We start from the raw sequence: 43221 nt of genomic DNA, 5'->3' as shown, positions 1-43221 counted from the left end.
TTCGCCCGGGAAAAAGCAACAATAAAATGCCGCCGATCCCACAACTGCCGCACATACTCCCGCAAACCCGGCCGGGCACCGCTCACCGCGAGACCGTACTTCTTGGCCAGGTCGGCGGCGGAGAGCCCGTCGTCGGGTGAAGGCTGGGGACTCATGGCGACCGCACTGTCGTGCGCTGTCTCGCTCACAGTTGACACTTTCGTCCTCAAGGTGCGCTGCCGGGGCCGCGCCCCGGATCGCGCCCGATGCTCTCAGACAAGAGCCTGTCAGATCACGGGAGGCCGGCCCAGCCGGGTCAGGCGCCAAACGGTACGCCACTTCATGGGGCGCCGGGGACCACAGGGTGCGGCCCAGCCCTCCTTGAAACCGCCGAGCCAGGCGCGCAGCGCGGGCATGGAAGGACGCCGGGCCAGGGTGAGCAGCAGCCAGACGCCGAGATAGACCGGTACGAGCAGGGCGGGCAGGTTCCGGCGGGCCAGCCAGACCCGGTTGCGGGCCACCATGCGGTGGTAGACGGCGTGCCGGCTGGGGGCCGTGGTGGGGTGGTGCAGCACCAGGTCCGACCGGTAGTCGATCATCCAGCCCGCGTCGAGGGCCCGCCAGGCGAGGTCGGTCTCCTCGTGCGCGTAGAAGAAGTCGTCCGGCAACCCGCCGACCTGGGCGAAGACCTTCGTGCGGACGGCGTTGGCGCCGCCGAGGAAGGTGGTGACGCGCGAGGACCGCATGGGGTCGGCGGCGCGCAGCCGGGGGACGTGGCGGCGCTGGGTGACGCCGGTCTCGGGGTCCGCGATCCGGAAGCTGACGATGCCCAGCTCCGGGTCGGCGGCGAACGCCTCGCGGCACAGCCGGGCCGTGTCCCGGCCCGGCAGCAGCCCGTCGTCGTCGAGGAAGAGCAGGATGTCGACGTCCTGGCCGCCGGGGCCGAACGCCTCGATGCCGACGTTGCGGCCCGCCGGGATGCCCACGTTCTCGGGCAGTTCGACGGTCCGTACGGTCAGGCCGTCGACCTTCAGCTCGGGCAGCGGCGAACCGTTGCCGACGACGACGACCTCGATCGGGTCGCCCTCCTGCTCGGCCACCGAGCGGAGCAGCGCGCGCAGTTCGTCGGGGCGGTTGCCCATGGTGAGGACGACCGCGCCGACGCTCGCGCTCGCGGCGCTCACTTGAGCCTGCTGGAGGCGAGGACGGACACGAGGTGCAGCAGGGTCTGGAGGAGCGCGATGCCGGCCATGACGGCGACGCCGAGCCGGGAGAAGAAGAGGTCGCCCCGGATGGAGTCCACGATCGCGAGGACCAGGATCAGCAGGGACGCCTCGATGCAGAGGATGAGCCGGTGGAACTTGAGCGCCCCGGCGGCCCGGCGGGCCAGTGCCATGCCGGAGGAGCGCGGCTCGGACGCCGCCTCCTTGACGGGCGGCAGCCCGCCCTGGTGGCGGGCGACGCCGACGAGGTCGGTCTCGGCCTTGATCAGGATGGCGCCGAGGGCGGCGAGGGTGCCGAGGAAGGCCCACAGCCAGTCGATCCGGCCGGAGCCCCAGATGTCGGCGGCGCGCATGCCGAAGCCGACGAGCACCGCGGCGTCGCACAGGTAGGCGCCGACCCGGTCCAGGTACACCCCGCCTAGCGAGAACTGCTTCTTCCAGCGGGCGATCTCGCCGTCGACGCAGTCGAGCAGGAGGTAGAGCTGGACCATCAGCACGCCGAGCACGGCGCCCGGTATCCCCGGCACCAGGAGGGCCGGGGCCGCGAGGACGCCGAAGACGGTCATCAGGTAGGTCAGCTGGTTGGGCGTGACCCGCGTGTTCACCAGGTACCGGTCGCAGCGCAGCGAGATCTCCCGCATGTACATGCGCCCGGCCCAGTGCTCACCGCTGCGCCGGTCCTTCACGCCCGCGGGGTGAACGACCGGGCGGAGTTCAGCTACTGATGGCTTTTGCATAGTCGGCGAATGCGTCCCTGATCTGGTCGGTGGACAGGTCCAGGTGTTCCAGGATGGTGAAGCGCCCGGGGCGGGTCTGCGGTGCGTACTCGACGACCTTGACGAACTCCTCGACGCCGAAGCCGATCTCCTCGGGCAGCACCGGCAGGCCGTGGCGGCGGAGCACCTCGACCATGTACGCGGACTCCTCGCGGGCGCCGCGCAGGTGCATCGCGAAGGCCGCGCCTATGCCGACCTGTTCGCCGTGGCTGGCGGCCCGCTTGGGGTAGAGCAGGTCGAAGGCGTGGTTGATCTCGTGGCAGGCGCCGGAGGCGGGGCGGCTGTCGCCGGCCACCGACATGGAGATGCCGGTGAGCACCAGGCCCTCGGCGAGCACGGTCAGGAAGCCGTCGTCGCCGACGCCGCCGGGGTGGCGCAGCACGGCCTCGCCGGCCTGCCGGGCCATGGCCGCGGCCAGTCCGTCGATGGCCTCGCCGGTCTCCCGGTTGGACAGCTCCCAGTCGGCGACGCAGGAGATGTTGGAGACCGCGTCGCCGATGCCGGAGCGGACGAAGCGGGCCGGGGCCTCCCGGATGACGTCGAGGTCGATGACCACGGCGATCGGGTTCGGGACGCCGTACGAGCCGCGGCCCGCGTCGTTGTCCAGGGTCGCGACGGGCGAGCAGAGGCCGTCGTGCGAGAGGTTGGTCGCGACGGCGACCAGGGGCAGCCCGATGCGGGCGGCGGCGTACTTCGCGCAGTCGATGATCTTGCCGCCGCCGAGGCCGACGACCGCGTCGTAGCGGCCCGACTTCATGGCGTCGCCGAGCTTGATCGCGTCGTCCAGGGTGCCGCCGCCGACCTCGTACCAGTCCGCGCCCGGCAGGGCGGGCGCGAGCCGCTCGCGCAGCTTCGCGCCCGAGCCGCCGCTGATCGCGACGGCGAGCTTGCCGGAGCTGGAGATGCGCTGGTCGGCGAGGACGCCGGCCAGGTCGTTGAGGGCTCCGGCGCGGATGTCGACGACCAGCGGCGAGGGGATGAGCCTCGTCAGTACTGGCACGCGATCTCACGGCCCTTCGCGAGGTCGTCGTGGTTGTCGATCTCGACCCACTTGAGGTCGCCGATCGGCGCGGTGTCGATGCGGAAGCCGCGGTTGACGAGCTCCTGGTAGCCGTCCTCGTAGTAGAGGTCGGGGTCCTTCTCGAAGGTGGCCTTGAGCGCGTCGGCGAGTTCCTCGGCGGCCTCGGCCTCGATGAGGGTGACGCCGATGTACTCGCCGGTGGCGGACGCGGGGTCCATGAGCTTGGTGATGCGCTGGGCGCCCTGGTCGGGGTCGACGACGACCTTCATCTCCTCGTCGGCCAGGTTCTTGACCGTGTCGAGGGCGAGGATGATCTTCTGGCCCTGGCCGCGGGCGTCGAGCAGGGTCCGCTCGACGGAGACGGGGTGCACGGTGTCGCCGTTGGCGAGGATCACGCCCTGCTTGATGACGTCACGGGCGCACCAGAGGGAGTAGGCGTTGTTCCACTCCTCGGCCTTGTCGTTGTCAATCAGGGTGAGCTTGAGGCCGTACTTCGCCTCCAGCGCCGCCTTGCGCTCGTACACGGCTTCCTTGCGGTAGCCGACGACGATCGCGACCTCGGTCAGGCCGACCTCCGCGAAGTTGCCGAGGGTGAGGTCGAGGACCGTGATCGACTCCTCCGCCCCCTCGGGTCCCACCGGCACCAGGGCCTTGGGCAGGGTGTCGGTGTAGGGGCGCAGACGCCGTCCAGCGCCGGCTGCCAGCACGAGGCCGATCATGCGGGTTCTCCTGTTTCGTCGTGTACTGCGGGTGCCTTGGAGGACACCCAGAAGCGGATGCTCTCGCTGAGCACCGCGAGCGCGATGGCGGCCGCGAGGACCGTCAGCGCGATGGTGAAACCTTGGCCGTGCCACAGGGCGGCGGCGGCCGTGACCGCCAGGACCCGTCCCTCGTGCCCGCCGGCCATCCGGACCAGCCAGTGCGGGGGCGCGCCGGTGCCGCCGCGGATGCGGTAGACCGTGTCGTAGTGATGGTAGGCGACCGCGGCCACCAGCCCGAATGCGGCGGGCAGGGCCCCGTCCGCCCCCGACTGGGCGGCGAGCAGCAGGATGATGCCGTACTCGGCGGCGCGGAAGAACGGGGGGATCAGCCAGTCCAGCGGGCCCTTCAGCGGCCGGGCGACCGCGCAGCCGGCGAACACCGCGTACACGACGGCCTGCGGGAGCGCCCGCCAGGTGCCGCCGTTGCCCGTGAGGACCGGGCCGACGAAGAGGCAGACGGCGGCCAGCAGGGCCCAGAAGGGGGCGTTGTACGTGCCGGTGGGCAGGGTGCGCCCGAGGGTCCGTACGACGCCTTCCGCGAGCGGGCCCGAGTCGGCGAGGTCCGCGAGCGCCTCGGCGGCGCGGTCGGTGCGGCGGGCCTTGCGGGTCAGGGAGCGCAGCACGCGGCCCGCGGTGGTGTAGCAGGCGGCCAGCGCGCAGCCGATGAGCAGGACGTAGAAGACGATGCGGGGGGTGGTGAGCGCGGTCAGCACCGCGGTCATGGCCCAGCGCTCGCCGATGGGCAGCACGATCATCCGGCGCAGCCAGACCGTCCAGCCGACGCTGTCGAGCCGGTCGGAGAGGGCGGCGGTGGGGCTGGTGTTGGCGCTGGCGTCGTGGTTGGCCTCGTTGAAGGAGAAGTCCACGACGTGGCGGCAGGTCTGGAGGACCATCGCGCCGAGCGCGAGCGCCCATACATCGTCGTGGCCGCCCCCGTGGGCCGCGCCGATGGCGAGTCCCGCGTAGTAGGCGTACTCCTTGGCGCGGTCGAACGTCGCGTCGAGCCAGGCGCCGAGGGTGGAGTACTGGAGGGAGTAGCGGGCCAGCTGTCCGTCGGTGCAGTCGAGGACGAAGGAGGCGAGCAGCAGCACGCCCGCCGCGACGAAGCCGGGCCGGGTGCCGGTGGCCGCGCAGGCCGCCGCGATGAGCGCGGTGATCAGCGAGGCGGTGGTGACCTGATTAGGGGTCAGGCCGCGGCGGGCGCACCAGCGGGCGAGGTACCGGGAGTACGGGCTGATGCAGTAGGTGGTGAAGAACCCGTCGCGGGACTTCACCGCGGCGCGCAGCCGTACGGCCTCCTCGTCGACGGCCTCGACGCCGGCGCGGGCCGCGGCGCGCGCCTCGGGGTCCGCCGGGACGGCGGCGACCAGGACGCCGAGGTCGGGCCGGTGGACGGCGGCGCCCTCGGTGTCCAGGGCGTCGGCGATCTCGTCGGGCAGTACGGCCGCGGCGGCGGTCACCGTGGTGTGCGCGGCGCCGGGGGCGCTCTCGGCGGCCGTCGCGACGGCGCGGGTCAGGGCGGCGCGCGCCTCGGGCTGCGCCGTGAGTGCCCCGCTGACGGCGGCGGCGGGGAAGCGCGGGTCGGTCAGGGCGAGGCGCAGGCTGTGTACGTGCCCCACGAAGCGGGCATCGACCAGCGCCACGCGCTGCTGGGGCGGGAGCGCGGCCAGCGCCGTCGCGGCATCGGCGGCGTCGGCCGCCATACGCACGTCGAAGCCCAGCGAGCGCAGGTCGTCCGCGAGGGACGAGCCGGCGACCGGCGGGCCGGTGAGAATGGCGGTGGACAGACGAACTCACTCCTCGGAAGCTGGCATGGCGGCCACGGGTCCACAGGCGTCCGGGCAGCGGGCGTGGTGCGCCTCGGCCCTGGTCGGGCGGGCGGCACGTCGGCAGAGGCTATCGGATCACCGGCGGCCGCCGTTCACCGCACGTGCACCCCGGCTTCCCCCGACAGACAGGACGTCCGGCGGCCGTCACAAGTTCCGGCCGGGCGGGGGCGCGTACAGGCGACAGCATGGTCGATCCCCAGCACGCTGAACAAATGAGCGTGTTGCGGCGCTGTGGGTAGGGTGCCGTCATGACGTGGCTGATCACAGGTGGGGCGGGATACATCGGGGCGCATGTGGCGCGGGCGATGGCGGCGGCCGGTGAGCGGGTGGTCGTGCTCGACGACTTCTCCAGCGGCATCGCGGAGCGGCTGCCGGCCGAGGTGCCGGTGGTGCGGGGCTCGGTGGCGGACCGCGCGCTGCTGGACCGTACGTTCGCCGGTCACGGGGTGCGGGGGGTGGTGCATCTGGCGGCGAAGAAGCAGGTCGGCGAGTCCGTCGAGCGGCCGCTGCACTACTACCGGGAGAACGTGGGCGGGCTGACGGAGCTGCTGGAGGCGGCCGTCGCGGGCGGGGTGGAGAGCTTCGTGTTCTCCTCGTCGGCCGCGGTCTACGGCATGCCGGACGTGGACCTGGTCACCGAGGACACCCCGTGCGAGCCGATGAATCCGTACGGCGAGACGAAGCTGGCCGGCGAGTGGCTCGTACGGGCCACGGGCGCGGCCCACGGTCTGTCGACGGCCTGTCTGCGGTACTTCAACGTGGCGGGCGCCGCGCGCCCGGAGCTGGCCGACACCGGGGTGTACAACATCATCCCGATGATGTTCGACCGGATCACGCGCGGCGAGGCCCCGCGGATCTTCGGCGACGACTACGCGACGCCGGACGGCACGTGCATCCGCGACTACGTCCATGTCGAGGATCTGGCCGAGGCGCATCTGGCGGCGGCCCGAACGCTGGCCGGGCGCGGCGAGGGCGATCTGACGGTGAACGTGGGCTCGGGCGAGGGCGTGTCCGTACGCGAGATGGCCGATCTGATCGGAGAGATCACCGGGGGCCGGGGGCCCGAGCCGGTGGTCGGGCCGCGCCGCCCCGGCGATCCGGCGCGGGTCGTCGCGTCGTGCGAACTGGCCGCGAAGGAGCTGGGGTTCAGCACCCGGCACGATGTGCGCTCCATGGTCGCCTCGGCCTGGGAGGGCTGGTGCCACCACCGCCCGCAGGCGCTCGAAGACTGATCACTCGATCTCGTTTCCGCAGGTCAGAGCCTTGATCAACGGTGTTCGGCGCCGCGTTGCCGGTACCCCCCGCCCGTAGTTCACTGGAGCTCGGCCGGCCCCCGTCGGTCGAGCGGCGCGGACTCGGGAGGCTCGTTCATGGGCGCAGGGCACGACCACGGGGGGCCGCCGCCCGGGGGCGCCGCGGGGACGGCGGCGGCCGCGTACCGGGTGCGGCTGCGGATCGCGCTCGCCATCACGGTCACGGTGCTCGTCGCGGAGCTGGTCGGCAGCGCGCTGACCGGGTCGCTGGCGCTGCTGGCGGACGCGGGCCATATGGCGACGGACGCGATCGGGGTCTCGATGGCGCTGGTGGCGATCCATTTCGCGAACCGCCCGGCGAGCCCCCGGCGGACCTTCGGGTACGCGCGCGCCGAGATCCTGGCCGCGCTGCTGAACTGCCTGCTGCTGCTCGGCGTCGGCGGATTCATCCTCTTCGAGGCCGTCGAACGGCTGGCCGACCCGGCGGAGGTGCCGGGCGGCATGACGGTCGTCTTCGGCCTGGTCGGCATGGCGGCCAACCTGGTCTCGCTGGCGCTGCTGATGCGCGGCCAGCGGGAGAGCCTGAACGTGCGCGGCGCCTTCCTGGAGGTGCTCTCGGACGCGCTGGGTTCGCTGGCGGTGGTGGTCGCGGCCCTGGTGATCATGGCTACCGGGTGGGTGCGGGCGGACCCGGTGGCCTCCCTGGTGATCGGGCTGATGATCGTGCCGCGTACGGTCAAACTGCTCCGCGAGGCGCTCGATGTGCTGCTGGAGGCCGCGCCGAAGGACGTCGACATGGCCGCCGTCCGGTCGCACATCACCGCCTTGCCCGGTGTGGCGGGCGTGCACGACCTGCATGTCTGGACGATCACGTCCGGGATGCCGGTGCTCTCCGCGCATGTGGTGGTGGACCGGGAGATCCTGGACGCCAGGGGGCACGGGAAGATGCTGCACGACCTTCAGGGCTGCCTGGGCACCCACTTCGACGTGGAGCACTGCACGTTCCAGTTGGAGCCGAGCGGACATGCGGAGCATGAAGCGAGGCTCTGTCACTGACGGCGGCGCCGCGTACGGCAGACTTGATGGCCGAAGACCGACAACGAGGATGGTCCATGCCGATCACACCAGCCGAAGGCCGCGCCACCGACACCGCTGCGGTCCCCACCGCCCCGGACGGTGCCACCGAACCGATCATGCTGGAGCTGGTCGACGAGCATGGCACGACCATCGGCACGGCGGAGAAGCTCTCCGCCCATATCGCCCCCGGCCGGCTGCACCGCGCCTTCTCGGTCTTCCTCTTCGACGACGCCGGACGGCTGCTCCTGCAGCGCCGGGCGCTGGGCAAGTACCACTCCCCCGGCGTCTGGTCGAACACCTGCTGCGGCCATCCGTACCCGGCCGAGCCGCCCTTCGTCGCCGCCGCCCGCCGGACCGGCGAGGAGCTGGGCGTGGCCCCCGCGCTGATGCGCGAGGCGGGCACGGTCCGCTACAACCACCCGGACCCGGCGTCGGGCCTGGTGGAGCAGGAGTACAACCACCTGTTCGCGGGGCTGGTGACGGGGCCGCTGCGGCCGGACCCCGAGGAGATCGGCGAGACGGCGTTCGTCACGCCGGCCGAGCTGGACGCGCTGCGCGAGCGGGGGCCGTTCTCGGCCTGGTTCATGACCGTGCTGGACGCGGCGCGGCCGGCGATCCGGGAGATCACGGGGCCGCAGGCGGGCTGGTAGCCGGAGACCGCCGGGCCGGAATCAGGTGGGTATCCGGAGACCGCCGGGCCGCAGGCGGGTCGCTATCCGGAGATCACGGGCCTGGGCGGGCGGCTATCCGGAGATGACCGGGCCAGGGCGGGCCGTGGCTGGCCTGGGCGGGCCGGCAGCCGCAGGTCACCGTGCCGGAGGCAGATTGGTGGCCGATGTCGTGGGCAGCGGCAGCGCGGCCCAGATGACCTTGCCGCCGCTCGCGGTGTGCTCCACGTCGCACTCGCCGCCGGCCTCGTAGGTGATCATCTTGACCAGCAGCAGGCCCCGGCCGCCGATCCGGTCGTCGTCCGCTTCGAGCGCCTTGGGGCGGTAGGGGTGGTCGTCCTCGACGGCGACCCGCACCCATTTGGCCCCGATGGAGACCTCCACCGCGATCTCCGGCGAGAGCAGGGCCGCGTGCCGCACGGAGTTGGTGACCAGCTCGGAGACGATCAGCAGCAGGTTCTGCACCAGGTCGTCGGAGGCGGGTACGCGCTGGTGGCCGAGGAGATCGCGGACGGCGTGTCTGGCCTGGGGCACCGAGGATTCGAGCGCGGGAGCCGTGAACCGCCAGGACCCTTCGTATTCGATCGGCCTCCGAGGCGGGGCCTGCCCCGGGTCGGGCGGGACGCTCCCGAGGATTTCCATGTCCGATTCCCACCCCTCGCCGTGGCTCTACCGCACACACCGAGTGTTGAGAATGTCTTGGTCCATACCCACCCGCTGAACACAAGTCAGCATCTATCGACGGGTTCTGACTGATAAAGCGGTTCCAGGTCAGTCCTGTGAGCGATCCCGACCGTCCTGATTCTCTTTCGAGTAGCGATCCGGACTATCAGATTCTGGGCCCGGAGCCCGGGCGCTCTCCTCCACCAGCCCCACGACGCGCCGCCCGCCCACGCCGATCGCGATCAGGCCGAGCCCGTCGAAGAGCAGCGCGAGGGAGAAGAAGGTGCCCAGCACGTACAGGCTGCTGTGCGGCCAGTCGGCCAGCACCAGGATGCCCAGCAGCAGCCCGAAGGCGCCCTGCACCAGCGTCCAGCCGAACTGCGGACCGCGCACCACCACGCTGCCCACCAGGCGGAAGACGCCGCCGGTGAGGAAGAGCAGAGCGGCGAACATCGTCAGCGCCTCGGCCGTGTCGCCCGGGTGCCGGATGACGACCACACCCGCCGCGATGTTCAGCGCCGCGACCACCACGCCGAGCCAGAAGAAACTGCTGTCGCGGGACTGCACGGCGTGCGCCAGGCCCACGACGCCGCCGATCAGCAGCAGCCAGCCGAAGAGGAGCATCGAGGTCAGCGTCGCGAAGCCGACGTAGACCAGCCCCACCAGCCCCGCCAGGGCCAGGATCGTGCCGAGCACCGCCAGCCGGCCGAAGCTGCGGCTGAGTTTCCGGCTCTCCTTGCGGCCGAGGTCCTTCTCGGGTATTCGGGGTGCCGCCATCAGCGCCTCCTCGTCATACCCCCTGCCTCGGATCATAGGGTCGCTCCGGCCGGATAGCATCCGGCGCATGGAGCCGGATCCCTGCCTGCGTCTCGACACCGCCGACGGCATAGCCACCGTCACCATCAGCAACCCCGCCAAGCGCAACGCGATGACCGCCGCGATGTGGCGCGAGCTGCCGCGGCTGCTGCGGCGGTGCGCCGCCGACACGGACGTACGGGCCCTGGTGCTGACCGGCGACGGGAACACGTTCTGCGCGGGCGCCGACATCAGCGCGCTCACCGAGGGCGACGAGGGGCCGAAGGGGCTGGCGGTGACGGCGGAGGAGGCCCTGGCCGCCTTCCCGAAGCCGACGCTGGCGGCCGTGCGGGGCTACTGCGTGGGCGGCGGCTGTCAGCTCGCCGCCGCCTGCGACCTGCGCTTCGCGGCCGAGGAGGCGTTCTTCGGGGTCACCCCGGCGAAGCTGGGCATCGTCTACCCGGCCTCCTCCACCCGGCGGCTGGTCGCGCTCGTCGGTCCCTCGGCCGCGAAGTACCTGCTCTTCTCCGCCGAGCTGATCGACGCCGGGCGGGCGCTGCGCACGGGCCTGGTGGACGAGGTCCTGCCGGGCGAGGAGCTGGACAAGCGGGTGGCGGAGTTCGCCCGGGTGCTCGTCACGCGGTCGCGGCTGACGCAGGCGGCGGCGAAAGAGTTCGCGGCCGGCCCCGCCGACGCGGACCGGATCGCGCACTGGGCCCGGCAGTCGCGCGAGAGCGGCGACGCCGCCGAGGGGGTCGCCGCCTTTCTGGAACGCCGCGCGCCGCGCTTCGGCTGGACGCCCGCGCCCTGAGCGGCGGGCGGTGAAGCGGCGGACCCTGGGCGCTGAGCACCGAACCCAGCGGTCCCCGACCGTACGGGCCTGGCGTAGCGGTCGCCTCCGCTTCTCCGCCGCGGACGCCGACGCTCCGGTCGCCGGGGAGTGACGGACGCGCAGCGGGCGGCCCCGTGGGGCGGCAGGCGTTCGGAAAAACGGCCTGTTCACCGGCCGTTCCGCCGTCGGACGGGGTCCGGCGGCACTGGTACGGCGCGATACTGATGCCGTGGGCGACCGGTTGGGCGACCGGCTCGCGACGGCGCGCGAACAGGGTTTCGTCGGCCGCCGCCAGGAGACCGACGCCTTCCGCGCGCTGCTGCGAGCCCGGGACGGCGCGGTGGTCTACGTGCACGGCGCCGGCGGCATCGGGAAGACCGCGCTGCTGCACCACTTCGCCCGGCTCGGGCTGCGGGCGGGGCGGCCGGTGCTCCAGCTCGACGCGCGGGAGCTGCGCCCCTACGGCGAGGAGGCCGCGGCAGCGCTGCCGCGCGAGAGCGGCGCGCTGCTGCTGCTCGACAGCGTCGAGGAGCTCGTCGCCGACGCATCCGCCCCGCACCGGGGGCTGCTGCCGAAACTGCCCGCCGACGCCCTCGTCGCCCTCGCCGCGCGCGACGCACCGCCGCTCCCCTGGCGGCTCGACCCGGCCCGGCAGGGGCTGCTGCACACCATGCCGCTCGCGCCGCTCGACGCGGCGGACAGCGGGGAGCTGCTGCGCCGGCGCGGCGTGCCGGAGCACGTCCGGGCGGCGGCCTTCGCCTTCACCCGGGGAATTCCGCTGGCGCTCGCCCTGGTCGCCGACCTGGCCGCGCAGGGTGCGGCCGAGCCGTGCCCCGCCGGGTCCCCCGAGGCCGTACCGGCGCTCCTGGCCGGCCTGCTGGACGCGGCGCCGACCGCGCCGCACCGGGCCGCGCTGGAGGCCGCCGCGCAGGTGGCGGTCATCACCGAGCCACTGCTCGCGGCGGTGCTGGAGGCGGCCGACGCCCGGTCCTGCTTCGAGTGGCTGCGGGGGCTGTCGGCCATGGAGTACGGGCCGCGCGGCATCCGCCCGCACGATCTCGTACGGGACGCCCTCGACGCGGAGCTGCACCGGCGCCACCCGGAGCGGCGGCAGGCGCTGCGCCGCCGCGCCGGCGCGTATTACCAGCGGGCCTTCACGCACGGGGACCGGACGCGGCAGCGCTCCGTGCTGGCCGACTTCGCGTATCTGCACCGGGAGAGTCCGGTGGTGGGACCGCTGCTGTCCCCGTTGACGGGCGGCGCGGCCGAGCCGACCCGGCTGGACCGGCTGACCGTCGTCCGTGCGGGAGAGGGCGAACTGGTGCAGGCGTGCACGATCGCCGCGATCCACGAAGGGGCGCCGTCGGCGCGGCTCGTACGGGCCTGGGCGGAGCATCCGGCGTGCGAGACGTACACGGTGTGCGGGCCGGACGGGGTGGCGGCGGGCTTCTACACGCTGCTGGAGCTGGCCGCCGAGCCGCTGCCGGCCGCGCCGTCGGACCCCGCGGTGACGGCGGCGCGGCGGTGGCTGGGCAGGCGGCCGCGCGGCGACGGGACGGCGCTGCTGGTGCGGTTCTGGATGGGCCGCGACGACTACCAGGACGTCTCGCCGGTGCAGACGCTGATCATGCTGCGGCTGTCCCGCCACTATCTGACCGGCCACCGGTCCGCGGTGACGCTGCTGCCCTGCGCCGACCCGGAGTTCTGGGAACCGGGCTGCGCGTACGCCGACTTCGCCCGGCTGCCGGCGGCGGACTTCCGCTGCGGCGGGCGTACGTACGGGATGTTCGCGCACGACTGGCGGCGCACGCCGCCGCTCGCGTGGCTGGAGCTGCTCGCGGAGCGGGGTCGGTCGGAGGACCCGGCGGCCGGCGCGGCACCCCGGGTGCTGGAGCGGGACGAGTTCGCGGACGCGGTACGGGACGCGCTGCGCGGGCTCGCCCGCCCGGACGGCCTGCGGGACTCGCCCCTGCTCGACACCCGGCTGGTCGCCGCGCGCTGCGGCGAGGACGCGGACGGCCCGCTGCGGGAAGCGGCGTTGCGGGAGGCGTTCGGGGAGGCGGCGGCGGTGCTGGAGAGTTCGGCGGCGGACCGCCGGGCGTTCCGGGCGCTGCACCATACGTACGTGCGTCCGGCGGGCTCCCCCGCGCGGGCGGCGGAGCTGCTGGGGCTGCCGATGGCGGCGTACCGCAGGCATCTGGCGGCGGGGGTGGGGCGGTTGACGGAGTTGCTGTGGCGTCAGGAGCTGGACGCGGCGGAGCGCTGAGCCGGGCCGGGTGCTCCCGGCGGCCGGGCCGCCGGGAGCACGGCGGTCTCACCCCGCGGCGTGGCGCAGCTCCGCCACAATGTCCGCCGGAGCCTTCTCCGGAGAGCCCGCGTCGTACGGGGGCTGCGGGTCGTACTCGATCATGAGTTGGGTCGTCTGGGCGACCCGGTCGCCCGCGATGCGGCCGGCCAGGGTCAGTCCCATGTCGATGCCGGAAGAGACGCCCGCGGCGGTGACGTATTTGCCGTCGGTGACGACGCGGTCGCCCGTGGCCTGCGCGCCGAGGGAGGCGAGCTGGTCCAGGTAGAGCCAGTGCGAGGTGGCGCGGCGGCCCTTGAGCAGTCCGGCCGTGGCGAGGATGAGGGAGCCGGTGCAGACGGACGTCGTCCAGGTGCTGGTGGTGTCGACGGCTCGTAGCCAGTCCTGGACGGCCGCGGACTGGCAGGGGCCGCTCGTGTCGGGGGCGCCGGGGACGACGACGATGTCCGGCGCGGGCACGTCGCCGAGGGCCGCGTCGGCGAACAGGCCGAGGCTGCCGCTGTCGTTGCGTACGAGGCCGGGGCGCTCCGCGACGAAGACGGTCCGCGCGCCCGGCAGACGGCTGAGCGTCTCGTACGGGCCGATGGCGTCGAGGACGGTGACGCCTTCGTACAGGAGGATGGCTGTCTGCATGGTCTGGCTCCTTCTCGGAGGGGGATTCAGGCGGCGGGCAAGGGGGTGAAGCGGCGGCGGTACTCGGCGGGCGCCGTGCCCACCGTCCGCAGGAAGGCGCGGCGCATGGCCTCGGGGGTGCCGTAGCCGCAGGCGCGGGAGATCTCCTCGATGCCGTCGTCGGTGTCCTCCAGCAGGCGGCGGGCGGTCTCCAGGCGGACCTGGTCGACGTAGCGGCCGGGGGCCACGCCGGTCTCGGCCTGGAAGGCGCGGGCGAAGTGGCGGGGCGAGAGGTTCGCGCGCCGGGCGAGGGTCTCGACGGACAGGTCCGCGCCGGGGTGTTCCGTGATCCACTGCTGTACGTCCCGCAGCGGGCGGCGCTTGGCGGTCTGGGCGGCGAGCTGGGCGCTGAACTGCGTCTGGTTGCCGGGCCGGCGCAGGAAGACGACGAGGTGGCGGGCGATGGCGAGCGCGGCGTCCCGGCCGAGGTCGTCCTCGACGAGGGCCAGCGCGAGGTCGATGCCGGAGGTGATGCCGGCGGACGTGGCGACCCTGCCGTCGCGGACGAAGATGGGTTCGGGGTCGACCCGGACGGCCGGGTAGCGCGCGGCGAGCGCGGCGCACTCCGCCCAGTGGGTGGTGACCCGGTGGCCGTCGAGCAGCCCGGCCTCGGCGAGCAGCAGCGCGCCGGTGCACACGGAGACGATGCGGCCGGCGGCCGGGGCGCGGCGGCGCAGCCAGTCCACGAGGCGGGGGTCCGGGGCGCGGGTGCCCTGGCCGCCCGGCACGAGGAGGGTGTCCGGGGTGCGGACGCCGTCCAGTGCGGTGTCGGGGGTGAGGGCGAGACCGCTGGAGGTGCGGACGGGCGCGCCGTCGAGGGAGGCGGTGCGGATGCGGTAGGCGTCGGGCCGGTCGGCGTATCCGCGGGCGCCGGCGAAGACTTCGAGGGGGCCGGTCACGTCGAGGCTCTGCACGCCGTCGAAGAGGACGATGAGCACGCTGTGCTGGGACGTCATGGGGACCATGCTGCGCGGGCCGCCCGATGACCGCAATGACGGATTCCCCACCCTTTCTGCCATCGGCGCCTCTTGTCGGACCTCTGTTGCCCAAGGGGCGGGTGGGACTAGCTTTGCGCCATGGACTTGGAGCTGACGGGTTGTGCCGCGCTGGTGACCGGCAGCAGCGGCGGCATCGGGACGGCGATCGCGGTGCGGCTCGCGGCCGAGGGATGCGACGTCCTGGTGCACGGGCGGGACGCGGCGGCAGCGGCCAAGGCCGCCGAGGAGGTCGCGCGGCGGGGCGTGCGGGCCGAGGTGGTGCTCGGGGACCTGGCCGAGGAGGGCGCGGCCGAGCGGATCGGGGTCGCGGCGCGCGCCTTCGGGGCGCGCATCCTGGTCAACAACGCGGGGCCGTTCAGCGAGCACGACTGGGACAGCGCGGAGCCCGCCGACTGGGCGGCGGCGTTCGACGGGAATGTGCTCTCGGCGGTCCGGATGACGCGGGAGATGGTGCCGTCGATGCGCGAGTGCGGCTGGGGGCGGGTGATCAACGTCGGGAGCCGGGCGGTGACGACGCCGCTGCCGAACATGGTGGAGTACTCCGCCGCGAAGGCCGCGGTGGTGAACATGACGACGAGCCTGGCGCACCACCTCGCCGGGACCGGGGTCACCGCGAACTGCGTGAGCCCCGGCGTGATCATGACGCCGTCGCTGCGGTCGATGTTCCAGGAGCGGGCGCGCACGCGCGGCGAGGACGACGGCTGGGGGCGGCTGGAGCCGGAGGTGACGGAGCGGTACGCGCCGAATCCGGTGGGCCGGCTGGGCCGCCCGGACGATGTCGCGGCGGCGGTGGCATATCTGGCCGGGCCGGTCGCGGACTACGTCAACGGCATCAATCTGCGGGTCGACGGCGGCATCACGCACACGCCGTAGCGGCGGCGCGCGGCGCCGTTCCGCGTCGGTGGGGTACGGGAGCTTCCCGCCCGTACCGACCAGTCGGTAACGTGCCCCGTATGACTTCTCTGCCGGAGCGCGCCGGACGCCGCTGTTACAGCCCCGTCAACACCTTCCACTCCATGCTCTACTTCTCCCCCGACCTCGCCGAGGCGCTCGCCGCGCTCGGCGTCGAGGACTCCCGCTCCGCCTACTTCGCGGGGCGGGGCGCGGCCTTCGGCCGGGTCGGGGCGGGCGTCATCAGCGCCTCCTTCTACAACTTCAGCCACGAGCTCGTCGCCCGCCACGTGCCGCGCGTCTGGGACACCGCCTCGCCCGAGGACGTGCTCGCCGCCCGGCTCCGCGCCGTCGACGCCACACTGCGCCGGCTGCTCGGCGACGCGGCCGTCGCCTCGCCGGAACTGGCCGAGGCCGCGGAGCTGGCGCTGCGCGCGACCGAGGCGTGCAGCCGCGCCGCCCGCCCGCTGTACGCGGCCCACGCCGACCTGCCCGTACCGGACGCCCCGCACCTCGCCTACTGGCACGCCGCCACGCTGCTGCGCGAGCACCGCGGCGACGGCCACCTGATGACACTGGTCGGCGCCGGACTCGACCCGGTGGAGGCGCTCGTCAGCCACACCGCGTCCGGCCGCGGCATGAACCCGGAGTGGGTGCTGTCCACCCGCGGCTGGACGGACGCGGACTGGGCCGCGGCCCAGGACCGGCTGCGCGAGCGCGGACTACTGGACGCCGCCGGGGAGTTGACCCCGGCGGGCACCGCGCTCCGCACCGAGCTGGAGGACGAGACGGACCGGCTGGACGCGGCCCCCTACGAGCACCTCGGAGCGGCGGGCGTCGCCCGGCTCACGGAGCTGGCGGGCGGCTTCGCGAAGGCCCTCGCCGCCGCGGGCGCCTTCCCGGCGGACCTGTTCGGCAAGGGCTGACGACGGCGGCGCTCCGCGCTGTCGGCGGTACCTGCCACAATGCAGGTCACAGCTCAGAGAGAAAGCGGAGCGTGATCGTGACGACGTCGATCGAAGGCAGGATCGCCGAGGAGCTCGGCGTGCGGGAGCGGCAGGTGACGGCGGCGGTCGAGTTGCTCGACGGCGGCTCGACCGTGCCGTTCATCGCCCGCTACCGCAAGGAAGCGACCGAGATGCTCGACGACGCGCAGCTGCGCTCCCTGGAGGAGCGGCTGCGGTATCTCCGGGAGCTGGAGGAGCGGCGGACCGCGATCCTGGAGTCGGTCCGCTCGCAGGGCAAGCTGGACGAGGCGCTCGAAGCGCAGATCCTCGCGGCCGACTCCAAGGCGCGGCTGGAGGACATCTACCTCCCCTTCAAGCCCAAGCGGCGCACCAAGGCGCAGATCGCGCGCGAGGCCGGTCTGGAGCCGCTGGCCGACGGCCTGTTGGGCGACCCGGACGTGGAGCCGGCCGCCGCGGCGGCGGCGTTCGTGAACGCCGAGGCCGGTGTCGCGGACGCGGCGGCGGCGCTGGATGGCGCGCGCGCCATCCTCACCGAGCGGTTCGGCGAGGACGCCGACCTGATCGGCGAGTTGCGCGAGCGCATGTGGTCGCGGGGCCAGGCGGCCGCGAAGGTGCGGGAGGGCAAGGAGGAGGCGGGCGCGAAGTTCGCCGACTACTTCGCCTTCTCCGAGCCGTTCACACAGCTCCCCTCGCACCGGGTGCTGGCCATGTTCCGGGGCGAGAAGGAGGAGATCCTCGACCTCTCCCTGGAGCCCGAGGAGCAGGAAGGCGAGGGCCCCGGCGCGTACGAGCGGACGATCGCGCGCCGCTTCGGCATCGCCGACCGGGGCCGGCCCGGCGACAAGTGGCTCGCGGACACGGTGCGCTGGTCCTGGCGGACCCGCATCCTGGTGCACCTCGGGATCGACCTGCGGCTGCGGCTGCGCCAGGCCGCCGAGGAGGAGGCGGTGCGGGTCTTCGCCTCCAACCTGCGCGACCTGCTGCTCGCCGCCCCGGCCGGCACGCGCGCCACGATGGGCCTGGACCCCGGTTTCCGTACGGGCGTGAAGGTCGCCGTCGTCGACGCGACGGGCAAGGTCGCCGCCACCGCGGTCATCTATCCGCATGTGCCGCAGCAGAAGTGGGACGCGTCCCTGGCGACGCTGGCCGCGCTCGCGCGCGAGCACGACGTCGAGCTGATCTCCATCGGGAACGGCACCGCGTCCCGCGAGACCGACAAGCTCGCCGCCGATCTCATCGCGGCCCACCCGGAGCTGAAGCTCACCAAGGTGATGGTCTCCGAGGCCGGCGCCTCCGTGTACTCGGCCTCGGCCTTCGCCTCGCAGGAACTGCCGGACATGGACGTGTCGCTGCGCGGCGCGGTGTCCATCGCGCGGCGGCTCCAGGACCCGCTCGCCGAGCTGGTCAAGATCGACCCCAAGTCGATCGGCGTCGGCCAGTACCAGCACGACCTGTCCGAGGTGAAGCTCTCCCGCTCCCTCGACGCGGTCGTCGAGGACTGTGTGAACGGCGTCGGCGTGGACGTCAACACCGCCTCCGCGCCGCTCCTCTCCCGCGTCTCGGGCATCGGCGCCGGCCTGGCGGAGAACATCGTCTCCCACCGCGACACCAACGGCCCCTTCCGCAGCCGCCGCGCCCTCAAGGACGTGTCCCGGCTCGGCCCGAAGGCGTACGAGCAGTGCGCGGGGTTCCTGCGCATCCGCGGCGGCGACGACCCGCTGGACGCCTCCAGCGTGCACCCCGAGGCGTATCCGGTGGTGCGGCGCATGGTGAAGTCGGCGGGCAGCGAGGTCGCGGCCCTCATCGGCAACACCACGGTGCTGCGGTCCCTGCGGCCGGCCGAGTTCGTGGACGACTCGTTCGGCCTGCCCACGGTCACGGACATCCTCAAGGAACTGGAGAAGCCGGGGCGCGACCCGCGGCCCGCCTTCAAGACGGCGACCTTCAAGGAGGGCGTCGAGAAGATCGGCGACCTCGCGCCCGGGATGACGCTGGAGGGCGTCGTCACCAATGTGGCGGCCTTCGGGGCGTTCGTGGACGTCGGCGTGCACCAGGACGGGCTGGTGCACGTCTCGGCGATGTCCAAGACGTTCGTGAAGGACCCCCGCGACGTGGTGAAGCCGGGCGACATCGTGCGCGTCAAGGTCATGGACGTGGATATCCCGCGCAAGCGGATCTCCCTGACGCTCCGGCTCGACGACGAGGCGGGAGCGCCGGCCGGCGGCGGCCGCTCCGCCGGCGGGGGCGCGGCGTCCGGGGGCCGACCGAAGGTCGGCGGCCAGCGCGACCGGTCCGCGCAGCAGCGCCAGGGCGGCGGCGGCCGGGGCGGCCCGGGCGGACGCGGCGGCTCCAGCGGCGGGCGCGGCGGCTCGGGCGGCGGCCGGGGCCCGGCTCCGGCCAACGACGCCATGGCCGACGCACTGCGGCGCGCGGGCCTGCTGGGCAAGGAGAACGGCGGGCGCTGAGCGCCGACCGGCCCCGGCCCCGCGAAAGGGCCGGGGTGTGCGGCCCGGGCCGGGCGCGTACGGATGCGCCCGGTCCGGTCCGTACGGGCGTGGTCTGGCCGGTACGAGCGTGGCCTGACCGGTGGGGGCACCGGGAGGTACGGGATTGCGTGACGGTCGCCCGTATCTCCGTACGCACCCCGCCGGGGGCTTGAAGTCCCCGCGTGCGACCGGCTGCTGACCAACCGTCAGTGCTCCGTGACGCGCCCCTCCGCGACCTCGACGCGTCGGGTGGTGTGGACCGCGTCGAGCATGCGGCGGTCGTGGGTCACCAGGAGGAGCGTGCCCTGGTACGAGGCGAGCGCCGACTCCAACTGCTCGATGGCGGGCAGGTCCAGGTGGTTGGTGGGCTCGTCGAGGACGAGGAGGTTCACGCCGCGCGCCTGGAGGAGGGCGAGCGCCGAGCGGGTCCGCTCGCCGGGCGAGAGCGTGGCGGCGGGCCGCAGCACGTGCGCGGACTTGAGGCCGAACTTGGCCAGCAGCGTACGGACCTCGGCGGGCTCCAGCTCGGGCACGGCGGCCTCGAACGCGTCCAGCAGGGCCTCCTGGCCGTGGAACAGCGCGCGGGCCTGGTCCACTTCGCCCACGACGACGCCCGGCCCGAGCGCCGCCGCCCCCGCGTCCAACGGCAGTCGGCCGAGCAGCGCCGCCAGCAGCGTCGACTTCCCGGAACCGTTGGCGCCCGTGATGGCCACCCGGTCGGCCCAGTCGATCTGGAGGTCGACAGGGCCGAAAGCGAAGGAGCCCCGGCGCACCTCCGCGCCGCGCAGCGTGGCCACGACCGCGCCCGACCGGGGCGCGGCGGCGATCTCCATGCGCAGCTCCCACTCCTTGCGGGGCTCCTCGACCACGTCCAGCCGCTCCAGCAGCCGTTCGGTCTGCCGGGCCTTCGCGGCCTGCTTCTCGGTCGACTCGACGCGGGTCTTGCGGGCGATCTTGTCGTTGTCGGTGGCCTTGCGACGGGCGTTGCGGACGCCGTGTTCCATCCAGTTGCGCTGGGTACGGGCGCGGGCCTGGAGTCCGGCGCGGGTGTCGGCGTACTCGTCGTACGCCTCGCGCGCGTGGCGCCGGGCCCGCTCGCGCTCCTCCAGGTAGGCCGCGTAGCCGCCGCCGTAGACGTTGACCTGCTGCTGGACGAGGTCCAGTTCGACGATCCGGTGCACGGTGCGGGTCAGGAACTCGCGGTCGTGGCTGACCAGGACCGTACCGGCGCGCAGCCCCGTGACGAACTCCTCCAGCCGGGCGAGGCCGTCCAGGTCGAGGTCGTTGGTGGGCTCGTCGAGCAGGAAGACGTCATAGCGGCTGAGCAGCAGGGAGGCGAGCCCGGCGCGGGCCGCCTGGCCGCCGGAGAGGCTGGTCATCGGCCGGTCGAGGTCGATCTTCAGCCCGAGGGAGCCGGCGGTCTCCTCGGCCCGTTCGTCGAGGTCGGCCGCGCCGAGCGACAGCCAGCGCTCCAGCCCGGCCGCGTAGGCGTCGTCCGCGCCCGGCGCCCCCTCGACGAGCGCCTCGGTCGCGGCGTCGAGCGCCGCCTGGGCCTCGGCCACGCCCGTGCGGCGCGCGAGGAAGGCCCGTACGGTCTCCCCCGGCCGGCGCTCGGGCTCCTGCGGCAGGTGCCCGACGGTCGCGCCGGGCGGGCTGAGCCGCAGCTCCCCCTCCTCGGGCTCGTCGAGCCCCGCGAACAGCCGCAGCAGTGTCGACTTCCCCGCTCCGTTGGCTCCGACGAGCCCGATCACCTCGCCGGGGGCGACGACGAGGTCGAGCCCGGAGAAGAGGGTGCGGTCGCCGTGTCCGGCGGCGAGATCTTTGGCGACGAGGGTGGCACTCATAAGGGACATGACTTTATCCGGTGCCCGCCGGTCGGCAGAATCGGATTTCCGCTCGGCGGCGGATGCGCGGCCGGAGTGGCGCGGGCTCCGCTGGGTCGGTGCACGCTCCGCGCGGTCGGCACGGGCTCGCCGGAACACTCATCGTGCGGCGCCGGGGCTCCGTACGTACGGTCAGCCGGCGTCCTCCTGTGGGGAGGGCAGGGCGGGCGGGGCCGGTGCGACGGCCGCCACGAGCACGTTGCCGCTCGTGCGGGCGACGACGAAGGAGCCGGGGCGGGCGGCCGGGCCGAGGGCGAGCCGGTGGCGGCCGGGTTCCAGCTGCCCGTCGAAGAGCTCGTACACCCGCGGGCGGAAGAGCCGGTCGACGCGGTAGCCGAGCAGTGACACCCGGCAGGCGGCCGCCACCTCGACCTCGGCCTCCCCCGCCCGCCCGTCGCGGTGCGCGGTGAGCCGGGTCAGCCGGTGCCGCTCGCGCGGGCCGTGCTCCAGCGACTCCTCGATCTGCGCGACGAGCAGCCCGACGATCGGCGCGAGGTCCGCCACGAAGACGGCGTCGGACCCGGCGGCCTCGAACGCGGCGCGCACGGCGGCCCGTTCGCCTTCGCCGACCGCCTGGCCGAACACCACGGCCCCGTAGGTGCGCAGTTCGTCCGCGTGCGCGCCGGCCGCGTCGCGGGTGATCTCGGCCCCGATGCCGGTGCCGCGCAGCGCGGCGGCGAGCCGGGCGAGGAGGGCGACGCGCTGCCCGACGAGCAGCACGCGGCGGGTGGGCGGCTCGTGACCGCCCTCGGCGAGCAGCCGTTCCAGCTCCCCGCGGTACTCCTCGCCGCGGAAGCGGAACGGGCCGACGCCCGCGTAGCCGTTGCGTTCCAGGTCCGGCGTCGTGTCCGTCTGCCAGGCGAAGTCCCGCCAGACGATGTCGGCGCCGTCGCGCTCGATGACGGCCGTGACCGCGCCGCACTCCAGGCCCTCGCACTCGGGGCAGCCGTAGATGACGAAGCGGCCGTCCGCCGGCGGCTCGTCGGTCTCCAGCAGCAGCCGGCGCACCTCGGAGGTGAAGATCGAGGGGCCCAGGTCGGAGGCGAGCGGCGAGACCGCGTCGACGTCGGCGAGGCGCAGCAGCAGCGGTCTGCCGTCGATGATGAAGTCGAGAAAGTCCCGGTGGAGCTGGTAGGCGCCGCCCGCGAGCACACCTCCGGTGCGTGTCGCGGGCGCCAGTCCGAAGGTGTCGTACTCCGCTGCCATGCCCCGAGTATTCCCACGGAGCATGCGTTCCGCCCCCGGCGGCGCGCATTCCGTATCCCGCACGGGCGGGGCGCTCCGCGGCCGTCCAGCGGATAACGTCCGGGTATGACTAGCGATGCGATCGTGATCGGCGGCGGCGTCATCGGTCTGACCACCGCCATCGTGCTGGCGGAGAGCGGACGCCGGGTCGAGGTGTGGAGCCGGGACGCGGCGGCGGACACCACGTCGGCGGTGGCCGGCGGGCTGTGGTGGCCGTACCGGATCGAGCCCGAGGAGGCCGTCGGCGCCTGGTCGCTGCGGTCGCTGGAGGTGCAGAGCGAGCTGGCCGCGGACCCGGACGAGACGGGCGTACGGCTGGTCGACGGCGTGCAGGGCGGGCTGGACATCGCGGAGCTGGGGTCCTGGGCGCGCGATCTCCGGGGGCTGCGGCCGTCAAGGGCCGAGGAGTTGCCGTACGGCTATGAGAGAGGGCTGCGGGCGCGGGTCCCAATCATCGATATGGGCAGTCATCTTGCCTATCTGCGGCGGCGGTTGGAGGCCGCGGGCGGCACGGTGGCGGTCCGCGCGGTCTCCTCGCTCGCGGACGCCGGCCGGGCCGCGCCGACGATAGTGAACTGCACCGGCCTCGGCGCGCGCGACCTGGTGCCGGACCCCTGCGTGCACCCTGTGCAGGGGCAGATCGTGGTGGTCGAGAACCCAGGCATAGCCGAGTGGTTCGTGGCCGCGGACCATTCGGCGGCGGACACGATGTACGTGCTTCCGCAGCCGTACGGGGTCGTGCTCGGCGGCACGGCGCGCGAGGACGTGTGGGACCGCGAGCCGGACCCGGCGACGGCCGCGGCGATCGTGGCGCGCTGCGCACGCGTCCATCCGGGGCTGGCGGACGCGCGCGTCGTGGAGCACCGGGTGGGACTGCGGCCCGGCCGGCATCAAGTGCGGCTGGAGGCCGAGGAGTTGCCGGGCGGTTCGCGGCTGGTGCACAACTACGGGCACGGCGGCGCGGGCATCACGGTGTCCTGGGGATGCGCCCGGGAGGCCGCGCGGCTGGCGGGCGACTGACCCCGGTCGGGACGCGCCACGGAGAGTACGCCCCCGCCACACCGCCCGCCACGAGGTTCGACGTGCCGGAAGCCCGGCCAACTCCCTTGCGTACAAAGGAGCATGACGCGGGCTTCCGCATGACGTCGGACGCCGCCGGGCCGGCCGGCCAGCTCGACCCGTAGACGCCCTTCGAAGGGTCAGCCCTTCTTCGCCATGGCCGACTTCACGTCGTCGAGCACGGCCTGTGCGGCGAGCGGGCCGCCGGAGCTGTTCCAGGCCGATCCGTCGATCACCACGACGTGGTGGTTCGCGACGGCCTTCAGCTTGTTGAAGTTGGGCGCCCCGCCCGCCTCCTTGAGCCCCTTGTCCCCCGCGGCCTTGTCGCCCAGCGCGCCGAAGAACAGCCAGTCGCCGTCGATGGAGTCGAGCCGCTCCAGGCTCACGGGCTCGCTGTGGCCGGAGCTCTCGCCCTGCTGGTCCTTGGGCCGCTTCAGGCCGAGGGCGGCGAGGGTGTCGCCGACGTGACCCTTGCCCTTGCCGACCACGGAGGGGGCGCCGTTCTGCCAGCGGATGACGCTGGTGACGGCCGCGGCGTTGCCGCCCAGCCCCGCCTTCACGTCCTTGACCTGCTTGTCGAACCCGGCGAGCAGCTTCTCGCCGTCGGCCTTCTTGCCGAGGGCGTCCGCGGTGGCGGTGAAGGCGTCCTTCCAGGGGGCGTTGAGCTTGGCGGTGAGCACGGTGGGCGCGATGCCCTTGAGCTTGTCCTGGACGCGCTTGGCGCCGACGGTCTCGTCGAGCAGGATGAGGTCGGGCCGCATGGCGGAGAGCTTGTCGAGGTCGGGCTCGGCGACATTGGCGACGACCTTGGCGGACTTCGCCTTCTCGGCAAGGTAGCTGGAGACGCCGGACTGGCCGCGGCCGCTGGTGGCGCCGATCGGCTGCACGCCGAGGGCAAGCGCGGCGTCGAGGGTCGGCTCGCTGAGCGTCACCACCTTCTTGGGCGCGGCGGGCACCTCGACCTTCTTGCCATTGGCGTCGGTGACGGTGCGCTTGTCGGAGCCGCCCGCCTTGGCCTGCGCCCCGTCCTTCGAGTCGCTGCCGCAGCCGGTGAGGGCGAGGCTGCCCGCTATGGCGGCGACGAGCAGGGCGGCGGTTCTGCGGTACTGCATGGGTGTTGCTCCTTGGCTGTACGTGGTGTCCGTAGGGGTGGCGGTACGTGGTGGCTTGGCGAGTCGGTGTGCGGGGGTACGTGGTGGTGGCCTGGCACGCCGGCGGTACGTGCTCGAACTGGCTGACGGATCGGCCCTGGTGTCGGACCGAAAGGTCGGCCCCGGTGTCAGGTCCCCTTGGGGCCGCCGAGCAGATGGACGAGGCCATCGGCGAGCGCGACGGACCAACAGACGTAGTCGTGGCCGCCGTTGAAGTCAGCTCCGCCGACGTCGTAGCCGCGGGCGCGCAGCGCGGTGCGCAGCGCGCGGGTCTGTTCGAGCATGCCCCACTCGTGGAGCCCGACGTCGAGACGCAGCCGCAGCTCGCGCGGGGCGCCTTCGGTGAAGCGGCGCTCCATCCAGGTGGTGGTCCCGGCGGGTTCGTCGGCGGGGCGCCACCACAGCGAGGAGGACTGGGCGAGCACCTTGCCGAAGCGGTACGGCGCGGAGTACCCGGCGTACAGCGCGGTCAGCCCGCCGAGGCTCTGGCCGGCGACGACGGTGCGGGCGGGGTCGTCCGTGACGGGCAGCCGGGCCGCCGCCCAGGGCAGCAGTTCGGCGGCGAGGAAGTCGATATACGCCGGGTTTCCGCCGAACTCCCTTCTGCGGGTGGGGTTGTCGACGGCGTGCGGGGCGAGCACGGTCAGCGGCGGGATGGCGCCGTCGGCGATGAGGTTGTCCAGGGTGTCCTCGATGCCGAGCTGCCCGAACCACATGTCGCCGTCGAGCAGGACGAGCGTGTCCGTCTCGCCATCGGGCGCGGACGGCACGGGCGGCACGTACGTCCACACCTCGCGCTCCGAGCCCAGTGCCGCGCTCGCGACGCGGTGCCGGCGCACGGTCCCGCGCGCGACGCCGTCGCGGCGGGTCTCCCACGGCCGGGCCGGGGCCTCGGGCAGCTCGAAGGCCGAGCTGGGCCGTCCGTGCCAACGGGTGGGCACCGTGCGGGGGTTGAGGGGGTCGCGCACGGCGGTGTCGGCCAGGCGTTCCAGTTCGGACCGCTCGAACCCGGCGGTGTCGGGGGCGATGCGGTACGAGCCGCGGTGGTCGGCGCGGAGCCGGTAGGTGAGGTGCCAGACGTCGGTGCCGGGCAGCCAGCGCATGAGGCTGGCCGCGAGGTCGCAGCGGTCCAGGAGGCGGTTGACGAGCAGCAGGACCTGCCGGGTCTCGGTGTCCCCGCGCCACAGGAAGGTGACGGCCCGGTGCTCGGGGTCGCCGTCGATCGGCTCGGTCAGCGGCGTGCCGGCCGTCCGCACCTCGCCCCAGAACGCGCCGAGCACGGCGCTCCGCGCGTTCCAGGACCGGGCCGCCGCCATCTCGCGGGCGAGCCGCGCGAGCCGGGGGCTCTCGACGGTCTCCACGGGCGCGGGCCGGGGGGAGCGGGGCGGCTGGGCGGCGCCCACGACGGGCCGCCCGGCCATGACCGCGACGCCGGCCCCGGCCGCCGCCGAGGGGCCGGTGAGGGGCGCCCCCGCGCCCGTACCGCGGCTTCCGCCGGAGCCGGGGGCGGGGCCGGAGCCGGAGCCAGGGCCGGGACCTGGCGACGCGTTCGCGGGCACGACCGCCCCGTAGGGCGCGACCGCGCCATATCCGCCGGCCGATCCGGAGCCTCCGACTCCGAACGTCCGGCCGTATCCGTCCGTCATCGGTGCCTGCCCTGTGTCAGTGCCAGTTCGACCAGCCGGGCCGCCGTTTCGGACGGGCTCGGCATGGCGGCCATCTCCTCGGCCGTCTCGCGCGCGGCCGTGCGCAGGTTCTCGTCCTCCAGGAGCCGCTGGATCAGTTCCTTGTCCGGGCCGGGGCCGTCGGCGCCGGGGACGAGGCCGCAGCCGCGGGTGCGGACGGCCGCGGCGTTGGCCGGGCGGTCGGCGCCCTCGCCGAGGACGATCTGCGGGAGGCCGGAGTCGAGGGCGGTGAGGGTGGTGCCCGCGCCCCCGTGGTGGACGACGGCGTCGCTGGCGGCGAGCAGCGCGCCGAGCGGTATCCAGTCGACGGGGCGTACGTTCTCGGGGAGCGGGCCGAGCGCGGTGAGGTCGGCGCCGCCGAGGGCGAGCACGAACTCGGCGTCGGTGGCGCGGGCCGCGTCGATCACCCACTGGAGGGGCGAGACGCCGTCGACGACCGGGCGCACCGTGCCGAGGGTGACGGCGATCCGCGGGCGCTCGCGGTCCTCGTAGAGCCAGTGCGGGAGCGAAGCGCCCCCGTTGTAGGGGACGTAGCGCATCGGGCGCAGCCGCGGTTCGGCGGCGACGCTCATGCTGGGCGGGGTGACGTCCAGCCAGGCGGCGATCGGGTCGGGGCCGTCGAGGCCGTGCCGGGCGTAGCCGTCGGCGAGGGCGTTGTTCATCATGCCGACGTGCCGTCCGGTGTGGCCGAAGCCGACGGCGTGCAGGACGGACGGCACGCCGAGGCGGGCCGCGACGAGCTGGCCGACGACGCCGTTCGGGGTGTGCACGACGAGGTCGGGGCGCCACTGCCGGCCGATGTCGACCATGGTGTCGGCCATTTCGTCGCTGAAGAAGGAGAAACCCTTCCCCTTGGGCGGTACGCCGTGCTCGCCCGGGGACGGCGGTTTGCGGTCGCGACGCTTCTCCATCTCCGCGTACAGGGCGTCGGGGTCGATGCCCGGCGCGCAGTCGGCGACCGGGAGGCCGGCGTGCGCGGCGTGCCCGGCGGCCTTTCCGCAGGTGCCCACGAGGACGTCGTGGCCCGCGGCGCGGAACGCCTGGGCGAGCGGAACCATCGGATAGAGGAGCCCGAAGAAGGGCGGTCCGGCGAACAGGACACGCATCGACAACCTGCTTTCCTCCCCGACGCACCGTCATATGGCCTGCCGGAACGGGGCGATGGCCGTTCGGGGCCGGATGGCGGTGCACTCGGGGCGAGTGTGGCCGAGGTCACACGGAGAACGTGGCGACCTTTACTTAGGTAAGCCTAAGCTAATCACGTGCCCAGCAGCTCAACAACATCCCCCGGCTGGATACGCAGGCTCGGCGCCGCGTGCCGCCACCACCCTCGACTCCTTCTCGCAGTAGCACTGAGTTCCGTTCTGGGAACGGGACTTGAGGCCATCGGCCCACTCCTCGCCCGGCTCGGCGTCAACGACGCCGTCGCCGGGAACACCGGCCGCATCGGCTGGCTGGCGGCGGCGCTCACCGCGCTCGCGCTGGTCCAGTTCGGCGCGGAGTTCACTCGCCGGTACGCCGCCGGCAAGCTCGCCCTGGGTGTGCAGCACCAGCTGCGCACGGAGGTCTTCTCCTCCGTGCAGCGGCTCGACGGGATCAAACAGGACGCACTGCGCACCGGCCAGGTCGTCTCGCGCGCCAACAGCGACCTCCAGCAAGTGCAGATGATGCTCGGCATGCTGCCCATCCCGCTGGGCACCAGCGCGCTCTTCCTCGTCGCGGTCGGCGCGATGCTCTGGCTCTCTCCCCTGCTCACCCTCGTCGCGCTGACCGTCGTCCCCGCCACCGCCTGGGTCGCCGCCCGCAGCCGCGCCCGGCTCGTACCGGCGACGCGCGCCGCGCAGGCGGGCGCGGCCGAGATCGCCGAGCACGTCGAGGAGGCCGTCACCGGCGTCCGGGTCGTCAAGGGCTTCGGCCAGGAGGGCCGCGAGACCGACCGGCTCGCGCGCGCGGCCCGCGCCCTGTTCGGCCGCCGGGTGCGCGTCTCGCGCATCCAGGCCACCGCGACCGCCACCATGTCCGCGCTCCCCGCCCTCGGCCAGGTCGGGGTGCTCGCGCTCGGCGGCTGGCTGGCCCTGCGCGGCAGCATCGACCTCGGCACCTTCCTCGCCTTCGCCGCCTACCTCGCGCTGCTCGCCGGGCCCGCCCGCCTCTTCGCGAGCTTCCTCGTCACCGCGCAGCAGGCCCGCGCCGCCGCCGAGCGGGTCTACGAACTCGTCGACGCCCAGCCCGAGATCACCGAGGCGCCCGACGCCCGCGAGGTCCCGGCCGGGCCGGTCGGCATCGAGCTGCGGGACGTACGGTTCGGGTACGCGCCCAGCGACCCGGTCCTGGACGGGGCGTCGCTCGCGGTGCGCCCCGGCGAGACGCTCGCGCTGGTCGGGCCGTCCGGCTCCGGCAAATCCACCGTCTCCCTGCTCCTGGCCCGCTTCTACGACCCGCAGCACGGCTCCGTCCTCGTCGGCCCGCCCGACGCGAACACCGACGCCCGTGAACTCACCCTGGCCTCCCTGCGCTCCACCATCGGCGTGGTCTTCGAGGAGCCGTTCCTCTTCTCCTGCTCGATCCGGGACAACATCGCCTACGGTCGCCCGGACGCCGCCGACGAGCAGGTACGGGCCGCCGCCGAGGCCGCCGAGGCGCACGGCTTCGTCTCCCGGCTGCCCGACGGCTACGCCACCGAGGTCGGCGAGCGCGGCCTGACGCTCTCCGGCGGCCAGCGCCAGCGCATCGTCCTGGCCCGCGCCCTCCTCGCCGACCCCCGGGTCCTCGTCCTCGACGACGCCACCTCCGCGGTGGACACCGTCACCGAGGCCGCCATCCAGGCCACCCTGCGGGCCGTCACCACCGACCGCACGACCCTGCTGATCGCGCACCGCCGCTCCACCCTCGCCCTCGCCGACCGGATCGCCGTACTGGACGGCGGACGCGTCGTGGACACCGGCACCCAGGCCGAGCTGACGGAGCGCTGCGCGCTCTTCCGCGAACTGCTGGCGGGCCCCGGCGACACCATCGACACACCCGTCAGCCCCGCCGACCGCCCGGCGGGCGACGGCATCACGCCGGAGCTCTGGCCGGAGCCCGCCGTCACCGACGCCTCGGAGCCGACGGACGAGCCCACCGACGACCCGCGCCTCGACGAACGCGAACTCCGCGCCCCTGACCCTAAGTTCAAGCTCTCCCGCCTGCTGCGGCCGGTGCGCGCGGCCCTGCTCCTCGGCCTCGCCTTGGTCGCCGCCGACTCCCTGGCGACCATCGCCCTGCCCCTGCTCGTACGGCACGGCCTGGACGCGGGCGTGGACGCCGGCGACGGCGGGGTGCTGGCCACCACCGCCCTGTTCGCCCTCCTCGTCGTCGCGGGCGGCTGGGTCGCGCTGACGCTCCAGGCACGCGTCACCCGGCGCGCCGGGGAACGGGTGCTGTACGGGCTGCGCATCCGCACGTTCGCCCAACTCCAGCGGCTGGGGCTGGACTTCTACGAACGCGAGCGCGGCGGCCAGATCATGACGCGGATGGTCAACGACATCGACGCGCTCTCCGCGTTCCTCCAGACCAACCTGCTCACCGCCGTCGCGGCGCTCGCCACGCTGTGCGCCGCGGTCATCGCGATGCTCGCCGTCGACGTGTCGCTCGCCCTCACCGCGCTCGCCCTGCTGCCGCTGGTCGCCATCGCCACGACCGTCTTCTGGCGGCTCTCCTCGGCCGCCTACACCGACGCCCGGCAGCGCATCGGCGAGGTCAACTCCAGCCTCCAGGAGAACGTCACCGGGCTGCGCGTCGCCCAGTCGCAGAACCGCGAGGGGCACACCGCCGAGGCGTTCGGGAAACTCTCCGAGAGCTACCGCACCGCCCGGCTCAAAGCGCAGCGCTACGCCGCCGTCTACTTCCCGTGCATCAACCTCACCGCCGAACTCTCCAAGGCGCTGGTGCTGCTGGTGGGCGCGGGCTGGGTCGCCGACGGCTCGCTGAGCCCCGGCGTGCTCGTCGCCTTCATGCTCTACCTGGGCATGTTCTTCGCCCCCGTGCAACAGCTGTCCCTCGCCTTCGACAGCTACCAGCAGGCGTCCGTCGGGCTGCGCCGCACCGTGGAGCTGCTGCGCGTACCGGCCTCCGTGCCGACCGCCGAGAGCCCCGCGCCCGTCCCGGACCAGCTGCGCGGCGAGATCGAGCTGCGCGACGTCACCCACCGCTACCCGGGCGCGGAGCGGCCCTCCCTGGAGGGCGTCAGCCTGCGCGTACGGCCCGGCGAGACGGTCGCGCTGGTCGGCGCCACGGGCGCGGGGAAGTCCACCGTCGTCAAGCTCCTCGCCCGCTTCTACGACGCGAGCGAGGGCCGGGTCCTGGTCGACGGCGCGGACATCAAGGAGTACGAGCCGTCCGCGTACCGCCGGCTGCTGGGCGTGGTGCCCCAGGAGGCCCACCTCTTCACCGGCGACATCGCCGCCAACGTCCGCTACGGGCGGCCGGAGGCGAGCGACGGCGAGGTCGAGGCCGCGGTGCGGGCGGTGGGCGCGCTGCCCGCCGTGGCCGCCCAGCCCTACGGCTTCCGGCAGCCGGTCGGCGAGCGCGGCGCGAGCCTGTCCGCCGGACAGCGGCAGCTCATCGCGCTGGCCCGCGCCGAGCTGGTCGCCCCCGGCCTGCTCCTTCTCGACGAGGCGACGGCCGCGCTGGACCCGGCCACCGAGCAGAGCGTCCTCGACGCCGGGGACCGCCTCGCCACCGGCCGTACGACCGTCGTGGTCGCGCACCGGCTCGCCACGGCCGCCCGCGCGGACCGGATCGTCGTCCTCGACGACGGCAAGGTCGCCGAACAGGGCACGCATGACGCGCTGTTGACGGCTGACGGCCCGTACGCCCGGCTGTGGCGGCACCAGACGGCGACCGCAGACACCATCGCCGAACCCGCTGAGAACGCCGAGAGCGCTGTACACGCCGAGAGCGCCGAGAACTCCGAGAACGCTGAGAGCGCCGAGAACGCTGAAAACGCGTCCGCCCCCGTCACCCAAGGATGACCCCCTCATGAAGGCACTTGTCCTCTCCGGAGGCACCGGCAGCAGGCTGCGCCCCATCACGCACACCGCGGCCAAGCAGCTCGTCCCCGTCGCCAACAAACCCGTGCTCTTCTACGGCATCGAGTCGCTCGTCGCCGCCGGGATCACCGACATCGGCATCGTCGTCGGCGACACGGAGGCGGAGATCCGGGCGGCGGTCGGCGACGGCTCCCGCTTCGGGGCCCGCGTCAGCTATCTGCCGCAGACCCGCCCGCTGGGCCTGGCGCACGCCGTGCTCATCGCCCGCGACTGGCTCGGCGACGACGACTTCGTGATGTACCTCGGCGACAACTTCGTCGTGGGCGGCATCACCGAACTGGTCGAGGAGTTCCGCGCCGCCCGCCCCGACGCCCGCATCCTGCTGACGAAGGTCGACAATCCCAGCGCATTCGGCGTCGCCGAACTCGACCCGGACGGCGCGGTGGTACGGCTGGAGGAGAAGCCCAGCGCGCCGCGCAGCGACCTCGCGCTGGTCGGCGTCTACCTCTTCACCCCGGCCGTGCACGAGGCCGTACGGTCCATCACGCCGTCCGCGCGCGGCGAGCTGGAGATAACCGACGCCATCCAGTGGCTCGTCGAGGACGGCCGCACCGTCCGCTCCACCGTCATCAGCGGCTACTGGAAGGACACCGGCAACGTCACCGACATGCTGGAGGTCAACCGCACCGTGCTCGAAGCCATGCCGCCCGCCGTGCTCGGCACCGTCGACGGGGAGAGCGAACTCGTCGGCCGGGTACGGGTGGAGGCCGGCGCCAGCGTCGTGCGCTCCCGGATCGTGGGCCCCGCGGTCATCGGCGCGGGCAGCGTCGTGCGCGACTCCTACATCGGCCCCTCCACCTCGGTCGCCGACGACTGCCTGATCAGCGACAGCGAGGTGGAGTTCTCCATCGTGCTCGACGGCTCCCGCATCGAGGGCGTCGGCCGGATCGAGGGCTCCCTCATCGGCCGTACGGTCCGGGTGACCGGCGCCGCCCGCGCCCCCCGCGCCCACCGCCTCGTCCTCGGCGACCACAGCCAGGTCCAGATCACCCCCTGACGCCGCGCAGACCCGACCGCCTGACCGCTCATCACCTCCTGGACACCCATGAGAATCCTCGTCACCGGCGGGGCCGGCTTCATCGGCTCCCACTTCGTCCGCACCCTGCTCGGCCCCGAGGGGCCCGGCGGAGCGCTCGCCGTCACCGCCCTGGACTCCCTGACCTACGCCGGAAACCTCGCCAACCTCCAGACAGTGCAAGGCGATTCACGCTTCACCTTCGCCGAGGGCGACATCCGCGACGGTCGGCTCGTCGACTCCCTCCTCGCCCGCCACGACATGGTCGTGCACTTCGCCGCCGAGTCGCATGTGGACCGGTCCATCGCGGGCGGGCAGGAGTTCGCGTCGACCAACGTGCTGGGCACCCAGGTGCTGCTGGAGTCGGCGGTGCGGCACCGCATCGCGCGTTTCGTGCACGTCTCCACCGACGAGGTGTACGGCTCGATCGCCTCCGGGTCGTGGGACGAGGACCGGCCGCTGGCCCCCAACTCCCCCTACTCCGCGTCGAAGGCGGGCTCCGACCTGCTCGCGCTCGCCCACCACCGCACTCACGGGCTCGACTTGTCCGTGACCCGCTGCTCCAACAACTACGGCCCGTACCAGCACCCCGAGAAGGTCATCCCGCTGTTCACCACGCGGCTCCTGGACGGCGGCAGCGTCCCGCTCTACGGCGACGGCGCCAACGTCCGCGACTGGCTGCACGTCGACGACCACTGCCGCGCGCTGCGGCTCGTACTCGACGCCGGGCGGCCCGGCGAGGTCTACAACATCGGCGGCGGCACCGAACTCAGCAACACCGAACTCACCGAGCGGCTGCTGGCCGCCTGCGGGGCCGGCTGGGAGCGGGTCGAGCGGGTCGCCGACCGCAAGGGCCACGACCGGCGCTACTCCGTCGACTGGTCGAAGATCCGCACCGAGTTGGGCTACCGGCCGCGCCACTCCTTCGAGGACGGGCTCGCCGAGACCGTCGACTGGTACCGCGCCAACCGGTCCTGGTGGGCGCCCGCCCCGCGAGCGGCCGCACAGCCGGCCGGAGCGCGTGGTGAGCGCCGGTGACCCGCTGGCTGATCACCGGCGCCGGCGGGATGCTCGGCCGCGACCTGTGCCGGCTGCTGACCGCCGAGCGCGTCTCGGCCCTCCCGCTGACCCGCCACGACCTCGACCTCACCGACGAGCGGGCCGTCGCCTGCGCCCTGCACCGGGCCCGCCCCGCCGTGGTCGTCAACTGCGCGGCCTGGACGGACGTCGACGCGGCCGAGTCCGACGAGGAGCGGGCGCTGCGCGTCAACGGCGAGGCGGTGCGGGTGCTCGCCCGCGCCTGCGCGGCCACCGGCGCCCGGCTGCTGCACGTCTCCACCGACTACGTCTTCCCCGGCGACGCCGACGCGCCCTACCCGGAGGACGCCGAGCCCGGCCCGCGCACCGCGTACGGGCGGACCAAACTGGCCGGTGAGCGCGCGGTGCTCGACGAGCTGCCGCGCGCGGGCACGGTCGTGCGCACCGCCTGGCTGTACGGGCCCTACGGCCGCAACTTCGTGCGCACCATGGCCGAGCGGGCCGCGGGCGACGGCACGGTGCACGTCGTCGACGACCAGTACGGCCAGCCCACCGCCACCGGGGACGTCGCGCGCCGGCTCCTGGCGCTGGGCCGGGGCCCGCTGCGGCCGGGCGTCTTCCACGCCACCGCCGGCGGCCGCACCACCTGGTACGAACTGGCCCGCGAGGTCTTCCGGCTGGCCGGCGCCGACCCCGGCCGGGTGCGGCCCATCGACAGCGGCTCGCTGGGCCGCCCCGCGCCACGCCCCGCGTGGAGCGTGCTGGGCCACGACCGGTGGGCGGCGGCCGGGCTGCCGCGGCCCCGGCACTGGCGCGACGCGCTGCACGCCGAATTCGCCGCCGTCACCGCGGGCACGGCGGGCATCAACGGAACCGAGCGAACCCAAGGAGGGGCGTCATGCGCCCGATGACCATCGAGGGCGCGTGGACGCGCGAACCGCAGATCCACCGCGACGACCGGGGCAGCTTCCACGAGTGGTTCCGGGCCCCGGACTTCGCCGCCGCCGCGGGTCACGCCCCGCTGCTCGCGCAGGCCAACTGCTCCCGGTCCCGGCGCGGCACGCTGCGCGGCGTGCACTTCGCCGACGTGCCGCCGGGCCAGGCCAAGTACGTCACCTGCGTGCGGGGCGCGATCCTCGACGTCGTGGTGGACCTGCGGGTCGGCTCCCCCACGTACCGCGCGTGGGAGGCGGTGCTCCTGGACGACGAGACCCATCGCGCCGTCTACCTCTCCGAGGGGCTCGGCCACGCCTTCATGGCGCTCACCGACGACGCGACCGCCGTCTATCTCTGCTCGACCGGCTATCACCCGCAGCGCGAGCACGGGGTGCACCCGCTCGATCCGGAGCTGGGCATCGAGTGGCCGCGGGGCGTCGCGCCGCTGCTGTCGGAGAAGGACGCCGCCGCGCCGTCGCTGGCGCGGGCCGAGCGGGACGGGCTGCTGCCGTCGTACGAGGAGTGCCGCCGCTTCCGCGCGGGTGCGGGCGCGGGCGCGGGCGATGGTGCGGATGTGGGCTCGGGCTCGCGTGCGGGCGGCGGCCGCGAGAGCAGCGCGGCGTGACCGCGGCCCTCGCCGCCCCCGAGGCCGCGCCGCCCGCCGCGCCCGGCGCCCGGCGGGCCGTGCGGGCCACCGGGCTGCTGGTGGGCCTGGCGCTGCTCACGGTGGCCGTGCTGGCGAGCATCGCCGTCGGCGCCAAGCAGATTCCGCTCGACCAGGTGTGGCACGGCCTGTTCGAGGCGACGGGCACGGAGAACGACCACATCGTGCGGGGGCTGCGGCTGCCGCGGACCGCGATCGGCGTCGCGGTGGGCGCGGCGCTGGGGCTGGCGGGCGCGGTCATGCAGACGCTGACCCGCAACCCGCTCGCCGATCCGGGGCTGCTCGGCGTGAACGCGGGCGCGTCGGCCGCCGTGGTCACCGCGATCAGCCTGCTGGGGGTCACCTCCTTCACCGGCTATCTGTGGTTCGCGTTCGCGGGGGCCGGGGTGGCTGCGGTGGCGGTCAACGCGCTGGGCGGCAGCCGGGCCGCGACGCCCGTACGCCTCGCACTGGCCGGCACCGCCGTCAACGCGGCGCTCTTCGGGTACGTCAACGGCCTCCAACTGTGGGATCTGAGCGCGCTGGAGACCATGCGGCACTGGTCGATCGGGACCCTCGCGGGGCGCCGCGGCGATCTGCTGATGCCCGCCCTGCCGTTCCTGGTGGCGGGCGCGCTCCTCGCCCTGGCGCTGGCCCGGCCGCTGAACGCGATGGCGCTCGGCGACGACACGGCGCGCTCGCTGGGCGCGCACCTCGGCCGCACCCGTGTGCTGTCGATCGTCGCGATCACCCTGCTGTGCGGGGCCGCGACGGCCGTGTGCGGGCCGATCGGCTTCATCGGGCTGATGATCCCGCACGCGGTACGGGCGTTCTGCGGGCCGGACACCCGCTGGCTGTTCCCGTACTGCGCGGTCTTCGCGCCGGTGCTGCTGCTCGGCTCGGACATCGTCGGCCGGGTGCTCGTACCGCCGTCCGAGATCGAGGTCGGGGTCGTGACCGCGTTCCTCGGCGGCCTGCTGTTCATCCAACTCGTCCGCCGGCGCAAGGTGGCCCACCTGTGAACGTCCTGCGCGCACCCGCGCGTCCCAAGGCTCCCGCCGTCCTGATGGTGCGCACGCGCGGCGGGCTCTCGTTCCGCTTCCGGCGGCGGGTGCTGCTGGTCTGCGCGGTGCTGGCCGTGCTGGGGGCGGCCCTGACGGTGCTCTCGCTGGGCATGGGCGCGTACGAGCTGAGCCCGGCGGAGGTGGTCCGCACGCTCTTCGGCGACGGGCCGCCCGGCGCGGACTTCGTGGTGAACGAGTTGCGGATGCCGCGCGTCCTGGACGGGCTGCTCGCCGGGTTCGCGATGGGCATGAGCGGCGCGGTGTTCCAGTCGCTGTCCCGCAACCCGCTGGGCAGCCCGGACATCATCGGCTTCGGCAGCGGCGCGTCGGCCGGCGCGCTGATCGCGATCATCGTGCTGGAGGCGGGGACCGTGCAGACCGCCGTCGGCGCGGTGGCGGGCGGGCTGGCGACCGCGTTCGCGGTCTACCTGCTGGCCTGGCAGCGGGGCGTGCACGGCTACCGGCTGGTGCTGATCGGCATCGGCGCGTCGGCGGTGCTCTCCTCCCTGACCAGCTACCTGTTCATACGGGCCGACATCGGCAAGGCCGCGGAGGCGGCCACCTGGATGATCGGCAGCCTGAACGGGCGCGGCTGGAGCGATGTGCGGGTGGCGGCGCTGGGGATCGTGGTGCTGGTCCCGGTCGTGCTGGGGCTCACGCGGCGGCTGTCGATGCTGGAGATGGGCGACGAGGCGGCGGCCGCGCTGGGCGTCGCGCCGGAGCGCAGCCGTGTATGGCTGCTCGCGACCGGTACGGGGCTGACGGCGATGGCCGTCGCGGCGGCGGGCCCGATCCCGTTCGTGGCGCTGGCCGCTCCGCAGCTCGCCCGGCGGCTGACCCGGTCGGCGGGGCCGAACGTGCTGCCCGCCGCGTGGATGGGCGCGGTGCTGGTCACCGCCGCGGACTGGACGGCCCAGCGGGTCTCGGGGTCGGCGATCCTGCCGGTCGGGGTGGTCACGGGCGTCGCGGGCGGGCTGTATCTCGCCTGGCTGCTGCTGCTCGAACGCAGGTCGGGGCGGCTGTGACCGGCTCCGCCGGGCGGTCACTGGGGAGGGCGGCGACCACTCCGCCCGGCGGACGCCGTCGCGGCCGGGGCGCGCGCCGCGCGGCCGTCCATCCCCCGCCGCACCGCCCGGCGGTCTATCTCCCGCCGTGGCGGCGGGCGGTCCGGAAGGGCTGCCAGAAGGACCGCAGCGCCCCGATGGAGCGCAGCCGCTCCTCGGCGAGGAGTTCGGCGGCCCGTTCGGTGCTGATCCCCTCGGCCGCCGACCGCGCGAAGATCTCCAGCAGCCGGTCGGGGATGGCCCTGACGCGGGCGCGGGCCCGTTCCGCCACGGGGCCGCCCTCGTGCAGTTCGTCGACGACCTGGATGAGGCCGCCGGCGTTGACCACGAAGTCGGGGGCGTAGAGGATGTCGCGGTCCGCGAGCGCCTGGGCGTGCCGGGCGGCGGCGAGCTGGTTGTTGGCGGCTCCCGCGACGATGCGGCAGCGCAGGTCGGGGATGCTCGCGTCGTTCAGGACGCCGCCGACGGAGTTCGGGCTGAGGACGTCGACGTCGAGGCCGTAGAGCTTCTCGGGCTCCAGGGCCACCGCGTCGTAGGCGTCGGCCGCCCGCTCGGCCGCCGCCGCGTCGATGTCGCCGACGTACAGCTGGGCGCCGTCGTCGTGCAGCAGGGCGGCGAGCCGCCGTCCGACCTTGCCGACGCCGTCGACGGCGATGTGCCGTCCGGCCAGTACGTCGGAGCCGTCGCGGTGCAGCAGGCACGCCTTGATGCCGAGGTAGAGGCCGTACGCGGTCATGACGGCGGAGTCCCCGGAGCCGCCCTCGACGGGCTCGGTGCCCCGGGCCCAGCGGGTCTCGCGGCCGACGACGGCGAGGTCGGCGGGGGTGGTGCCCATGTCGCAGGCCGCGATGTAGCGGCCGCCGAGGCTCTCCACCGCCTGGCCGTAGCCGCGCAGCACGGCTTCGGTCTTCAGGCGGGCGGGGTCGCCGATGACGATGCCCTTGCCGCCGCCGATGTCGAGCCCGGCACAGGCCGCCTTGTACGTCATGGCCTGGGAGAGCCGCAGGGCGTCGTCGAGGGCCCGGGTCTCCGAGGCGTACGGCAGGAAGCGGGTGCCGCCGAGGGCCGGTCCGAGCGCCGTGGAGTGGACGGCGATCAGGCACTTCAGGCCGCTGGCCTCGCAGGCGGTGAACAGCACCTGTTCATGGCCGGCGAAGCGGTCGAACACCGACATGTGAGCCCCCCGGCGCCGAGTGGCGTGCTCGATTCGTGTCTGGTCCCGCAGCCCTCTTGTCCATGAGCGGACCGCTCCGCCCCTCGCGTCGGCAGGGCCCACCAGGGCGGCGGACGGAGCGGTGCCGTGGGCCGCGCGCCGCACCGCGCGGGGGCTGCTCCGGTTTCCAGCGGTGCGGCGTCGATGACGTCCCCCTGCCCGAGAGCGTCTGGTGGACCAGCCATCCTAAACGGGCTTCAACTACAGGACATTGTCCCGACGGGCACTGTTCGCCGAACCCGTTGTCCGATCGGTCCCGCCCGGTGGTTCCGAAGGACCGCTCCGCTCAATCGCGGTGCGCGGCCTGGGCGTTCAGCCGGTGCCGGAACGCGAACAGCGCGGCCCGCACCCGGTTCGGTTCGTCGATCTTCCGCATCGCACCGGCCAGGTGCTTCTTCACGGTGGTCACGGCGAGATGCAGCTCCGCCGCCATCTCGCCGTTGCTCAGCCCCTGGGCCAGCAGTCCGAGCACGGCCGTCTCGCGGTCGGTGAGCGAGTGGAGCGAATGGACGGACGGCGGACACTCCTCGTCCGCCGTGCGCCGATCGGCGAGCAGCCGCCGCAGCCCATCGCCGGGCAGGCAGGCGACGCCGCCGTGGGAGACGAGCATGACGGCGCTGACGAGCGCCCCGCGGGCGGCGTCCTGCGTCACGCAGCCGCTGCCGCCCGCGGCCAGCACGTCGGCGAAGCCGATCCCGTTCTCCGGGCACTCGACCAGGAGAACGGCGCTGTCCGGGGCGCATCCCGGACAGCGCAGCCGCTTCATCAGCAGCGCGAGCTGGACGCGGTCCAGCCCGCGGAGGTTGATCAGGATGACATCGGGTTTCAGCCGCTCGGCGAGGTCCACCGCGGCGTCGGGGCCCGCCGCCTCCCCGACCACCGTCAGGTCCGGCGTCCGCGTCAGCAGCGCCTCGAAACCGGCCCGCGTCACGGCCTGGTCATCGGTCAGGAGCAGCCGTACGCCCATCGCGCCCCCCGTGGATCCGGCCGGCCTCTTGGAGTCGCCGACGCCGGCGGATGGGCTCAGCGTAGACGCGGGGCGGGTATCGAACCAGACATCCGGCGGAAACAGGGCGGTGCGGCGGGCCGCCGGGCGGACTCGGGGAAGTGCGGTGCGTCTGCGCGCCGTGGGGGCATGCCGCTACTTCTACCTCCCCGAGCCCGCCGCTCAGGAACGCTCAGGAGCGCTCAGGAGCGGGAGCCGCCCGATGTGGCCCGTACGAAGGCCGGGTAGCCGCCGACCACCGGCACCTGGGCCGCGCTGTCGGCGAGGTCGACCGTCAGCTTCGGGGCGGTGTCGGCGGGTTCGATCAGCCCCTTGTCGGTGCCCGCCACGATCAGCGCCAGCCGGTGGCCCGCCGGGACGACATGGTCGCTCGCGGCGAGGTCCAGGGTGATGCTGTAGGGCTTGCCGGGTGTCAGCCGCTGTCCGTGCCAGAGGTCGGCGTAATGGCCGAGGTCGGCCCAGCCCCGGCTGAAGACGGTGTGGCCGGTCTGCTTCGTGTCGGCGGCGGTCCGCTTGTAGCAGGCGCTGTCGCCGGGCGTGCTGCTGCCCCAGCAGGTGCGGTCGGCGAGGGTCGTGATGCCTTCGCCCGCGCCCTCGTAGTCGCGGATGGTGTCGGGGCCCAGGTCGACGAGGACCGCCGAGAGGTGGGCCGAAGAGGTGGACGGAGTGACCTTCAGGGCGACCTTCGAGGAGCCGGACACGCGCAGATCGCGCCCGAGTACGGGGGTGACGAAGCCGGTCTTGGACGGGGTCGACCGGTCGATGTCGGTCGCCCAGTCCTGCTCGTTCAGCTTCGGGTCGTCCGTGAACGAAGCGGTGGCCCCGGCCGGGGCGCGCTTGACGCCGAGCGTGCCGACGCCCGCGACCGGGCCGTTCGCCGGGCGGAGGGCGGTGGCGGAAGTGCCCTGCGGCGGCCAGCTCCGGTCGGTGCTCCACTGGTCGGGGTGGCGCTCGATGTCGGCCATCGGCTCGCGCTCGACGCCGTTGCGGTAGCCGAGGAGGTAGTGGTCGAACCAGCGGTGCAGCGTCTCGGTCCACTCGGCGCGGCGGAAGTCGAACGGGTCCACGTGGCCGGTCTGCGAGAGCCAGATCTTCCGCTCCACGCCGTTCTGCGCGAGCGCGTCCCACCACTGGCCGAAGTGCTTGGTGCGCACGTTGAGGTCCTGCATGCCGTGCACCACGAAGACGCTGGCGCGCACCTTGTCGGCGTTCGGCACGTAGTCGCGCTCGGCCCACAGCGGGGTGAAGTCGCCGTTGCGGGGCGCGCCCTCGACGAGCCTGCGCTGTACGGCCTGGCAGCGGGCGCGCGCCTCGGAGCTCTCGATGCCGTTGGAGAGCTGGTCGGGGCCGCCGTCGTAGAGGGCGGCGCCCTTGGCGAAGTAGTAGTCGTACCAGGAGCTGATGCCGCCGATGGGCACGATGGTCTTGAGGCCGTCGACCCCGGTCGCGGCGACTCCGTTGGCGACGGTCCCGTCGTAGCTCTTGCCGATCATGCCGACGGCGCCGGTGGTCCAGTCCGCCGTCACCGCCGCATCGCCCGTACGGTCTCGATAGCCGCGGGCGCGCCCGTTCAGCCAGTCGACGACGGCCTTGGCGGACTGGACGTCGGAGCGGCCACCGACGTCCACGCAGCCGTCGGAGCGGTTGGTTCCGGCGAGGTCGACCAGGACGGTGGCGTAGCCGCGCGGCACGAAGTAGTTGTCGTAGAAGAGCGGGAAGAGGACCGGTTTGCCCTGGGCGTCGTAGGTTTTCTTCTGGCTCTCGTTGCCTCGGCCGCAGCAGGAGTAGTAGGGGCTGGCGTCCATGATCACGGGCACCTTGCGGCCCTGCTGGGCCGCTTCCCGGGGCCGGACGATGTCGACGGCGACCCGGTCCTTCTTGCCGTTGCCGTCGCCGTCGATCCCGGTGTCCACCCACACGGATTCCCGTATCGCGTGTGCGTAGGAGTTGACGGGTCTGCTCTGCCCGCCCGAACCGGTCTGCGCCGCGCTCGCGGCGCCCGGTGCGAGGAGCACGGCCAACAGGGCGGATACGGTCGCCAGGAAGAGGACTTTCCAGGGGATGCGGGTCTGCCGCGTGCGTAGGGACACGGCGGGACCGTAGCGCGAGTGAACTCCTGTGCAGAAGGGGGCGAACGGCTTGCTTGTGGGGCCGGGCGGGCTGTTGATGTCTGCGGGATGACGGTCATATGACATGACGCGCCATGGACAACTCCCGGCCCCGGTGAGTACATAGGCTTCGAATGATCGTTCTCCCCAACGAGTTGGAGGATTCGTGCGTCACAGACTCATCGTCCCGAGCGCCGCCGCCGTCGCAGGAATGCTGCTGGCGATCCCCGCTTCGGCCGCCGGCGCGTCGCCGGGCGCGCCGGGCATCGGGGACCCCTACTACCCGGACTCCGGCAACGGCGGCTACCACGTCTCCCACTACGACCTGCGGCTCAAATACCAGCCCAAGACGGACGAGCTCCAGGGCACGGCGACACTGCTCGCCACCACCACCCAGGCGCTCTCCCGCTTCAACCTCGACTTCGCGCTCGACGTGAGCGAAGTCCTGGTGAACGGCAAGAAGGCGAAGTTCGCCCGGTCCGGCGCCCACGAGCTGGAGATCACGCCCTCCGCCGCGCTCGACTCCGGCAAGCAGATCAGCGTGGTCGTCCGCTACCGCGGCGTCCCCTCCAAGGTCAAGGTCAACGGCAGCACCTCGTGGCAGCGCACGCCGGACGGCGGGGTCGCGGCCCAGGAGCCCGAGTCGGCCTGGTGGTGGTTCCCGAGCAACGACCACCCGCGCGACAAGGCCACGTACGACGTGTCCGTATCCGTGCCGGACGGCACCCAGGCGATCAGCAACGGCACCCTCCAGTCGAAGTCCTCCAAGCTCGGCTGGACCCGCTACAACTGGCGCTCCAGCAAGCCGCAGGCCTCCTACCTGGCCACGCTCGCCGTCGGCAAGTTCGACGTCACCACGGACACCACCGCGAGCGGCCTGCCCGTCATCAACGCCTACAGCAAGGACCTCGGGGCGAACGGGGGCGCCGCGAAGGCGAGCGTCGAGCGGAGCGCCGAGGTCGTCGACTGGCTCAGCTCCGTCTTCGGCCCGTACCCCTTCGACGCGGTCGGCGGATACGTGCCGAACGTGCCGTCGCACTTCGCGCTGGAGACGCAGACCCGGCCGTTCTACAGCCCCGGGCAGTTCGCCAAGGGCGCCAACGTCTCGGTGGTCGTGCACGAGCTGGCCCACCAGTGGTACGGGGACAGCGTCTCGGTCAAGAACTGGCGCGACATCTGGGTCAACGAGGGGTTCGCGAGCTACGCGCAGTGGCTGTGGTCGGAGAAGGAGGGTGAGGGCACCGCCCAGGAACTCGCCGACTACACGTACGCGCAGTACCCGGCGAACGACCCGTTCTGGACCGTGAAGCCGGGCGACCCGGGCGCGGACAAGCAGTTCGACGCGGCCGTGTACGACCGGGGGGCCATCGCGCTCCAGGCGCTGCGCAACAAGGTCGGTGACAAGGACTTCTTCGCCATCCTCAAGGGCTGGCCGGCCGCCCACCAGTACGGCAACGCCTCGGTGCAGGACTTCGTGAAGTTCGCGGAACAGGTCTCCGGCAAGCCGCTCGCCTCGCTCTTCGACACGTGGCTGTTCAGCACGGAGCGACCGGCTCCGCCGACTGCGGCCAAGGCGGGTCTCGCGGCCCGTAGCACGCACGACAAGCCCGCCCAGCCCAAGTCCTGGAAGAAGATCCAGGCGGCGCGGAGCGTGCACGGGAAGCACTGACGGCGGTACGGGCGGTACAGGCCCTCCGCGCTGCTCGGGGCGGGCGGCGCGGGGGGCCTTCGGCCGGTGGTGGGTGCGGGGCCGGGCCCTACGGGGTGGGGTCCTCCACCGCATATTTACGGGCCGCAAACCCGGAAACGCCATCTCCCCCGGCA

34 protein-coding genes and 1 pseudogene are annotated in these 43221 nt (G+C 73.6%); 17 read left to right on the top strand and 18 right to left on the bottom strand.

Annotated elements, in window-relative coordinates; genetic code table 11:
- The 6 genes and pseudogenes from AB0I22_RS36960 to AB0I22_RS36935 form a co-directional block, all read right to left on the bottom strand.
- A pseudogene (locus AB0I22_RS36960) lies at positions 1–188 on the bottom strand (ABC transporter permease); the annotation flags it as partial.
- A gap of 78 nt (positions 189–266) precedes the next feature.
- Positions 267–1121 carry a glycosyltransferase gene (locus AB0I22_RS36955; RefSeq protein ID WP_363135411.1) on the bottom strand — a complete coding sequence of 285 codons (855 nt, stop codon included), beginning with the start codon at positions 1119–1121 and terminating at the stop codon, positions 267–269.
- 38 nt (positions 1122–1159) lie between these two features.
- Positions 1160–1939 carry a CDP-alcohol phosphatidyltransferase family protein gene (locus tag AB0I22_RS36950; RefSeq protein ID WP_363135407.1) on the bottom strand — a complete coding sequence of 260 codons (780 nt, stop codon included), beginning with the start codon at positions 1937–1939 and terminating at the stop codon, positions 1160–1162.
- A complete protein-coding gene (locus AB0I22_RS36945; protein WP_363135406.1) occupies positions 1917–2978 on the bottom strand; it encodes an iron-containing alcohol dehydrogenase family protein in 1062 nt (353 codons plus the stop codon). Before AB0I22_RS36945 ends, AB0I22_RS36950 begins: the two co-directional genes overlap by 23 nt.
- Positions 2966–3718 carry a phosphocholine cytidylyltransferase family protein gene (locus tag AB0I22_RS36940; protein WP_363135405.1) on the bottom strand — a complete coding sequence of 251 codons (753 nt, stop codon included), beginning with the start codon at positions 3716–3718 and terminating at the stop codon, positions 2966–2968. The genes AB0I22_RS36945 and AB0I22_RS36940 overlap by 13 nt, the downstream gene beginning before the upstream one ends.
- Entirely contained in the window at positions 3715–5547 is a 1833-nt protein-coding gene (locus AB0I22_RS36935; protein WP_363135410.1) for a DUF5941 domain-containing protein, read from the bottom strand. Before AB0I22_RS36935 ends, AB0I22_RS36940 begins: the two co-directional genes overlap by 4 nt.
- 290 nt (positions 5548–5837) lie before the next feature.
- Here AB0I22_RS36935 and galE point away from each other — a divergent pair, with 290 nt between their 5' ends.
- From galE to idi, 3 genes are all read left to right on the top strand, one after another.
- Positions 5838–6821: a UDP-glucose 4-epimerase GalE gene (gene galE / locus AB0I22_RS36930; protein WP_363135404.1), complete on the top strand. Its 984-nt coding sequence runs from the start codon at positions 5838–5840 to the stop codon at positions 6819–6821.
- Between the two features lie 138 nt (positions 6822–6959).
- A complete protein-coding gene (locus tag AB0I22_RS36925) occupies positions 6960–7898 on the top strand; it encodes a cation diffusion facilitator family transporter (RefSeq protein ID WP_363135403.1) in 939 nt (312 codons plus the stop codon).
- A 56-nt stretch (positions 7899–7954) separates the two neighbouring features.
- Entirely contained in the window at positions 7955–8569 is a 615-nt protein-coding gene (gene idi, locus AB0I22_RS36920) for an isopentenyl-diphosphate Delta-isomerase (RefSeq protein ID WP_363135402.1), read from the top strand.
- A gap of 156 nt (positions 8570–8725) precedes the next feature.
- On the opposite strand, the gene AB0I22_RS36915 is transcribed toward idi, so the two are convergent.
- Together AB0I22_RS36915 and AB0I22_RS36910 are read right to left on the bottom strand one after the other, a co-directional pair.
- Complete coding sequence (locus AB0I22_RS36915; RefSeq protein WP_363135401.1) at positions 8726–9229, bottom strand: ATP-binding protein; 504 nt, start codon at positions 9227–9229, stop codon at positions 8726–8728.
- Between the two features lie 129 nt (positions 9230–9358).
- Positions 9359–10027: an HdeD family acid-resistance protein gene (locus AB0I22_RS36910; RefSeq protein WP_363135400.1), complete on the bottom strand. Its 669-nt coding sequence runs from the start codon at positions 10025–10027 to the stop codon at positions 9359–9361.
- 67 nt (positions 10028–10094) lie between these two features.
- On the opposite strand from AB0I22_RS36910, the gene AB0I22_RS36905 reads away from it, so the two are divergent.
- Positions 10095–10856, top strand: coding sequence for an enoyl-CoA hydratase/isomerase family protein (locus AB0I22_RS36905; RefSeq protein WP_363135399.1), 762 nt, complete (start codon positions 10095–10097; stop codon positions 10854–10856).
- A 250-nt stretch (positions 10857–11106) separates the two neighbouring features.
- Positions 11107–13143, top strand: coding sequence for an ATP-binding protein (locus tag AB0I22_RS36900; protein ID WP_363135398.1), 2037 nt, complete (start codon positions 11107–11109; stop codon positions 13141–13143).
- Positions 13144–13191: 48 nt separating this feature from the next.
- On the opposite strand, the gene AB0I22_RS36895 is transcribed toward AB0I22_RS36900, so the two are convergent.
- Positions 13192–13815 (bottom strand): DJ-1/PfpI family protein, encoded by a 624-nt coding sequence (locus AB0I22_RS36895; RefSeq protein ID WP_363135397.1) that lies wholly within the window; start codon positions 13813–13815, stop codon positions 13192–13194.
- Positions 13816–13841: 26 nt separating this feature from the next.
- Entirely contained in the window at positions 13842–14810 is a 969-nt protein-coding gene (locus AB0I22_RS36890) for a GlxA family transcriptional regulator (RefSeq protein ID WP_363135396.1), read from the bottom strand.
- 120 nt (positions 14811–14930) lie between these two features.
- Here AB0I22_RS36890 and AB0I22_RS36885 point away from each other — a divergent pair, with 120 nt between their 5' ends.
- The 3 genes from AB0I22_RS36885 to AB0I22_RS36875 all read left to right on the top strand — a co-directional run bounded on the left by AB0I22_RS36885 (position 14931) and on the right by AB0I22_RS36875 (position 19176).
- Entirely contained in the window at positions 14931–15725 is a 795-nt protein-coding gene (locus tag AB0I22_RS36885; protein WP_363135395.1) for an SDR family NAD(P)-dependent oxidoreductase, read from the top strand.
- 80 nt (positions 15726–15805) lie between these two features.
- Entirely contained in the window at positions 15806–16669 is an 864-nt protein-coding gene (locus AB0I22_RS36880) for a hypothetical protein (protein ID WP_363135394.1), read from the top strand.
- Positions 16670–16746: 77 nt separating this feature from the next.
- Positions 16747–19176, top strand: a complete 2430-nt coding sequence (locus AB0I22_RS36875; protein ID WP_363135393.1) for a Tex family protein — start codon at positions 16747–16749, stop codon at positions 19174–19176.
- A gap of 227 nt (positions 19177–19403) precedes the next feature.
- Here the strand turns inward: AB0I22_RS36875 and AB0I22_RS36870 are convergent, their stop codons facing one another.
- On the bottom strand, positions 19404–21041 hold the full coding sequence (locus tag AB0I22_RS36870; RefSeq protein WP_363135409.1) for an ABC-F family ATP-binding cassette domain-containing protein: 1638 nt from the start codon (positions 21039–21041) through the stop codon (positions 19404–19406).
- A 171-nt stretch (positions 21042–21212) separates the two neighbouring features.
- Positions 21213–22286 carry an oxidoreductase gene (locus AB0I22_RS36865; protein ID WP_363135392.1) on the bottom strand — a complete coding sequence of 358 codons (1074 nt, stop codon included), beginning with the start codon at positions 22284–22286 and terminating at the stop codon, positions 21213–21215.
- Positions 22287–22391: 105 nt separating this feature from the next.
- Here AB0I22_RS36865 and AB0I22_RS36860 point away from each other — a divergent pair, with 105 nt between their 5' ends.
- Positions 22392–23345: an FAD-dependent oxidoreductase gene (locus AB0I22_RS36860; RefSeq protein WP_363135391.1), complete on the top strand. Its 954-nt coding sequence runs from the start codon at positions 22392–22394 to the stop codon at positions 23343–23345.
- A 179-nt stretch (positions 23346–23524) separates the two neighbouring features.
- On the opposite strand, the gene AB0I22_RS36855 is transcribed toward AB0I22_RS36860, so the two are convergent.
- The 3 genes from AB0I22_RS36855 to AB0I22_RS36845 all read right to left on the bottom strand — a co-directional run bounded on the left by AB0I22_RS36855 (position 23525) and on the right by AB0I22_RS36845 (position 27326).
- Positions 23525–24496, bottom strand: a complete 972-nt coding sequence (locus AB0I22_RS36855; protein WP_363135390.1) for an ABC transporter substrate-binding protein — start codon at positions 24494–24496, stop codon at positions 23525–23527.
- A 167-nt stretch (positions 24497–24663) separates the two neighbouring features.
- Positions 24664–26094: an enterochelin esterase gene (gene fes, locus AB0I22_RS36850; RefSeq protein WP_363135389.1), complete on the bottom strand. Its 1431-nt coding sequence runs from the start codon at positions 26092–26094 to the stop codon at positions 24664–24666.
- Positions 26095–26177: 83 nt separating this feature from the next.
- Entirely contained in the window at positions 26178–27326 is a 1149-nt protein-coding gene (locus tag AB0I22_RS36845) for a nucleotide disphospho-sugar-binding domain-containing protein (protein ID WP_363135408.1), read from the bottom strand.
- Between the two features lie 156 nt (positions 27327–27482).
- On the opposite strand from AB0I22_RS36845, the gene AB0I22_RS36840 reads away from it, so the two are divergent.
- The 7 genes from AB0I22_RS36840 to AB0I22_RS36810 are packed head-to-tail and all read left to right on the top strand — an operon-like array spanning position 27483 to position 37031.
- Complete coding sequence (locus tag AB0I22_RS36840) at positions 27483–31232, top strand: ABC transporter ATP-binding protein (protein WP_363135388.1); 3750 nt, start codon at positions 27483–27485, stop codon at positions 31230–31232.
- Positions 31233–31239: 7 nt separating this feature from the next.
- Positions 31240–32307, top strand: coding sequence for a glucose-1-phosphate thymidylyltransferase (locus AB0I22_RS36835; RefSeq protein ID WP_363135387.1), 1068 nt, complete (start codon positions 31240–31242; stop codon positions 32305–32307).
- A gap of 48 nt (positions 32308–32355) precedes the next feature.
- Positions 32356–33363 (top strand): dTDP-glucose 4,6-dehydratase, encoded by a 1008-nt coding sequence (gene rfbB, locus AB0I22_RS36830; protein WP_363135386.1) that lies wholly within the window; start codon positions 32356–32358, stop codon positions 33361–33363.
- On the top strand, positions 33360–34274 hold the full coding sequence (gene rfbD, locus AB0I22_RS36825; RefSeq protein ID WP_363135385.1) for a dTDP-4-dehydrorhamnose reductase: 915 nt from the start codon (positions 33360–33362) through the stop codon (positions 34272–34274). Before rfbB ends, rfbD begins: the two co-directional genes overlap by 4 nt.
- The gene (gene rfbC / locus AB0I22_RS36820) at positions 34262–34924 is read left to right on the top strand and encodes a dTDP-4-dehydrorhamnose 3,5-epimerase (protein ID WP_363135384.1); all 663 of its coding nucleotides are present in this window, start codon (positions 34262–34264) and stop codon (positions 34922–34924) included. The genes rfbD and rfbC overlap by 13 nt, the downstream gene beginning before the upstream one ends.
- Complete coding sequence (locus AB0I22_RS36815) at positions 34921–35964, top strand: iron chelate uptake ABC transporter family permease subunit (RefSeq protein ID WP_363135383.1); 1044 nt, start codon at positions 34921–34923, stop codon at positions 35962–35964. Before rfbC ends, AB0I22_RS36815 begins: the two co-directional genes overlap by 4 nt.
- Positions 35961–37031, top strand: coding sequence for an iron chelate uptake ABC transporter family permease subunit (locus tag AB0I22_RS36810; protein WP_363135382.1), 1071 nt, complete (start codon positions 35961–35963; stop codon positions 37029–37031). The genes AB0I22_RS36815 and AB0I22_RS36810 overlap by 4 nt, the downstream gene beginning before the upstream one ends.
- Positions 37032–37146: 115 nt before the next feature.
- Here AB0I22_RS36810 and AB0I22_RS36805 read toward each other — a convergent pair whose 3' ends face one another.
- The 3 genes from AB0I22_RS36805 to AB0I22_RS36795 form a co-directional block, all read right to left on the bottom strand.
- Positions 37147–38244 carry a Glu/Leu/Phe/Val dehydrogenase dimerization domain-containing protein gene (locus AB0I22_RS36805; RefSeq protein WP_363135381.1) on the bottom strand — a complete coding sequence of 366 codons (1098 nt, stop codon included), beginning with the start codon at positions 38242–38244 and terminating at the stop codon, positions 37147–37149.
- A gap of 325 nt (positions 38245–38569) precedes the next feature.
- Entirely contained in the window at positions 38570–39250 is a 681-nt protein-coding gene (locus AB0I22_RS36800; protein ID WP_363135380.1) for a response regulator transcription factor, read from the bottom strand.
- A gap of 221 nt (positions 39251–39471) precedes the next feature.
- Positions 39472–41379 carry a Xaa-Pro dipeptidyl-peptidase gene (locus AB0I22_RS36795; RefSeq protein WP_363135379.1) on the bottom strand — a complete coding sequence of 636 codons (1908 nt, stop codon included), beginning with the start codon at positions 41377–41379 and terminating at the stop codon, positions 39472–39474.
- Between the two features lie 184 nt (positions 41380–41563).
- Here AB0I22_RS36795 and AB0I22_RS36790 point away from each other — a divergent pair, with 184 nt between their 5' ends.
- Entirely contained in the window at positions 41564–43066 is a 1503-nt protein-coding gene (locus AB0I22_RS36790; protein ID WP_363135378.1) for a M1 family metallopeptidase, read from the top strand.
- Positions 43067–43221 lie beyond the last annotated feature (155 nt).

Source organism: Streptomyces sp. NPDC050610 (genome assembly GCF_040654875.1).
Lineage (GTDB): Bacteria > Actinomycetota > Actinomycetes > Streptomycetales > Streptomycetaceae > Streptomyces.
This window is presented reverse-complemented; position numbering and strand designations above follow the sequence as displayed.

Excerpts from the sequence above, each read along its gene's own strand:
- AB0I22_RS36895 (WP_363135397.1), bottom strand. The coding sequence starts at position 13,815 with ATGCAGACAGCCATCCTCCTGTACGAAGGCGTCACCGTCCTCGACGCC.
- idi (WP_363135402.1), top strand. The coding sequence starts at position 7,955 with ATGCCGATCACACCAGCCGAAGGCCGCGCCACCGACACCGCTGCGGTC.
- AB0I22_RS36955 (WP_363135411.1), bottom strand. The coding sequence starts at position 1,121 with ATGGGCAACCGCCCCGACGAACTGCGCGCGCTGCTCCGCTCGGTGGCC.
- AB0I22_RS36950 (WP_363135407.1), bottom strand. The coding sequence starts at position 1,939 with ATGCAAAAGCCATCAGTAGCTGAACTCCGCCCGGTCGTTCACCCCGCG.
- AB0I22_RS36865 (WP_363135392.1), bottom strand. The coding sequence starts at position 22,286 with ATGGCAGCGGAGTACGACACCTTCGGACTGGCGCCCGCGACACGCACC.
- AB0I22_RS36870 (WP_363135409.1), bottom strand. The coding sequence starts at position 21,041 with ATGAGTGCCACCCTCGTCGCCAAAGATCTCGCCGCCGGACACGGCGAC.
- AB0I22_RS36910 (WP_363135400.1), bottom strand. The coding sequence starts at position 10,027 with ATGGCGGCACCCCGAATACCCGAGAAGGACCTCGGCCGCAAGGAGAGC.
- AB0I22_RS36835 (WP_363135387.1), top strand. The coding sequence starts at position 31,240 with ATGAAGGCACTTGTCCTCTCCGGAGGCACCGGCAGCAGGCTGCGCCCC.
- AB0I22_RS36915 (WP_363135401.1), bottom strand. The coding sequence starts at position 9,229 with ATGGAAATCCTCGGGAGCGTCCCGCCCGACCCGGGGCAGGCCCCGCCT.
- AB0I22_RS36925 (WP_363135403.1), top strand. The coding sequence starts at position 6,960 with ATGGGCGCAGGGCACGACCACGGGGGGCCGCCGCCCGGGGGCGCCGCG.
- AB0I22_RS36855 (WP_363135390.1), bottom strand. The coding sequence starts at position 24,496 with ATGCAGTACCGCAGAACCGCCGCCCTGCTCGTCGCCGCCATAGCGGGC.
- AB0I22_RS36800 (WP_363135380.1), bottom strand. The coding sequence starts at position 39,250 with ATGGGCGTACGGCTGCTCCTGACCGATGACCAGGCCGTGACGCGGGCC.
- galE (WP_363135404.1), top strand. The coding sequence starts at position 5,838 with ATGACGTGGCTGATCACAGGTGGGGCGGGATACATCGGGGCGCATGTG.
- rfbC (WP_363135384.1), top strand. The coding sequence starts at position 34,262 with ATGCGCCCGATGACCATCGAGGGCGCGTGGACGCGCGAACCGCAGATC.
- AB0I22_RS36880 (WP_363135394.1), top strand. The coding sequence starts at position 15,806 with ATGACTTCTCTGCCGGAGCGCGCCGGACGCCGCTGTTACAGCCCCGTC.
- AB0I22_RS36860 (WP_363135391.1), top strand. The coding sequence starts at position 22,392 with ATGACTAGCGATGCGATCGTGATCGGCGGCGGCGTCATCGGTCTGACC.
- AB0I22_RS36940 (WP_363135405.1), bottom strand. The coding sequence starts at position 3,718 with ATGATCGGCCTCGTGCTGGCAGCCGGCGCTGGACGGCGTCTGCGCCCC.
- AB0I22_RS36890 (WP_363135396.1), bottom strand. The coding sequence starts at position 14,810 with ATGACGTCCCAGCACAGCGTGCTCATCGTCCTCTTCGACGGCGTGCAG.
- AB0I22_RS36845 (WP_363135408.1), bottom strand. The coding sequence starts at position 27,326 with ATGCGTGTCCTGTTCGCCGGACCGCCCTTCTTCGGGCTCCTCTATCCG.
- AB0I22_RS36905 (WP_363135399.1), top strand. The coding sequence starts at position 10,095 with ATGGAGCCGGATCCCTGCCTGCGTCTCGACACCGCCGACGGCATAGCC.
- AB0I22_RS36885 (WP_363135395.1), top strand. The coding sequence starts at position 14,931 with ATGGACTTGGAGCTGACGGGTTGTGCCGCGCTGGTGACCGGCAGCAGC.
- rfbB (WP_363135386.1), top strand. The coding sequence starts at position 32,356 with ATGAGAATCCTCGTCACCGGCGGGGCCGGCTTCATCGGCTCCCACTTC.
- AB0I22_RS36805 (WP_363135381.1), bottom strand. The coding sequence starts at position 38,244 with ATGTCGGTGTTCGACCGCTTCGCCGGCCATGAACAGGTGCTGTTCACC.